Raw genomic sequence first — 57,671 nt, 5'->3', positions numbered from 1 at the left:
AAACTCTCTGACAAGGGACCAACCAAGAAGCACTTGGAAATCCTCGAAGGCTACTTCCCAGGCTATGCCAATACATGGCGTTCATCGGTTGAGCCTGCACGCAAGGGCTACGCTGGCACCCTCTTCCTTTATAAAAATCATCTAACACCAACCATTACCTTCCCGGAAATTGGTGCTCCGACCACTATGGATTCTGAGGGGCGCATCATCACGCTAGAGTTTGACGACTTCTATGTTACCCAGGTTTATACGCCAAATGCTGGCGATGGCTTGAAGAGACTTTCAGACCGCCAAATCTGGGACGTCCAGTATGCCGAATACCTATCACAGCTTGACAGCCAAAAGCCTGTCTTAGCCACAGGTGACTACAACGTTGCTCACAAAGAAATCGACCTTGCCAACCCAGCCAGCAACCGCCAGTCACCAGGGTTTACAGATGAAGAGCGTGAAGGTTTTACCAACCTGCTTGCCAAAGGCTTCACGGATACCTTCCGCCACTTGCATGGTGATGTCCTCAATGCGTATACTTGGTGGGCACAACGCAGCCGCACCAGCAAAATCAACAACACAGGTTGGAGAATCGACTACTGGTTGGTTAGCGACCGTATCGCTGACAAGGTGACCAAATCAGCTATGATTGACTCCGGTGCTCGCCAAGACCATACACCGATTGTCATGGAAATTGAATTACCATAAAAGAGGGATCTCCCTCTTTTTCTATGAGCAATATTTTTGAAATCGCTTCCAGAATATAGTATACTAAATTTAGTGAACTAGTTAAGGAGGAGATAAATGGATCCAAAGAAAATTGAAGCGCGCTCTTTAACCATCTCTGCCCTAGTCAATGGGGTCAGTGGTTTGGCAGGTCTCGCAGTCTACATTATGACCGATTTAAATGCCCTTCTATTGGATAGTGTCTTCTCCTTAATTGCTTTTGTATCATCTGTGGTTGCCTTCTATATTTCCAAAAATAGCCATCGAAGAACAGCAAGATTCCCACAAGGTCTTCACTTTCTAGAGCCACTCTATGCCATTATGAAGTCCTTGGCTACCCTACTCTTGCTTGTTTTTGCAGTTTTGGAAACTGCAGCGACAGCTTTTGCTTATTTTGTACATGGCATTGGACACCAGATGACGACTGGTCCTGTTATCCCCTACACCAGTATCATGTTAGTTGTCTGCTTCGGTCTATATGCCTACAATCGTTATATGAATCAAAAAATCGGCAATATCTCAACCATCATTGCAGCGGAGGCCAAAGGAAACTTGATCGATGGCTTGATTTCAGCCGCCATCGGTATTGCTTTTCTATTTCTAGCCTTCATCCCTCTGGATAGTCCCCTCCAATTCCTGCATTTTACAGGAGATTTCTTTGTGACGGTTGCCCTTGCAGTTATTTCCTTCAAAGAACCACTCCAACTTTTGAAATCAGCTTTTATGGAATTGGCACACGGTACCATTCAGGCACCTGATTTGAGGGACAATATCTATGATATTCTCACGCCTTATTTGGAAGAAGAGGAAGACTTGGATATTCTCATCTACAAACAAGGCATGCAGCTCAAGGTCAAAATTCACCTTCACAAGGTCAGTCCTAGTAGCTTTGCGGAACTGCGTGCCAACAAGCAAGATATGCTCTACCAGCTACGTAAAGACTATGAATATATCTCTATTGAATACGCCTTTTAAGAAAAAATCTCGGCCTTATAAGCCGAGATTTTCATATTTTGTACGATAGCCAATCTGCAATATTTTTCCATCTTGAATCAAGAGAGGACGTTTAATCAACATACCATCATTAGCTAATAAGTCTAATGCTTGATCCACCGTTAAGCTGTCAAATTTATCTTTCAGACCTAGTTCACGGTAACTATTTCCTGAAGTATTGAAATACTTTTTCAGGTCTAAACCTGTTGCTTCCATCCAGGATTTGAGCTGGTCAGCACTTGGAGGAGTTGCCTTGATATCAATAGCTTCAAATTCCAAGCCCAAACTTTTCAGCTCTGCTTTTGCTGCTCGACAGGTCGAACACTTGGGATATTCATAAAATAAAATCATCTTTCACCTCAAAGTATGGATTTTCGTGTTGCAAGAGCCAGATTTTTTTATCCAGTCCTCCCGCATAGCCTGTCAACTGCCCTTTTTGATTGAGAACACGGTGGCAGGGAACGATGACAGAATAGGGATTTCGCCCAACTGCTCCACCGACTGCCTGCCCTGAACAGACTCTCAGTTGCTGGGCAAGTTGTCCATAGCTAGTCGTCTGGCCATGAGGAATTTCTTTCAATAATGTCCAGACTTTTTCCTGAAATTCCGTTCCAATAGCTTCAAGCGGTAGGTTAGAAAAATCCGCTTCCTCACCTGAAAAATAAGCATCCAGCAAGAGACTGGTCTGATCTAAAATAGGATGTGAGCCTAGAACTGGTTCTTCAGCTAGTCCTCGTTCAAAATACTTCTGGTCCTCAAACCAGGCACCTCGCAAGCCCCTATCACTAGCAACAAGAGACATAGGTCCAAGTGGACTTTGATAGATCGTTTTTAAGTACATACTTAGTTTTTATTTTGAATGACTCGAACCTTGACAATGGCTTCCGTTGCTTCAAATTTAGTAACCAAAGCGTCAATTTTACTCTTATCTGCCTCATCCAAGTCTAGCAAGGTATAGGCATAGTCACCTTTTGACTTGTTGATGATATTGTCAATGTTAATACCTAGTTCAGAGACTGACGTAGTAATTTTTGCAACAATATTTGGAATATTTTTGTTTATCAGCGTAATACGGTATGGTGCATCCAGCACTTGCTTGACATTTGGGAAATTGACTGAATTGATGATTTCACCAGTCTCCATAAAGCGACGAATGGTCTGACCAGCCGCAATGGCACAGTTGAGCTCCGCTTCCTCCGTTGAGCCACCCACGTGCGGGAAGACGATGATTTTGTCCTTGTTGAGCACTTCTTCCGTACCAAAGTCAGTGATGTAATTCTTGATAACTCCTGCTTCAATGGCTTCAAACAAGTCGGCATTGTTGACCAGTTCACCACGAGCAAAGTTGATTAAGGTCGTTCCTTTTTTCATCAAACCAAAGGTGGCAGCATTGAAGAGTTCACGAGTCTTATCCGTCAGAGGAACATGGACTGTGATGTAATCCGCCTGCGTAAAAATTTCCTTCAAGTCATCAATCCGTTTGACATGGCTGGAAATACTCCAAGCCGTTTCAATCGATACATAAGGATCGTAGCCCAATACATTCATGCCCAGACGGCGAGCATCGTTGGCAATCCGAGCACCAATCGCACCCAGTCCGATAACACCAAGAGTCTTACCTGAAATTTCTGTCCCAGCAAACTGTTTCTTACCAGCTTCTACTTGCTTAGGCACATCATCACCTGACAAAGTATTGGTCCAAGCTTTCGCCCCGATATAGTCACGGGCTGACAAGAGGATGGAAGCAATGACCGCTTCCTTAACCGCATTGGCATTGGCTCCTGGAGTATTGAAGACCACAATTCCCTTCTCAGTCGCTTCCTCGATAGGAATATTATTGGTCCCTGCACCTGCACGAGCAATAGCCTTGAGATTTTCAGGAAAATCAAAACCATGCAAATTCTCAGAACGGATAATAAAGGCATCTGGATTGGCAGCATGGTCTCCGTCAATCTGGAAACGATTGCCCAATTCCTTGAGACCAACTTGGTTAATATTGTTAAATGTTCGTACGCTAAATACCATTATTCTTACCTAAAAAGGCGGATGAGCCTCCGCCTGACTTTCTTTCATATTTTTAATTATTTCCAAGCAACCAACGATCGTCTTCACTAATCTCCTGATAGAGACTGCGTTCGCTCTTATGCTTGATTTTTTGATAGGCTAAACGTTCACCGTCCAAGGGCACCTTGCCACAATAGACAAAGCCTAGCTTTTCCAGAATGTGCTGCATGGGCAGATTTTTCTCATGGGTGTCACAGCGGAAATCAGGTCCTTTTTGCCCTTCGATAATCCCTTGCAGGAAGGTCTGAACGACGCCTTGACCTTGATACTCCTTGGCTACTGCCACACGGTGAATGGTCGTATAAAGGGGATTGTTATGCTGCCACTTGCCGTCATAAATGGCTTCATAAGCAGCCTCTGTCCCACGAAATACAGCCGCATAAACAGCAAGCTTACCGTCCACCAGACCAACATAGCCCTTACCTGTTAAAATATCATCAAAAATCGTATCTTGATCAGGATAAGCACCTTGCCACTGGCTACTGCCAGAAGCTGCTAGGAAAGCCTTTGCCTGATCAATAATCTGACAAATTGCTCCTACTTCATTAGGATGAGCTAAGCGAATTTCCATTAGGCATTCTCCGCTGCAAATTTCTTCATAAAGTCGATCAAATCAACTACACCTTGACGTGGGAAGGCATTGTAAAGTGACGCCCGCATACCGCCAACAGAACGGTGTCCCTTGATGTTCTTGAAGCCTGCTGCTGTCGCTTCTTTGACAAACTTAGCATCCAACTCCTCGCTTGGTGACACAAAGGGAATATTGGCTACTGAACGTTCTTCTTTTTTACGGACAGGGTTGCTGTAAAAAGCTGACGCGTCAATATAGTCATAGAGCAGACCTGCTTTTTCGCGGTTGATTTTTTCCATTTCATCTACACCGCCAATTTCCTTGACCCATTCAAAGACAAGTTTGGAAATGTAGATAGAGTATGCAGGTGGCGTATTGTAAAGCGATTCATTATCTGCTTGAATGCGGTAGTCTAGCATACTAGACAAGACTGGCTCATCATTAAGGAAATCTTCTCGGATGATCACCACCGTCACACCAGCAGGCCCGATGTTCTTCTGAGCCCCTGCATAAATCATGGCAAAATCTTTTACATTGTAGCGAGCTGCCAAGATGTTTGACGACATATCGCCGATAACAGGAACACCGTTGGTATCAGGAATGTCGTAGACAGCCGTTCCTTCAATGGTATTGTTAGTTGTCAAGTGAACATAGGCTGCACTTGGGTCAATGTCATTTTTATCAAAGGTCGGTAATTCTGCATAGGTAATGTCTTCTGTTGATCCCAACAAGATTGGCTCGAAATCAAAAGACTTAGACAGTTTGACAGCCTCTGTATAGGCTTTTTTGCCCCAAGAGCCGCCAGCTAGATAGTAGGCTTTCTTGCCCTTGGCAAAATTCAAAGGAATCATGGTGAACTCCAAAGATGCTCCGCCTTGTAAAAAAAGGACCTTGTAATTGTCTGGAACGGCCATGAGTTCGCGGAGGGTAGCCTCTGCTCCCTTGATAATCGCTTCGAAATCCTTGGAGCGATGGGACATCTCCAACACACTCATACCCGATCCGTTATAGTCAAGCAATTCCGCTTGAGCACGTTCCAAAACTGGTTTTGGCAATACTGCAGGGCCTGCAGAGAAGTTGTAGATAGTCATAGTATCCCTCCAAAAAATGTAATGTGTTCATTATATCACAAGAATTCAGAAAATTCCATAAAGTTACCTTAATTCTCAGAAAAGATACGGAAATAGCAAAAGACTAGGTCTCATCCTAGTCCATGATACACATCGTATACTTCTTGTTTTTTGAGCTGATAGCGTTTGGCAACCTCTTTGATAGCCTGGTTTGGCTTGAAGCCACCAGCGATTTCCTTTTCGACCTCGGTTTTTAGATCCACACCATCTGCGGTCGGTAGTTCTTCTTCACCAGCACCTGCCACAATTATTAAACACTCTCCCTTAAGAGGATTTTCCTTCAGATAATCTAGAACTTCAGTGATACTTCCTCGCTGGTACTCTTCATAGAGCTTGGTCAATTCACGAACGATGGTCACCTGACGATCCCCATAGACAGATAGTATATTTTCCAGGGTGTCCGCCACCCGATAAGGAGATTCATAGAAAATCTGGGTTTCAGGATAGGCACGCTTTTCTTGGAAAAAATCCTTTTGCTGCCCTGCTTTTCTAGGCAAAAAACCGTAGAAAATATGCGGTTGGGGAGCCAAGCCAGAGGCAATTAAGGCTGTAATTCCTGCGGACGCCCCAGGCAATGCCACAACAGGAATATTTTCTGCAATGGCTGCCTTTACTAAGTCATGACCAGGATCCGAGATAGAAGGCAAGCCTGCATCAGACACCTGGGCAATGGACTGGCCCGACTTGAGCCAATTTATCAAGACAGGAATTTTTTCATGGGCATTGTGTTCATGAAAAGAGGCTTGCTTTGTGTCAATCTCAAAATGTTTGAGCAAAAGTCCTGTGTTTCGAGTGTCCTCCGCCGCAATATAATCAACATCCTTCAAGGTTTGAATGGCTCTGAAGGTCATATCTTGTAAGTTACCAATGGGGGTCGGCACAAGATAAAGACTCCCAATTGCCTGATTCCCTTTAAATGATTTTTGTACTTTCATGCTATTCTCGATTCAATAGTTCATCACAAAACATGCAGGGTTCGTCGTTGTCACGTCGTTTCCCATAATCATAGTTGCAGATATGAAAGCCATCTTCATAGACATGACGTAGGTTTTCCTTGCCAGAATTAGAATTTTTTGCTGAAACGGTCGAATCTTTTGCCAGACGTTCACGCAGTTTTGAGTTTTCCAAACGAAGAGCCGTATTTTCTTCAATCACTCCTCGTAAGTGGTTTTGAATGGCCTCAACCTCAGCAAGTGTCGTCAAAAGTTGTTGTGAAAAGTCTTCTAAAGCATCAAACAGTTCTCTCTTATCCATCTTCTTCCTTTCTAATTCTGAGTTTGTAAGACTAAGTATTCCAAAGTATTCTGCAAACTGACATTGGCCTGCCACATTTTTTTGGCAGAAAGGCTGGCGGTTAGCAATTGTCTTGCCTTTCTCTCTGCCATCTGGTCAGCCAACAAACAGGTTAGTAGTTCAAACAAACGAGCCTGCTCTGCTTTTTCCACCGCCAAGGCAACTAACTGGGGTACCAAAAGGAAAGCCCTATCTTGTGACTGTAATAGACTGTCTACAAATTTCCGACAAATCGCAAGTAAATCCAAATAAGACTTATTCTTAGCCAAGTCCAAGGCTTGATCGAGTTGGGAAACAAGTTGTGCGGTTAAGACCGCTTGGTTGCGCAAGAGACCCGCTTCTTCAAGTTTTCGTACAATTAGTGGTTGATTTTTGGGAAATGCAACAATCTGCGTCCGACTTTTAATAGTTGGAAGAACCGCTTCTTCCTGGTTGGTAAGCAGAAAGAGGTGAATCTTACTCTGAGGCTCTTCCATGACCTTGAGAAGCGAATTAGCAGCATTGGCATGCATCTTTTCTGCTTCGCGGATGATAAAAACCTGCTGATTGGATTCAAAACCAGAGCGTGAAAAATCCTTTACCAAGTCACGAACCGTTTCCGTTTTAATCAGATTTCCTTGGGGCGCCAATATGGTCACATCTGAAAACTGTCCCTCTTCAATCAGTCGACAAGTCCGACAGTGACCACAGGCAAGGGCACCTTCTTTTTCCTGACAAAAGAGTGACTGGCTGAGAAAGATAGCCATCTCATAGCTGGCAAAATCACCTGAAAACAAATAGGCATGGGCCAAACGACCTTGTGTCATCACAGATTGAAAATAGGAAAATACCTTGGGTTGCAATTCCCTTAATTGTTCTTGTTTCATGCTAGGCCTTGAGTTTTTCTTCAATCACAGCTAAGGCTTGCGCTGTTACAGCTGCCAAATCTTGACTCGCGTCAATTCTTACCACTCGGTCACTCTCTTTTTCCAAAATAGACAAGTAACCTTGGCGAACACGTTGATGCATATCGATTTTCTCCATGTCCAAACGGTCCACATCTCGACTAGCATTTCGAGCGATCCGAGCCAGTCCCTCTTCCACGTCAATATCAAAATAAAGCGTCAAATCAGGTTTCAACCCATCTGTCGCATAAGCGTTGAGCCAGTTGATATCATCCACATCTAAACCACGACCAAACCCTTGGTAGGCAATTGAGGAATCAATAAAACGATCAATAATTACAAGGGCTCCTCTTTTCAATGGAGGCAGAATTTTTTCCATCAAGTGCTGGCGACGCGCAGCAACAAACAAGAGCAGTTCTGTCTTATCATCCATCTCCGTGTTCTCAGGATTCAAAATAATGGATCGAATCGCTTCTGCAATGGAGACTCCGCCAGGCTCTCGTGTTGTCACAATCTCCCTTCCCAAGATTTCTAAAGCTGGAAGCAACTCTTGGAGAACGGTGGTTTTTCCAGCCCCATCTGGCCCTTCAATTGATATCAAAAATCCCTTGCTCATCTGGTTTCTTATTCCTACTTTCAAAACTATTTCCATTTATTTTACCAAAAATCCAGCAAAAAAGCACCTTGAATTTGCTTGTTAGCGCTTTAAAAATCTGATAGAATGGTCATAAGAACGCAAAAAGGATGGAAATATCTTGAAATTAGCATATCCTATTCAATTGAAAAAAATCTGTCTGATTCTTATAGGCGCAGGTCTATTTTCCTTCGGACTGAACTACCTGGTCATGCCAAATCACCTCTATGAAGGAGGGGTGACAGGGATTAACTTAATTATCTTTTACCTGTTTGGCATTCAACCCTGGGTGATGAATATTGTCATCAATATCCCTCTATTCATTCTGGGGTGGCGGATTTTAGGCCATAGAACACTTATCTATTCTCTCATCGGTACTTTTGCAGTGACCCTTTGGTTGATTCTCTTTGAAAATCTCCCACTCCAAGTCAATTTAGAAGGCGATTTGCTCATCGTCAGTATGTTGAGCGGTATCATTGTTGGTCTAGGCCTTGGCATCATCTTTAAGGCAGGCGGCACGACAGGGGGAGCAGATATACTAGCCCGCATTGGCCACCGATATAGCCAATTTTCAATTGGAAAGATTATCCTTGCCATCGACCTCTTGGTCTTAACATTGACGGTCTTGGTGTCCCAAAACCTGCGGACCGTACTTTATACTCTCCTCATGGTGACCATTGCATCGCGAGTGATTGACTTTATCAGCGATGGAGGTTACGGAAGCAAGGGTGTAATGATTATCAGCGAAAAATCAGAAGAATTAGCAACAGCTATCGATGTGGAAATTGAACGAGGAATCACCTTTATCAAGGCGCAGGGTTTCTACAGTCGACGTGATATACATATGGTCTATTCAGTCATCTATAAAAGCCAACTCCAAGAGATGAAGGACTTGATACATCGTATCGACCCCCATGCCTTTATTACCATCCTCGATGCACACGAAGTCTTAGGAGAAGGCTTCACCCTCGATAGCAATAAAAATCCTATTCCTAAAGATTAAAAGCAGTTCATATGAACTGCTCTTTTTATTCGGATTCTACTACTTGCTCTGCCTCTGTCTGCGCCTGACGTCCTTGATCCAGTAAAGCAGCAATGATTTTCTCATCCCGTAATTTCACCGAATCATTGATAGTTTCAGCAGAGCGAATAATCGCCGACTCCAATTCACGACGTTTTTGTCTGCCTTCGTCAATCGCAGCGATAATCCCGTTGTTTTGTGCTACCAAACTTTCAGCTAATTTGGTCACAGAAGTGATCGATAAGGTTGGGTTTTGTGCAGTTCTTTCCATCATTGGAATAGCTTCTTTTGAGGTGTCCGCTAACATCTGCAAGGCAGCATTGTTAGCATTGACAATAGCATCAGCTGTCTGACTAGATTTGATAGACTGCTGCAAAATCCCCAGCTGAGCGATTGACAATTTCATAGTTGGAATGGTGTTGCGACGGAGCATACCCAAGCGTTGTTTCATGTCAGAAGAAACTTTGACCAAATTGCGCATTTGTGGAGTGGTTGTCCAGGCTACATACAAGCGACTCATGTATTCTGAATGCTGTTGTTCCAAGATATTGGCAACTTCTGTCACACGCGCCAACTTCTCTGATGTAACTTGGTAGTCCACAGAAGTTGGGGCAAGACTCGCCAGACTGGTTTGAAGAACTTGTGCACGCTCTGCTGCTTCCTTACCAGTCGCCTCAACAAAGGCAATTACCCCCACCAAGTTTTCGATGGACTTGGTGTTGTTCTCGATTAGTAGCTCTGCCGACACAATATTGCGCGCCAAGACTTCTTCTTGTTTAACAACACTAGCTGCCATGCTGTCCATGCGCTTTTCAATCGATTGTGAATCAAAGTAAAACTCTTGTAAATCGTTCTTGGTCTGCTTAAACAAGCGTTGGAAGAAACCAGGTTTCTTCTCCAATTCGGCAGTCGTTGAAACATCCTTGTATTTGGCTACAAATCCATTCAACTCACGATTGGTATTGGCAAGCAACTCATCCACCTGAGGAATTTCGATTTTTTTCTGCTCAGACAGGATATGGTTTACTGTCGCATTAACCTCTTCCACGGCTTCCTTTCCGAAATCCAACAAAGCGTTTTGGTTGGCCAAGAAATTATCTACCAACTGCGGTGCCTTTGCCACGATGCCAGCCTGTTGTTCAGGTGTCAACTGTGCCAAGAAAGAAACGGATTTGGTCTCACCAACCGGCGTCGCTTGAATAATCTCAGTTGTTTTATCCCGTTGCCCCAAACTTGTTGCTGCAATCTGGTCGATATCAAAATTAAATCCTGTCATGACTTGTTTGTTCCTCCTTCTTCATCATCCGTAAACTAATTTCAAAATCCCTCAAGTCTGCTTCGTTAAACTGTCGAATGGTTTCATCCAATTCCTTGTCGAAACTTTCCATAGCCAACTTAGCCTGGCTCATACGCTCTTCCGCATTAAAGAAATCTTTCGGAGAGGACTTAATCTTCAAATAGCCGGCCAATATATCCTCAAAACGTCGCATATTGGCTTCATGGATAGCTTCTAATTCCTCTCGTTTATCCGTCGTTGCTTCCAACTTTTCACGAATAACCAGGTTGTCCTTTTGAACATTGCAATAGGTTTCCAAAATTTCTAGCGCATGTTGGGTAATCCAGTCTTTTTCCGATACAATGGGGTCCACTTTTTCTTCCACAACCACTTCTTCCGCCTCTTTCGGCGTTTGAAGTCGGTAACGCAGGCTCAGTGTAGCTTGTGCTTCCTGACTCCAATAGGCATCCAAATACTTTTTGGTTTTTTGGTAAAGCAAGTCCAACTCTAACAATCGCCCCAGTAAATCGCCCTTAAGCCGTTGGCTAGCCTGGTCTTCCCCTTTTTCAGCTAGCATCAGCTGATACTGGTCAAAATGTAGTTTTGAACTGGTTATCAATTCTTGCAGACGCTTGATATCATTGGAAAGAAAAAAACGATGGATGGCATCTCGTTTATAGAAATAGCCAATTAACAAGCCAAGTGGCAATAAAATATACCAAAAACTCATGACAAATCCAATGGCTAAAAGGATCAGCAAGCCAATGATTTCGGAATTTTTCTTGCCAGATTTATAGTATTTTTTATACTTCTTATGTCCCATACTTCCTCCTCGTGTAATCCCTTTTATTATACCATATATCTAATTTGACACAGCATTTTCTAGCTAGAAAAAGAAAAAAAGCAGTCCATTTATTCGCTTATGGACTGCCATTTCATATTTACAAATTAAATATTTTTTGCAACTGTCGGCGTCAAGCTATCCACCTGGATACCTGCCCCTTCAAATAAACTTCGGACTTCTTCCACATCCACCTTACCATCAATCTGCACTTCAATGACAACCTTGCCAGATTTTGTAGCCAATTGAACCGTTGAAACGATATTGTAGTCTTTGTCTGCCACCAAGCGAATAATCTTTTCTAACTCACCAGCTTTGTTATCAACAAGAAAGCGAGCTCGAACACCTTCTTCTCCATATCCTGAGACATGAAGAAAGGCTGCAAAAATATCACGATCTGTAATAACTCCGTAGAGCTGACCATTGTCAACTACTGGAAGAATACCGACCTTGTTTTTGTACATGAGATAGACAGCATCTTCAAGACTGGCATAGCCAGATACAGTAATGACATTTTTAATCATGACATCCTTGACTTTGGTCTTGTTCAAGAGATAATTCATCTCATAGATGGAAAGACTTGTTGCCTTCGATGGACTTGCTTCTGCTATCGTTCCCTCTGTCACCAAACCAACCAACTTATCATTTTCAATAACAGGCAGACGGTGCAAATCCTGTTCACGCATGATATCCGCCGCTTGGGCAATGGTCGTATCCGGTGAAATATAGACAACCTTGCGGGTCATAAAATCTTTAACTGACATAGGTATTCCTCCCTTGGATTTTCATGCTTTATTATACCACAAAACCGAAAACGATTTCAATGTCTTATGAAAAAATATGAAAATCAGCGATCGAAAACCGCTGATTGTTCCAAAATTCAATAATTTGTTTACCCTTTAACTGCAAAGTAATGACCACTTGGACTAGCAAAGTTAAAGTTAGGGAAAGGTTCCGCATTGACCGGACTGCAAGTATCTGTCAAGCCAGCGATGCGTTCTTGAAGACCATGAATATCATCTGTTTCAAACAAGACACTTGGCTTCATATCAATCACTTCTGGAGATACTTGTCGGATAAACTCATTTGCGTAGACAGTAATGGTCGTTGTCGCTTCTGCATGTGGCTTCATATCAAAAGTTTCATAACCCATCATCTCTGCTTCATTGAAGATTGTGAAACCAGCAGCTGTCCAAAAAGCCTTCTCAGCAGCTACATCATCTACATAAAACATCAATCCAAATTCTTTATTAAACATCTGTTCTCCTTACATTATAAGTGGATTTCTTATTAATGCCACAAATTTACTTAATCTGATTTATCTTATCAGAATTTTCTTCATTTTGCAAAACCCGAATATCTATCAATTCTTTTTTCAAACTCTTAATCTCACTCTTTAATGACAAATTCTTAGTCATTCCAAGTAAATACTGGATAAATAAGCCTACCAAGAGTGAGCCCAGTATCACCAAAATCAACGGCATTCTAAAATGTCCGAAAAGATAATTGACAACCACCACTTGACGGTTTGCTAAGGAAAGAATAACCGTCAAAATAATGATAAATATTAATCCGATAAGAGATAATTTCTGTTTCATCCTAACTCCTTTTCTACTATGACAGTCTAGCATAAGAAGAATGACATGGCAAGAGTGAAGTCTATTAAAAAGATAAACCTAAACTATTCAAACTAAAAATATATTTTAGTTTAAACCTTACCTAATGTTCATTTGACTAACAGTTCCATTTCCAACCTAAAATAACGCATCAGCCTCAGGTGACAAATCAGTATCGTACATTGCTGGTTTTCCTATCTCTCGATTAAAACTGCCCAATCTTGATATAAAGAAAAACGCCTGCCGGCGTTTCTCATCTCCAACTTAAAAAGGTCCCAAATCAGATTATAGTGAAAAGTTGCTACCGCAACTTCTCATTTCCAACCTAAAAAGGTCCGAAAAATTAATAAAAGGAAAGACCGTCTGACGACGGTCCCTATTTCCGACCTAAAACAACCCGTCAGGGTTGGGGATAAACCAGCAACCTACATTGCTGGTTTTCCTATCTCCAACCTAAAAAGGTCCCCCGGACCTTTTTAGCCACCCAGATATGCTTTTTTGACTTCTTCTGAGGCGAGGAGCTCTTTTCCAGTTCCAGAGAGGACAACTTTACCAGTTTCAAGGACGTAGCCGCGATCTGCGATTGCGAGGGCCTTGTTGGCGTTTTGTTCGATTAAGAGAACTGTTGTACCTTGTTTTTGGATATCTTGGATGATATCAAAAATTTCTTGAATGAAGATTGGAGCCAAGCCCATTGACGGCTCGTCAAGAAGCAAGAGTTTGGGTTGGCTCATCAAGGCACGACCCATCGCCAACATCTGCTGCTCACCACCTGAAAGGGTTGCAGCATCTTGGTTTTTACGCTCTTCCAAACGTGGAAAACGCGAAAAGATTTTCTTCAGGTTTGCCTGATTTTCCTCACGGTTGTTGCGAAGGAAGGCACCCATTTCCAAGTTTTCCATAACAGTCAAGCCTGCGAAAACATGGCGACCTTCTGGTACTTGTGACAAGCCGTCCGCAACGATTTTACGGGCAGGAACTTTTTGAATTTCATTTCCAAGGAAAGAAATCGTTCCAGCTGATGGACGAACAAGTCCTGAAATCGTACGCAAGATGGATGTTTTACCAGCACCGTTGGCACCGATAAGGGTAACAACTTCACCTTCATTGACTTCAAAAGATACATTTTTAACCGCCTCGATGACGCCGTAATGTACCGATAGATTTTCAACTTTTAACATTGACATTAGGCTTCACCTCCAAGGTATGCTTCAATCACTCGTTTGTTGGTCCGGATTTCTTCTGGTGTACCGTGGGCAATCAAACGGCCATATTCCAATACATAAATACGCTCAGTTACTTCCATAACCAAACTCATATCGTGTTCAATCAACATGATAGTAATGTTGAACTCTTCTTTGATTTTACGGATTAGTTGGGTCAATTCTGCCGTTTCCTGCGGGTTCATACCAGCAGCTGGCTCATCCAAGAAAAGAATTTTTGGTTCGGTCGCAAGGGCACGAACAATTTCCAAACGACGTTGTTGTCCATAAGGCAAGTTTTTAGCCAGCGTGTCCGCATCTCCATCCAAATCAAAGATTTTAAGCAATTCGATGGCTCTATCTTTCAATTCTACTTCATTTTTATAAAAAGCTGGTAGACGGAAGAAACTTGCCAACACCTCAGCTTTACCGTGGTTACCAAGTCCAATTAAAACATTTTCCAAAACCGTCATGTTTTTGAACAATCGAATATTTTGGAAAGTCCGTCCCAAGCCCAGGGAAGCTATTTTTGAAGGAGCTTTGCCATTCAAAACAGTGCCATCCAAGGTAATCGTGCCTTCACTTGGCTCATAAACACCAGTCAAGAGGTTAAACAAGGTTGTTTTTCCAGCACCGTTTGGACCAATCAAACCAACCAACTCACCTGCATTGAGTTCCATAGTCACATCACCGACGGCTGTCAAACCACCAAAGTTTTTTGTCAATTTTTCTACATCAAGAAGGGCCATTAGTTAACCTCCTTTTTCTTTTTGAGCAAGTTTGCAAAACTCAACTCTTTAGTTCCAAGCAATCCACCTGGACGGAAAATCATCAAGAGAATTAGTGCCAATGAGTAAATAATCATGGAAATATCTGCATAGCTCTTGAGGAAGACATTCAAAATTCCCAATACGATTGCAGCGACGAAAGAACCTGTAATAGAACCCAAGCCGCCCAATACGATGATGATCAAAACGTTCACAGAGTTCATGAAAGCAAAGTCTTTTGGCACAATGGTTCCAACATATCCTGCGTGTAGACCACCAGCGATTGCTGCAGTCATAGCGCCAATCACAAAAGCAGTTACTTTTACAAAGGTTGGGTTGACACCAACAGATTCTGCTGCGATCTCATCTTCACGCACCGCAATGGTAGAACGGCCCATTGGACTACGAAGGAAGTTAACAGTCAAAATCGTTGTAATCACTACAAACACATAAACCAACTGCCAGTTGGTAAACAATGGAATCGACATAATACCTGCCGCACCATTGGTCAAGCTACCACCGTTGATAATCAAGATACGGATAATCTCCGCAACACCTAGCGTTGCAATTGCTAGGTAATCTCCCTTCAAGCGCAGCGTTGGTAGACCGACCAATAGGGCAACCAAACCAGCAACAAGCATGCCAACAACAAGGGCAATCCCGAAACCAGCATAAGAAGGCATCATTTTACCGATAATACCAACCGCATAGGCACCAATGGCCATAAATCCTGCATGGCCGAGTGAGAACTGACCTGAGAAACCAACAATCAGGTTCAAGCCAACAGCCAAAATAATATTAATCCCGATTTGTTGGACGATTTGAACATAGTAAAAATTCAGTACACCCGCTGCGACAAGACCTTGAAGCAGAGCAAAACCAAGTGCCAAGAAGGCCAGCCAGATTAGATTTACTTTTACATTCTCTTTCATGCTTACACCTTCTCTTTCACGTTTTTACCAAGAATACCACTTGGTCTTACCAAAAGAATGATAATCAATACAATATATACGATGGCATCACGGAAGGTATCCAAACCAATCACATAAGTAAAGGTTTCGATAATACCGATAACAAAACCACCCAAGGCAGCGCCTGGAATGATACCAATACCACCCAAAACTGCCGCAACAAAGGCTTTCAGACCTGGTGTCATCCCCATCAAAGGCTCGATTTGGTTGTAGTAGAGACCAAGTAGAACACCAGCAGCACCAGCAAGTGCAGATCCAAGTGCGAAGGTAAAGCTGATGGTACGGTTAACATTGATCCCCATAAGCTGAGCTGCATCGCTATCCACTGAAACAGCACGCATTGCTTTCCCCATTTTGGTCTTCTTAACAATCAATTGAAGGGCAACCATCAAAGTCAAAGCAACTCCAAGGATAATCAATTGGATGTTGGTAACTGTCACTGGACCAAGGTTAAAATTCACCGCCTTAATCGCTTGTGGGAAGGCCTTTACATCTGCAGTAAAGAAATAAACCATCACATATTCAAGGAAGAAGGAAACACCAATGGCTGTAATCAAGGCTGCAATCCGAGTCGAATTTCGAAGTGGACGATAGGCCAAGAATTCAATGACAACTCCCAAAATAGCCGTTCCGACCATTGAGAGAACCAAGGCTAGGAAAAAGCGTAATCCGCCATCTTGGATAAAAGTCATCTTGTTCAAAAGATAATAGCCCATAAAGGCACCCATCATGTAGATATCCCCGTGGGCAAAGTTAATGAGTTTGATGATTCCGTACACCATGGTGTAGCCTAAGGCTAGAAGGGCATAGACAGAACCGAGAATCAAACCATTGACAAGTTGTTGAAGCATGAGTTCACCAATCTTTCTATTCAAATAGTTGCTGTTAAGCGTTCGTTCTATTGTATTAAATTTTCAGAATATTTGCAAGTTTTACTACAAAAATATTTTTCAATCAAGTCCCAAACAAGGGAAAAAGAGGGGATAGCCCTCTTTTTATTATTCAGAAACTGAAACAGTATCAACTGATGATTGCTTGCCTTCTGTCAAGCCAACAACGTAAACTGATTTCACAACGTTGTGTTCTGCGTCAATCGACATGGTACCTGTCACACCTTCGAAGTCTTTCAAAGCTGCAAGATTGTCTTTCAATTCGACCGAAGTTGTTGCGCCTTTAGCTGCTTCTGCTGCCATGTAAACAGAGTCATAAGCAAGAGCAGAGAACATAGACGGCTCTTCACCATATTCTGCTACGTATGCATCGTAGAATGCTTTTGCTTTATCACTTGCAGATGTTACAAATGCAGAGAGGTAATAAACATTTGATGCCGCAGAAGCTGTTGCCAACTCAGCAAATTGTGGTGAGTCGAAACCATCTGAACCAAGAACTGGAACATCAATACCAAGACCGCGTGCTTGTTTCACGATTGTACCTGTTTCATTGTAGTAACCTGGCATGATGATGGCATCAAATTCAAGGTTTTTCAATTTAGTAAGAGCTGCTTGGAAGTCTTTGTCACCTGAAGCAAATGTGATCTCAGAAACGATTTCACCTGAGTAAGCTTCTTTGAAGGAATCAGCAATACCTTTTCCGTAGTCTGAAGAATTGTCATAGTAAAGCACAACTTTCTTAGCGGAAAGGTTTTCTGTTGCATATTGAGCCATGATTTGACCTTGGTATCCATCAGTGAAGGTAGCACGGAAGAAGTAATCTTGTACACCGCCTTCGCTGTTAACAACCAAATCAGTTTGCGTACCAGAAGGTGAAATCATTGGCACACCTGCAGATGTTACGTTTGCGATAGAAGCTGCCGAGGCTCCAGAAGTTGCAGGCCCAATTATGACGTTTGCGCCTTCACTTACCAAACTTGTTGCAACTGTGGCTGCTTCTGCTGTTTCAGACTTATTGTCTTTTGTGATGACTTCAATTTGCTTGCCGTCAATTCCACCTGCAGCGTTGATTTCTTTTACCGCAAGGTTTGCACCTTTTTCTTCGGTTTGACCATATGAAGAAACGGAACCTGACAATTCCAAATTATAACCGATTTTGACTGTCTCACCAATTTCAGTTCCCGTTGCTGAAGAGTTTGTTGATGAAACAGTTCCACATGCTGCAAGAAGTGCAGCCGATGCAAAGCTCACAAGAGCCATAGCAAATTTTCTTTTTTTCATGAAAATCCCCTTAAATCTTTCTTAAATTTTTACGATGTATCCAATATACTGAATTATCAGAAAATTGTCAACAAAAAAAGAAAAATATTTTATAAAAGAATATTTTTCTCTCTTTCTTGCTCTAAAGTCCCTACAAAATTCTGGTCTAAGTCCTTAATGTAAGATGGAAAAACTTTTTTAACAAATCGTTCTTTTTTTAATTTTTCAAGCGTCTCATCAAAACGATCTGCCTCTAAATAGAGAACCAAGTAGCGTAATTTTTTTGAATGATAGACCACATCCCCAAAATTGTGCAACTTGCGTGCTTCACGATTGTAGTGGAGATATACAATGAGGCCTTTACGCTCTTTCTTTTCAAACATGACTGGCTCCTTCTTATACTTCTTCTCTTCATTATACCTTTTTCTCAGCAAAATGAAAAGGGCTACATCGAGCCCTTCAACTACCTTATTTTGCCATCTTATCCATGATTTGATCAATGAAGCCATAAGCTAAGGTTTCTTCTGCAGTCATCCAATAATCACGCTCTGCGTCTTTGTGGATTTGTTTGACAGATTTACCTGAATTATCAGCAAGAATTTGCTCCAACTTGTTACGAGTTTTGAGCAAGTGCTCTGCTGCAATCGCCATATCTGTCTGTTGGGTACCGCCACCTGTTCCACCCATAGGCTGGTGAATCATGTATTCTGCATTTGGCAACATGAAACGTTTGCCTTTGGCACCGCTTGATGCAATGATAGTTCCCATGCTAGCTGCAGTTCCCATCACGATGGTCTGAACATCTGCTTTAATAAAGTTCATTGTATCCACAATCGCCAGACCTGCTGATACAGAACCACCAGGAGTGTTGACATAGAGATAGATATCCTTGGTTGGGTCTTGGGCATCCAAGAAAAGCAATTGGGCAATGATGGAATTGGCCATGTTATCTTCAACTGGACCTGTCAACATGATGATGCGGTCCTTGAGCAAGCGAGAGTAAATGTCATAAGAACGTTCACCACGGCTGGTTTGTTCAATTACTACTGGAATCATAAGAATTCTCCTTGTCTTTTATTCAATTCTAACAAATCTGAGACCATTATATAGAATTAGTCAAAAATGGTCAAATAAAAAACACGATTGAGGTACAATCGATGAAAAAAGAAACCAGCAGTGCCGATTTCTTTATACTTCTATTATTTTGTACCGAACAAGCGGTCTCCTGCATCCCCCAAACCTGGAACGATGTAGCCTTTTTCATTGAGTTTCTCATCCAAAGCCGCTGTGTAGATATCTACATCTGGATGTGCCTCTTGAAGTGCTTTTACACCTTCAGGTGCAGACACAAGAGCTACAAATTTGATGTTTGAAGCACCACGCTTTTTCAAAGAATCAATAGCCAAAATAGCTGAGCCACCTGTCGCCAACATTGGATCAACAACAAAAATCTGGCGTTGGTCAATATCATCTGGTAATTTCACCAAATATTCAACTGGCTGCAAGGTCTCTTCATCACGGTACATACCAATGTGTCCAACTTTTGCAGCAGGTACGAGGCTCAATAACCCGTCAACCATTCCCACACCTGCGCGTAGAATTGGAACGATTGCCAATTTCTTTCCTGCGATTTGTTTTTGAACCGTTTTTGTAATCGGTGTTTCGATTTCAACATCTTCCAATGGTAGGTCGCGAAGTACTTCGTAACCCATTAGCATAGCAATTTCATTCACCAACTCACGGAAGTCTTTGGTCGAAGTTGTAACCCGACGCAAGATTGACAACTTATGTTGAACGAGTGGATGTGAAATAACTTGGAATTTCCCCATGGTGGTAAAACCTCTCTTTTTAGTTTTTTCTATTTTACCAAAAAATGAGAAAAATTGCTTGGAAATATAATAGGAATTTTACTTTTTATATACTAGAGCTTCAAAAGGTCGCAGTTGAGAGGTATCCTCTGATTCCGTTGAATAGTTTTGAATAAGGACAGTTCCTCCTAATTGTTCTTCAAGACGGTATTCCTGAGCTTGATTGCTAAAGTTGACCAAGACCACAAACTCATCTACATCATCAAATTTACGATAAGCTAATACCAAGGGATTACCTGTATCTAAAGTCTCATAGTTCCCTTCTGCCATGCAGGGATAGAGCTTTCTCAAGGCAATCAATCGTTGGTAGGTATAGAAGAGTGAATTTTTATTTTCCAGGGCTTCTTCCACATTGATATCTGTATAAGTTGGGCTAAAAGACAACCAGGGATCGCCCTCGGTAAAACCTGCCCCAGGTTTGCCAGACCACTGCATCGGTCTGCGGGCATTGTCCCGTCCCTTAGCATTTATGGAAGCAAATAGTTCCTCTTCCGAATAGCCCTGCTCCAAACGCTCTGTATACATGCGACGGGTTTCGATGTCATCCGCTTCTTCAATACTTGCAATCGGAGTGTTGACCATACCGATCTCTTCTCCTTGGTAAATATAAGGCGTACCCGACATGAAATGCAGATAAATAGCTAGCATTTTTCCGCTTAGTTCCCTGAATTCAGGACTGTCATCACCAAAACGGGAAATAGCTCGTGGCAAATCATGGTTGTTCCAAAAGAGCGAATTCCAACCTTTTCCTACTAATTCTGTCTGCCATTTTGACAAAACCTGGTGTAGCTTGGCAGGATCAAGCGGTGCCAAATCCCATTTTTCTTTACCTGCTAGCTGGTCCAGACAAACGTGCTCAAATTGAAAAATCATGGAAAATTCATTACGGTCTGGGTGAGAATACAGCTGAGCACTTTCAGGTGTGGCACTCCAGGTTTCTCCTACGGTTACAAGGTCATAGGTACCAAATGTTTGTTGGTTTAATTCTTGAATCAAGGGATGAAGATTTGGTCCGTCCGCTGTAATCAAGTTCTCAGGTTCTTTCCCAATCAAATCAATTACATCGAGACGGAAACCACCGACTCCCTTGTCAATCCAGAAGTTAATCATCTGCCAAATTTCTTCCTTGACAGCAGGATTCTTCCAGTTCAAGTCTGGTTGTTTGACCGAAAATTGATGTAAATAGTACTTGTCCAAATGTGGAACATATTCCCAAGCAGAGCCTGAGAAGGTAGATTTTAATTCATTGGGTTTGTCCGCCCACACATAGTAATCATAGTAGGGATTTTCTGGACCTTTCAAGGCTTCTTGAAACCAAAAATGTTCGTCAGAGGTATGGTTGAGGACCAAGTCCATCACAATCTTAATATTTCGCTTCTGCCCTTCTGCTATCAGTTCCTCCATATCTTCCATAGTCCCAAATTCCGCCGCAATGGCTTGATAATCACTGATGTCATAGCCGTTATCATCCATAGGAGACTGATAGACTGGACTGAGCCAGATAGCGTCTATCCCCAATGTTTGCAAATAATCCAAACGATTGGTAATCCCTTTAAGGTCTCCAATGCCATCTCCATTCGAATCCTGAAAACTCCTCGGATATACCTGATAAATAACCGATTTTTTCCACCAATTTGATTTTTCCATGTTTCTTCCTTTCCGAAGGAAACAAAGGCTAGGAAAGCTATCCTAACCTTTATTCCAAACTTTATAAGTTAATTTCTTGACTCTGACCATCAACCGTTTCAATAATTTCAAATATTTTATCTTTCAGATTAGCTCTTAATTCTGCCACTGTATTGGCATCGTCATTGATCCAGCTGATATGAATTGTATTGGCATCTGCCATCTCCACAGCAAACTCTCCATCGAATGCTGCACTGGTATTGCGGAACTTGAGCAAGTTGAACAGGGACTGAACAACTGGACGTTGAACTTCTCGCTCAATTTCTTCCAAATCATAATAGTGACGGTTGATGTTGCGGCCTTCTTTGGTTGATTCGAGCAATTCGATATCATTTTCTCCTGCCAACAAGCCAACGTAGTAAATCTGCGGAATACCTGGTGCAAAACATTGGAGCACACGTGCCAAGAGATAGGCTTTATCATCATTGCCTAGAGCTGAATAGTAGGTACAATTGATCTGGTAAATGTCCAGATTATTGTAAGCCTCTGTGCTATAAATCTTCTTGACATTTGCTCCTTGGGCATAGAGGGCTTCTCTTGTCGCCTCTGTTTCCTCATCTGTCAGCAAGTCCTTGACATCGACCACTCCGATACCATCGTGCGTGTCCAAGGTTGTAAATTGCTTGCGAGGGCAGATTTCCATCCAGTGAACAAGACGGTTGACATTGCCTGAATAAAGAGCATGAAGGACCAACATCGGTAGGGCAAAGTCATAGACATAGTAGTCTTGCTCGGCGATTTTTTGCTGAATAGTGTAATGCTCATGGATTTCTGGTAGAATTTCCACTCCTTTTGGTGCCAATAGCTGACGCGGAAAATGAAGCATATCCCAAATATCTGGCTCAACGAAGAAACAGTTGGTTCCAATTTTCTTATTAGCGTAGGCAAAGGCGTCCAAGCGAATAATGGAAGCTCCGTGGTCCGCCAGCTGTTCCAGATTTTCTTTGATAAAGCGACGAGTTGTTTCCGTTGTCACATCAAGGTCAATCTGTTGCTCATCAAAGGTACACCAAACTTTTTCCTCACTACCATCAGCAAACTTGGCAATGCGATAGGGAGCACGTGGCTTCCGTTTGTAAATGAGGTCTACATCTTCCTGAGTCGGCTCACCATTTGGCCAAAAGTTTTTGTAGCGGATAAACAAATCCGCATAGGCAGACTCATCTTTCTTTTCTAGGAAGTCAAGGAAATAAGGCGACTTGGCTGAAATATGGTTGATCATGAAATCAAACATGAGGTAGTAGTCTTGACTAAGTGCCTCGATATCGCTCCAATCTCCAAAAGCCTCATCAACCTTGGTATAGTCCATGGGTGCAAACCCGCGGTCCCCCGATGATGGAAAGAAGGGAAGAATGTGGACACCACCGACCACATCTTTCAAAGGACCTTCCAAGACTTGCTTCAAGTCTTTCAGATTTTTCCCAAGACTGTCTGAATAGGTGATTAACATTGCTTGATTTTTTACTTTCATTTTCTTCTCCTTTTGAAAGCCTTTTCTTATTGATTTTTGGCAAAAGGTTGAGTTGCCTCAACCTTTCGAGCTTTATTTAACAGATCCGCTTGTCATACCTGAAATGATATGCTTTTGGAAAACGAGATAAACCAGTAGGATTGGGATAATCCCAACTACATAGGACGCAAATGACGGTCCATAATCGCTGAAATACATCCCCTGGTAATTATACTGGAAGAGGGGCAAGGTCCACATTTCTTGGTCACGGTTGAGGACCAAGAGCGGCAAGAGAAAGTCATTCCAGACCCAGAGGGCATTGATGATCAAAATCGTAGCGTGCATGGGCTTCATCAGCGGAAAAATAATTCTCCAATACATTGTAAACTTATCACAGCCATCAATTGCTGCTGCCTCGTCCATCTCTTCAGGAACAATTGTCTTGATATAGCCAACATAAAGGAAGAGGGCCTGCGGCACTGCATAGGTCAGATAAAGAATAATCAACCCCAAAATATTGTTCAAACCGAGACTAGACATCAACTTGGTCATAGGAAGCATAATCACTTGGAAGGGAACAAAAATTCCGATAATCAAGAAAAAGTAGATAAAGTTGAAAGCTGTTTGCCGCTTCATTTGACGGGCTACTGCAAAGGCTGCCATTGGAATAGCCAGAATAATCAAACCTACTGCAGCAATGGTAATCAGAGCAGAATTCCCAAAATATTGAACAACTCCATCTTCAAACAAGCGACTATAGTTGTCTAGTGTGAAATTTTCAGGTAAGCCAAAGAAGTTACCTGTAATTTCTTTAGTTGGCTTGAAGGAACTAATTACCGTCACCAGTAGCGGAATAAACATAAAGAGAATGCCGCTGAATAGAACGAGATATACCCACCAATTGCTTTGTTTGGTCTTATTCATAAACATACCTCCCTATACTTCAAATTTCTTAGAAATCCGCATCTGAATCAAGGAAATCACAATGATAAAGATGAAGAGAACGACTGCCAGAGCGTTGGCATACGAGAATTTATTGTCAACAAAAGCGTAGTTATAAACTAGTAATCCCAGTGACTCTGTCTTGCCATCTGGACCACCGCTGGTGAGAGCGAAAATGAGGTCAAAGGCTGTCAAGCCAGATTTCATCGCCAGGATAAAGACCATACTGATAGACGGTAAGAGGAAAGGCAATTCAATGTTGAAGAACTGCTGGGAGCGTGTTGCCCCGTCAATAGCTGCTGCTTCCTTCACATCATCTGGAATACTTTGCAGACCAGACAGGAAAATGATAACCGGCATCGCCAGACCCTGCCACAAAGCGACAAAGAGGACGGACGGAATAACAGTATTCTCTTGTACCAATAGGTTTTCCATTAACCAGTCGATTTGGAGAATTTCGCCAATCTGTGTAAAACCGTAGTTAAACAGTTGAACAAAGATGAGACCCAAGGTTACCGTTGACAAAACTGCTGGGAAGAAATACCAGGTCCGGAAAAAGCCAACTGCTTTGATTTTCCGATTGAGCAAGGTTGCCAACCAAATACCAATGACAATTTCCCCAATCACTAGACCAATGGTAAAGACGATGGTAAAGGTAATACTGGTATAGAAGTCAGGGTCCCTCAAAATATCAATGTAGTTTTGAATCCCAATCACATCGTAACTACTGGATAATCCATTCCAGTCTGTTAAGCTGTAGAAGACTCCTGTTATCAAGGGATAGAAGAAAAAGATTAACTGAAGAGCTATTGGCAAAGCTACAAATAAATATGGCCAATATTTTGCAACAAATCCTTTTTGATTCATAAAGAACTCCTTTACTAAATTCATCAAGTATAGTTGTTTAATATCAGTTCGAAAAAAAGTTAGGGGCCTCTCTTTCAAACTGAGGTTAAACAACTATAGGGGGGACAGGTTTGAGAAACCCAAACCCTAATCCCTTAGCTGTTTGTCATGCAGATTATTTCATCGGATCAAAGAAGGCATTGAGTTTCTTAACAAGTTCTGCTGAATCTGGGTTTTTCACCATTTCAACAGTGATATTCCAAAACTCATCTTCTGAATCCCACTCACTTTGCAACCATACGACATGCTTGTCTGTAAAGGCATATTGAGTGACACCAGCTGTTTCTTCAAATTTACCTTCGGTATCCACACCTTCAACAGAAGTTGGTGATCCGTCCACGTCATAGTATTTCTGAATGACTGTTGGACGTGAGAGGTATTCTAAGAACTTCTTAGACTCTTCTGGATGCTCTGATTCAGCTGATACAGATAGGGCTAGGTCAGCTGCACCAATCGTGTAATCGCCACCTTTTTCATCTCCTGGGAAGGTAAACATGCCGTATTCAAATTCAGGCTCTTGCTGGTTGATTGCTGTAGCAGCCCAAGTTCCTTGTGGCATCATGAGAGCTTCTCCTGCTGCAAATGAAGCAACCGCGTCAGCGTAAAGTGCTCCTGTGAAACCTTTTTGGCCATTGTCAGACAAGAGTTCTAAACGCTCCAAGACTTCCTTAGTTGTTGCATCATCTTGGATAGCACCCTTGGCACTGCGAATCAAAATATCCTCTGCACCGTCAAATCCACCTGCAACTGTTACCCAAGCTAATTGGTGGTAACCATTGAGCGACCAGGCATCATTTAGAGAAAGGGCAAATGGTGCCACACTGCCATCAGCCTTAACTTTGTCTACCAAAGCAACAAATTCTGCATAGGTAGTTGGTACTTCCAAACCAAGTTCTTCGAATTTATCTTTGTTGTAGTAGATACCATAGGCATTGGCAGTCAGTGGAAGAGTGTAGTTTGTATCATTTACAAGATAAGGTGTTACTGACCCATCTTTCAAATGGCTGAGACCTGCATCATCTCCAATTTCAAGGAAACGACCGTCAGCTGCATACTCTTTGAAATCTGCATTCTGAGGATAGATATTGATAACATCTGGTGCTTCATCATTGGCCATCCGTGTTTTCAAGACAGTTCCTGCGTCAGGCACATTTGAAAACTTAACTTCAATATCTGGATTTTCTTTCTCAAAGTCATCAATAATTTCCTGCAAGGTTGCTTGCATTTCAGGCTTTTGCGAGAAAAATTCAATTTCTACCTTGTCACTGCTGCTAGAATTTCCGCAGGCTACAAGGAAGCTTGCAAAAGCACAAACCGACGCACATTTGAGAAATCTTCTCATTTTCATAATAAAATCCTCCTAGATTTTGTTAAAAATATATTGTACACTAAAATAATCTTCTTGAACATGGGGCATGGTTAAGCCGATGTTCATGAGCTCATCTCCATAGAAGCTGGTCTCCAACTGTGGACAGTAATAACAAGCTTCTGGGTCTAGCCCCTTCAATCTTACCTGCAACAGAGGAGCTTCTGGTTGAGCTAGTATTTTTACGAAGGTGAAAACAGCTTGACTCTTATCTGCATCAACATAGTTAGCTGCCCAGATATTTGCCGTTTTCTTCAAACGATAGAGGTCACCAAACTGAACCGTTGAACGAATCTGCTTAAAGGTTTCAACCTGTTCAGTAAGAGTTGCTAATTCTTCCAGTGACAGTTGGGTAACATCTAACTCGTAACCAAAGGCTCCGCCCATCATAGCCACATTTCCTCGGGTTTGCAAGGATGTAATCCGACCGACCTGATGGTTAGGAACTGCTGACACATGGGCACCCATTGAAGAGGTTGGGTAGAGCAAGGTCGTTCCTTCTTGGATAGAGAGGCGACCAATCGCATCTGTATTGTCACTCGCCCAAGCCTGTGGCATATAGTAGAGCAGACCCAAGTCATTTCGACCGCCACCTCCTGAACAGGATTCAAAGAGAATGTCTGGGAAGCGACTGGTCAGAGTTTCTAATACTCGGTAGAGCCCCAACATATAGCGATGATGGAATTCGTAAGAATCAGCATTAGCAAATTCTTGAGACATACTGGTGATGTTGCGGTTCATATCCCACTTGACATAATCGATTTTGGCAGATTGGAGTACATCGGATACAGCTTGGATAATGTAGTCACAAACTTCTGGTTTGGACAAATCCAGTACCAACTGCTCTCGACTGTAAATTGGTTCGCGTCCATCAATATGAATAGCCCAATCTGGATGTTGGCGATAGAGGTCACTATCTATGGAAATCATCTCTGGCTCAAACCAAAGACCAAATTTCATCCCTAAGGCCCGAATCGAATCTGCTAGACCTGCTAAACCATTCGGAAGCTTGTCTGTGTTGACAATCCAATCTCCCAAGGAAGACTCGTCATTGTTCCGTTTTCCAAACCAGCCGTCATCAAGCACAAATAATTCAATGCCTGCCTGACTGGCCAATCTGGCCATGGAAAGAATCTTCTCTTCTGTAAAATCAAAGTAAGTTCCTTCCCAGTTATTGATGAGAATTGGCCGTTCCTGATTGACAAATTGAGAACGAATCAAGTGTTTTTTGATGAAGTCATGACTATCTTGAGTCATACCTGTAAAACCTTTATCCGTAAAGGACAGGAGGACCTCAGGTGTTTGAAAACTTTCTCCGGAAGCCAAATTCCAGCTGAAGCTAGTATCATTGATTCCCATGCCCCAACGGACTGTCTCCAAAGCAGTTGTCTCCACAAAACCAGTAAAGTTCCCACTATAGACCAGTTGGGCGGTATAAACTTCGCCACTATCTTCTGTAGCAGTTGGGGCCGCCAAGGCTAAGAAAGGAGTCCGGGAGTGACTTGAAGCCCCTCGAATACTTCCAATAGAGTAGGTACCATTCGTAATCGGCGTTTTCGTCCACTCTTTTTCATAAGCATAGCGACCTGTCAAACTATGGATGACAAAGTCTTTATGGGGCATATCCAAGGTGAAGGACAAGGCTTTTTCCAGTTTAGAGGGATAGCGACCTGTTTGGATTCGAGCCGAGCGTGCAAGATAGTTACTTTCTTCGAAAACCGCATACTGCAAGGTCACTGTCACATCTGCTACAGCATCATAGAGGTCAATCTCCAGACTCTCTACCTCCTCTTCAGAAGCAAAGCTAGCTGGTAAACCTTCTAGCAAGGGCTTGCCTTGATAAATCCGATGTTGCTTGTACTTCAAATCCAAGGCAATGCCGATTTCATTTCGCACATCAATAGATGCTGTCCGAAAGTCTCCTAGACCATTACTGGAATATTCCAAGGACAAGGTGTCCAGTGAGTAGGTCCGATTTCCAGTAATTGGACTTGGTGAAAAGGCACGGTCCAAATATGTTATTTTGTTTCCATAACTAAAATGTTGAATTTTCTTACCAAAATATCGATGAACAAGGTCACCAGTTTCTAACACCTCTATCACATATGAAAATTCTCTTGTTTTCAAGTGAAATAGACGCCTTTCTTCTGTGTATTGAATCATACTGTTAGCTCCTATCTGTATTACATGAATCATTTTAACAAATGTAAGCGTTTTACAAAATAGGGTTTTGTTGTTAGAATATGGTATAATGTTTCCTAAGGAGAAGAGCTTATGAACATTCTAAATAGCTACAATGAACTAGACAGCCATAACTTTGACCTAAATATCGACCATTACGGTGCGGAACAATGTGATAAAAACTATTCTTTTGGGCCAACTATTCGAGATAATTATGTCCTCCATTTTATCACAGAGGGCAAGGGGAAAATTAGCATTCTCGGAGAAACGACTGAATTGGCTGCGGGCGACTTGTTTATCCTCCCTAAAAACAAGGCCATCTTCTACCAAGCAGATGGACAAGACCCTTGGACTTATATTTGGGTTGGTTTTAGCGGGTCAAAAGCTGAGTCAATTCTTGAACATAGCCGCTTATTGGAAAAATTTTATCTACATTCCAGCCTCCAGTCCCCCATTTTACAAAAAATGACGGACATTACCCAAACGGACAAACACCCCTTACCAATGGTGACAGAGCACATCCTGGTCGGCCATCTTCATCAATTACTCGCCTACCTTGTTGCAGAATTTCCCAATCAACAACTGAAAGAGGCCGGCACTCTTGCCAAAAGCTATGTTCACCATGCTATTAAACTGATTCACAGTCACTACGCTCTACCGATTAAGGTAGCAGAAATTGCAGAGCAGCTCGCTCTAAGTCGAAGTTATCTCTATAAAATCTTCAAACAGGAAACTGGCTACGCCATCAAGGACTACATTCTTCAGGTAAAAATGAATCGAAGCTGCCAACTCTTAGAAGATCCCGAACGAACCATTACGGAGATTGCCAATTCTGTCGGCTACTATGACCCCTTGACCTTCAGCACAGCCTTTAAGAATTACTTTCACATGAGTCCTACTGACTATCGAAAACAACAAAAAAAGGAATAGCCTAGCTCTTCCTTTTTCTATTTTTATTGCAATCTGGAAAATTGAGAAACAAATTTTCATTCATGGACTAAACTGGCATTCACACCAATAATAATTCTGTTATTATTGGTGTGGCCAGAAAATGCTCGGACTTCATTGAAATTTTTCAATATTTCTTAGTTATCCAAACACCTCCACCAGTCTCCGACAAGCTTCCTTGATGACAAATTGTGGTGTTGCTGCGTTCAATCGGAAATGCTTTTCCCCCTCTTTTCCAAAGGTCAATCCATCATTCAAATGCAGTTGTGCTTCTTCCAACAATTTCTCTGCTAGCTCTTGATGGCTGAGTTCATAGGATGAAAAATCCAGCCAAATCAGGTAGGTTCCTTGTGGTTTAAGCACTTTGATATTCGTCTTTTTACTCAATTCTTCTTGGACCAACAAGATATTTTCTTCCAAAACTGGTTTTAAGGCGGCCAACCAAGATTTTCCGTGTCGGTAGGCAACTTCCGTGGTAATCAAGCCTAGGCTAGGGATTTCATGTTGGTTATTGGCCAATTGTCTCTTGGTAAAAGCTTTACGCAACTGAGGATTTTCAATAATAGCAAAGCTGTTTTTTGTTCCCGCTATATTAAAAGTCTTGGTTGCAGAAGACAAAATGACCGAAAATTCCTTATGGTTAGGGGAAACCGTATTGAAGGAATGGTGCTCATGTCCAAAAAGGGTTAGGTCCTGATGGATTTCATCAGAGACTAATATGACTCCATGCTTCTGACAGATAGCACCGAGCTCTTGTAGTTCATGATGACTCCAAACTCTGCCACCTGGATTGTGGGGATTGCAAAAGATATAGAGCTTGACACCCTCTTCAACAATCTTTTGCTCCAAAGCCTGAAAATCAAGAGTAAATTGGTCATTTTCTACACGAAGAGGCTGACTAATTAACCGTCGATGATTGAGTCGAACGGTACGGGCAAAAGGGGGATATACTGGAGTATTGATCATAATTGCATCCCCCTCAGCTGTAAAAGCTTGAACTGCGATGGATAGAGCCGGAACTACACCTTCTACCAAAACAAGGGCTTGCCGGTCAAAACAATATCCATGCTGTTCTTTTTCCCAGTCCATTATGGATTCGAACAAAGGCTCACTAGCATAATTGTACCCAAAAATATGCCGTTGACCGTAGTCTACGATAGCTTGGCGCATTTCTGGAAAGGGCTGAAAATCCATATCTGCCACCCAGAGTTGCAAGAGTTCAGGATTGGTTTCAGTGAGCCGCCACTTCTCACTATGTTGGTCTAAGCGATTGGGTAGGGTAGTAAAATCATAGGTCATAACTTTTCTCCAAACTGATGCGTAAATCCTCAATCAAATCAGACACGTCTTCAATCCCGATTGACAAGCGTAAGAGATCGTCTGTCAAGCCATAGGAATGGCGAATAACTGCTGGAATATCCGCATGTGTCTGAGTTGCTGGATAGGTAATCAAGCTTTCCACACCACCTAAGCTCTCTGCAAAGGTAAAAACTCGGAGGCTATTGAGCAGGTGGGGAATCATCTCTTGCTTGGCAACTTTCATTGATACCATTCCACCCTTTCCTGTATAAAAGACTTCTTTTACCGCAGGGTGTTCCTGGAGAAATGCTACGACTGCTCGAGCGTTTTGTGTCGAACGCTCCATCCGAATAGCCAGGGTTTTGAGACCTCTCATCAAAAGAAAGGCATCAAAGGGGGACAAGGTCGGTCCTGTCGTGTTTTGGTCATAGAACAACTGTTCATAAAGTGCCTGGTCATTGGTCATCAGAGCTCCTGCCAAGACATCATTATGGCCTGAAAGATACTTGGTCGCCGAATGAAGTACCACATCTGCCCCAAGAGTAAGTGGATTTTGGTAAATTGGACTATAAAAGGTATTGTCAACAATAACTTTGGCCCCGACTTCGTGTGCCTTTTCTGATATCGCAGCAATATCAAACTCCACCATGAGAGGGTTGGTTGGAGTCTCTAGAAATACATAGTCAATGGTATTATCTAGCTGGTCAAACAGTTGGTCAGGCGTTTGAGCGTATTGGAAAACAAAACGTCCTTGTTCTTCCTGCTGATTAAACCAGCGGAAGGAACCACCGTAAAGGTCACGCACGGCTAAAATCCGACTTCCCTGGGGAAAAGTTTGAAAGAGCAAGACCAAGGCAGCCATTCCAGAGGAAGTCACTAGGGCGTGCTCTGCTCCTTCAATGGCAGCAAGGGTATCTTCTAAACTGGTGCGGGTTGGATTTTTCGTACGGGTATAGTCGAATCCTGTGGATTGCCCAAACTCAGGATGCTGGTATGTTGTCGATAGATGAATCGGTGAAATCAAGGCCCCTGTTCGTTCATCTTTTCGTATGCCTGCTTGGGCCAAAAGGGTATCGCGTTTTAATCTCGTCATGGCAACCTCCTCAAACCTTTCTTCTTCTATTCTAGCACGGACTTTCTCTCTTGGTGAAAAAATCCCTGTTTTTGCTTATAGAAAATTTCCCAGTCAAGTTATAGGTGAGCCTTATATCTAGCCTTCTTTCACTTTCATTTCTATATATTTAATGTATAATAATATGTAAAGGAGGGTCGTTATGTTTAACCATCTCAATCGTCAATTCTATCGGAATTACTTTTTTTACAATGGTATTTTCTGGACCTTGTATTTCATAAAACAAGAATTGTATCTATCCAATATTGGGATATGGTTGGGACCACTTATCCTAATTCATTTTTTCTACGCATTCTTTCGACCTCGGTACAATATTGAGGCAAGATGGAAGTTGGCCTCAATAGTAGTGTTCACATGTGCGTTCGCTCTCTTTATGATCTTTCACTAATCTTCAAAAATCTGCCAAATACTAGACATGGATTCTTTAATTGGAGGTAGGTAATGAATTCCTTTTTTAAACAATTTCGCCCCCGCTTTAATAAAGAATGGTATATGAACGAATGTGTCTATACCTCTATCCTGTATTCCATCGCAATCTTCTATCCCCAAGGCTTTTGGTCCATTTATTCTGAAACTTGGTTTCGTTGCTTATTTATTCTCTTGATAGTAATCAATGCCTATCTAGGCTGGTTTACCAAAATTGGTCAGAAAAACAGTCTGGCCTCCCTTCTTTTTTATCTGCTCTTCGATGTCCTACTACTTTTTATGCTCTTGCAGCTCTAAATTATACTGGAAAAGGAGCATACCATGTCTAAACCGTTCAACAAAGTTTTTTATCGTACCTGGGAGTTCTATTTTGCCTTACTTTGTCTAGTGAGGTTCATCCTTTCAACTGTAAATGGAAACTTGTATTTTATGGATTTCATCCAACTGGTGCTTGGTCTCTATGTCGGCTATCTAGCTTTCTTTAAACCACGCAGCTGGATAAAGAAAACATGGCAAATCTACTTGGTGACAGCTTTCATTGTCAGCTTGATCATCCTAAATCTGTTTATACTATAAGGAGTCACTATGTTCAAGGAGTTTAACAATCATTTTTACCGCAGCCTGGATTTTTACATAGCCATTTGCCTGATACTATATAGCTTGGGAGCTATTTTGGACAATGAATATAACTGGTGGTTATACTTACAACCGATTTTGATTCCTTTCACTCTCTACCAAGCCTTCTTTTCCAAGAAGGGTAATCTGAAAAAGGATTGGCTGATTTATCTTTGTGTCGGTATCGTCTTCTTGGGATTCTGGTTAGAATTCATTGCATAGTCTTCTTGCCCTCTCGTGCATTTCAGAGAGGGTTTTCTTGTCCTGACTTGTCAAATATCCTCGATAGGTTTACAATAGAAACATGATAAAAATTGAACATGTAGTAGACATCTTAAAAGCGGATAACAACTTCCGCCAGATCAAACAAAATAACCAGACTGATAGCACTTGGACGGATGTCCAGTTTGACGCTCTCAGCTATGACAGCCGAACTGTTAGCCCAACGACCCTCTTTTTTGCCAAGGGTTTGGCCTTTAAGAAGGAATTTCTGGAAAAGGCTATCGAGGCTGGACTTGCTTTTTACGTGTCTGAAATCGACTACGAAGTCGACATTCCTGCCATCATCGTCCATGACATCAAGCAGGCTATGAGCCTGATTGCTATGGATTTTCATGGTCATCCCCAGAAACAGCTCAAACTCCTGGCTTTCACCGGCACCAAGGGTAAGACAACGGCGGCTTATTTTGCTTTTAACATTCTCAAAATCAACCACAAGCCTGCCATGCTTTCGACCATGAACACCACGCTGGACGGAAAAACCTTCTTCAAGTCCACCCTGACCACGCCTGAAAGCCTGGACCTCTTTGCCATGATGGCGGAGGCGGTCCAAAACGGCATGAGCCACTTGATTATGGAGGTGTCCAGCCAAGCATATCTGGTCAAGCGGGTTTACGGGCTGACCTTTGATGTCGGCGTTTTTCTCAATATCAGCCCCGACCACATCGGCCCAATTGAACATCCGACTTTTGAGGACTATTTCTATCACAAGCGTCTTTTGATGGACAATAGCAGAGCAGTAATTGTCAATGCTGGAATGGACCATTTTGAAGTCGTGAAAGAGCAAGTCAGCTCCAAAGACCATGACTTTTATGGACCGAGCTCTGAAAATGAAATCACTCAGTCAGCAGGTTTTGACTTCACAGCGACTGGAAAATTAGCCGGTCATTACGACATCCAGCTGATCGGTGGCTTCAACCAAGAAAATGCCATCGCAGCTGGACTGGCCTGTCTCCGCTTGGGTGCAAGTCTGGAAGATATTCACACAGGGATTGCCCAAACCAATGTCCCTGGCCGCATGGAAGTCCTGACCCAGCAGAACGGGGCCAAGGTATTCGTGGACTACGCCCACAACGGCGATAGTGTCAAGAAGCTGATTGATGTCGTCTTAGAACACCAGACAGGCAAGGTGATTTTGATTCTGGGAGCTCCTGGCAACAAGGGAGAAAGTCGCCGCAAAGACTTCGGTCTTCTGCTCAATGACTATCCGCAGGTTGAGGTGATTCTGACCGCTGATGATCCCAACCGTGAAGATCCCGCCGCTATTGCTGAACAAATCCGTGACCACATGACCCGACCAAGCAACTTTATCTTGGACCGGGAAGAAGCCATTCGCACAGCCATGAACCAAACAAACTCTCCAAAAGATGCGGTCATCATCGCAGGCAAGGGGGCTGACGCCTACCAGATTGTCAATGGTGAAAAGGCCGCTTATGACGGTGATTTGGAAGTAGCTAAACGTTATTTATAATGAGAATCCTTGTCCTTATGACAGGGATTTTTTATAACCATTCTTATTAAATTAAAATTTTCAGAAAACTCTTTTTTGATTGAAAAACCATGCTATAATAGAGACTCAGTGAAAGGAGATGGTATGCCCCAGATTGAAGCAAAGAAGGCGAAACTTGTTTATGACAAGAATCCAGTATTTTCTGACCTGTCCTTGAAGATTCCCGAAGGAAACATCACGACCATCATAGGACCAAATGGTTGCGGTAAATCCAGTCTTTTAAAAGCCCTCAGCCGTATCCACCCCTTGCAAGCTGGCCAGATTCTGCTGGATGACAAGGACCTTTCAAAGCAAGCCAGTAAAGAAGTGGCTCAAAAATTAGCCCTACTACCCCAGTTTCACCAGAGTTTGGAGGGAATAAAGGTTTTTGACCTGGTCTCTTATGGTCGCTTCCCCTATCAAATAGGATTAGGACGATTGAGTGAGCAGGACAGGGAAAAGATTAACTGGGCGTTAGAAAAGACCCAAACTAAGCATTTGCAAGGTGCAATGGTCCATCACCTGTCTGGAGGTCAAAGTCAACGTGTCTGGATTGCCATGGCCTTAGCTCAGGATACTCCGATTATCTTTTTGGATGAACCGACTACCTATTTGGATATCAATCATCAACTAGAGATTTTGGAACTGCTCAAAGATCTCAATCATTCGGAAGGTAAGACTATCGTTATGGTTTTACACGATATCAATCTCGTTGCCCGCTACTCTGACCACATCATCGCTATGAAGGATGGACAGATTGTAGAACAAGGACCTGTAGATAAATTGATCCGACCAGATATTTTAGAGACCGTCTTTGGCATTACAGCGACCATCCTACCTGCCAGCCACTACGGCTACCCCCTTCTCCTTGACTACAAACTTGTACCATCTGAAAGGAAGTAATATGAAAAAGTTTCTATCATTTATCGTTTTATGTTTTGTTAGCATTTTGCTTATCGCTTGTTCAGGAACCAAGCAAGAAACGACCCAAACTAGCCTCTCTTCAATGCCCAGTATTGAAGGTGTGGCCTACTATGGGAATATTCCTCAGGCGCCAAAACGGGTTGTCAGCCTCAACTTTGCCAATACAGGCTACCTCTTAAAACTTGGTTTCTCAATAGTTGGAGCAACTTCTTATGACCTAGCCAATCCTGCCTTTTCAAGTTACTTGGAAGAAACACAAGCCGTAACTAGTGAAGATTTGGAAGCCATTGCAGCTTTGGAACCTGATTTGATTGTGACAGGTTCAACAGATACCAATATCGAACAGTTGTCTGAGATTGCACCTACAATCTCTATTGAATATGGCAAACATTCTTATAAGGATACTTTGGCAGTCTTCGGGCAAATCTTTCATCAAGAAAACCTTGCTACGGAGTGGACCAGTCAATGGGACCAGGCTATTGAAACTGCTGGTAAGGATATGAAGTCCCTTACTGGTGATGCAGCAAGCTTTACCATCATGGGCTATCTCGGTGCAGACCTCTATGTCTTTGGTCAAAACTGGGGACGTGGTGGGGAAATTATCTACCAAGAATTGGGATATGCCGCTCCTCAAAGTGTCCAAGATGATGTCTTTGAAGCTGGATATTTAGCTGTTTCAACTGAAGTACTTAGCCAATATGCAGGAGACTACATCATCATGGCAAATGAAAACAGCAGCGCTGCAAGTAGCTTGTACGAAACGGATGTATGGCAAAATCTACCAGCGGTTCAGGACGGCCACCTCATTCAACTCGATGCCAAAAGCTTTATTTTCAACGACCCTATCTCTTTAGACTACCAGTTGGGTATCCTACATGATGCTATCCTAGCCCTTCAATAATATGACACAGTACTTTCGATTTCCTAAGCCAAATTTATTTTGGCTTGTTTTTTTAACAGTGGGGCTCTTTCTCATATTCGGAGCCTACCTTTCCCTTCGCTTCGGAGCAATTTCTTTTAGCCATGACCAGCTTCTTGCAACCCTTAAAGAGTTTGGTAAAAACTCAGCTCAACAGGACATTATCGTGGATTTACGGATTCCTCGACTCTTGACAGCCTGTCTGGTCGGAGCTAGCTTGGCAGTTGCAGGCTTGATGATGCAAGCTGTGACCTACAACCGGCTAGCAGATTCTGGGCTCTTGGGCATTCAAGCAGGGGCGGGACTGTCAGTCTTACTGCTCTTGATCCTTAATCCCAACTCCCACTACCTCCTGCGATTGATGGTGGGGTTTATGGGAGCGGGATTGGTTGCAGGATTGGTGATTTTTAGCAGCCAACAAAAAGGACACAGTAACCACCCCTTGCGCATCCTTCTAATCGGCAGCATGACTACTGCTTTTCTATCCGCAGTTGGCCAAGGAATGAGCATTTATCTGAATCAAGCCACTCACTATCTCGGACTACTATCTGGTAGTTTGACTCAGGCAAATTGGTCCAGTCTAGCCTGGTTGGCTGGTCCTATCTTCCTTGCCTTGCTATTTGCCATGTTCTTTGCAAAACAGCTGACTATCTTAAGTTTGCAGGAAAGTCTGGCTCAGGGCTTGGGATTACAGACAAGGCTCTTCCTCGTCCTCTTCTTGCTACTGGTCACTGTCCTGTCCGCAGCTGCCGTCAGCTTGGCTGGTAGTTTGACATTTATCGGTCTGATCATTCCAAACCTGATTCGGCCATTCTTTAAACGTGATTTTCGTTACCTCTTGCCATTGTCTGCTCTTTGTGGGGCTTGTCTGCTAGTTTGGATGGATGTCTTAGCCCGTATCCTACATCCTCCATATGAACTCCCCTTAAATAGTCTCACGAGCTTGATTGGCTTTCCTATCTTACTCTTCTTGATTCGAAAGGGGGACTGGTCATGATCCGATTTTCTGTTCGGAAAAGCCTTCTAGGAGCCCTTCTTCTACTACTTGTCCTGGCTTTCCTCTCACTTTTTTTAGGTTATAGTCATTTAGGAGTAGAACAAGTCTTAGAAGCACTGCTTGGTCAGGCGAAACCTTCTATTTCTCTGATTGTGTGGAATCTTCGGCTCCCACGCCTACTGGTGTCCTGTCTGGCTGGTGCGGCACTTGCAACAAGCGCTAGTCTTCTTCAAACCCTTACACATAACCCTATGGCAGACCCTGGTATTTTGGGGATCAATGCCGGAGCTAGCTTAGCGGCACTTGCCAGTCTTTTCCTTCCATTTTCAGGTCTAGGACTCCAATCCTTGTTTGCCTGGTTAGGAGGAAGCCTGGCTGCCTTAACTGTCTATCTGCTCAGTCAGACTAGAAAAGGTAGTTTTCAATCCAATCAACTCCTACTGGTCGGCATGGGGCTGGCTGGGCTCTTGACAAGTCTGACCCTCAGCTTAACCCAAGTCATCAGTCCCTACCAAATGGAAAATACCCAGGCATGGTTGTCAGGTGCCTATCTTGGCGACAAATGGTCTAGGTTGATGATCCTGGCTCCCTTGATTCTCATCAGCCTACTAGTAGTCTTTCTTCGGATTCCCAGACTCAATGTCTTGCAGTTAGGTCCAGAAACTGCCACAGGATTGGGGATAAATGTCCAAAGGGAAAGTCGCATTATCCTTTTATTAGCAGCTGGTTTGGCAAGTTTTTCCACCTTATTGGTCGGCAATACAGCCTTTGTCGGTTTTCTAGCCAGTCATTTGGCTAAAAGATTGATTGGAAGAAACCACAGCTACTCATTACCACTTGCCATTTGCTTAGCAGCTAGTCTCATGCTTCTTGCAGATATAATTGGCAGACTGCTGTTGGTAGGAACAGGGATTCCAACAGGTATCGTTTTAGCCATCATTGGCGCACCTTATTGTTTTGTTCTTATGCAAAAAGAAACCAGCTAGAATTTAGCTGGTTTTTAGTAACGCTTCAATCCTCTCGGATAATTTATCTGGGCTGCTAGTGGCAGCTAGGCGTTTGACAACCTTGCCTTGTCGGTCCACTAAAAATTTCACAAAATTCCATTCAATGGCCCTACCAACTGGTCCTCGCGCCTTTTCTTTCAACCATTTGTAGAGGGGATGGGCATCTGCTCCATTGACCTTGGTCTTAGCAAAGCGGGGAAAGCTGGTTCCGTAATGAAGCTGGCAAAATTTATTGATTTCCTGGGCTGTTCCTGGAGCTTGATTCATAAATTGATTGCATGGAATATCTAAGATTTCAAAGCCCAGTGAACGATAACGGTTGTAGAGCGCCTGCAAGGCCTCATATTGCGGAGTCAGTCCACATCCTGTCGCAGTATTGACAATCAGCAAGACCTTGCCTCTATACCTTTCAAGAGATACCTGCTGACCGTCTTGGTTTTCGAGTGTAAAATCATAAATAGCTGTCATCTTTCTTACTCCCTAAAATAGTTTTTTAAATCCTGCAGTTCTGCTTCAGTCAAGTTGCGGTATGTCCCTACTTGCAAATCTCCCAGTTGAAATGGGCCAAAGCTGGTCCGTTTGAGGTAGGTAACCTTGACACCATAGGCTAAAAACATCTTCTTGACCTGATGAAACTTACCTTCACCAATCCGAATGACTGCTCTGCTCTGTTCCATAGAAGTCTCTAAAATGGTCAAGTCTGCAGGCTGGCAGCGAGTGCCGTCCAAAAAGCGAATACCTTGGGCAAAAAAGTCTGGGGCATCTGGTCCCAAGGGACCGTTGACCTCCACGTAATAGACCTTATCCACATGGTGCTTGGGATGAAGCATGCGAAAGCCAAGTGGGCCGTTGTTAGTGATGAGAAGCAGACCTTCGGTATCCCTATCCAAGCGACCGACGGGATAGAGCCCGTCTGCCCTATGCTCTGGCTCAAACAGGTCAATAACGGTCTGGTGCTCCTTGTCGGACACGGCAGAAACCACACCCGCAGGCTTATGAAGCAGATAATAACGACTGCCTTCCAGTTCAACCCTCTGGCCTACAACTTCAATGTTCTGTAGACCTGGGTCCACAATTTGGCTTAGGCTGGTTGCGACCTGTCCGTCAATGCAAATCCGCTGGGCTTTGAAAAGTTTTTTTACCTGCTTACGGGAGCCAATCCTTGCCTGTTCTAAACACTTGTCCAATCTCATGAGACTATTCTACCATAAATCGTTTGACTTGACCTTTGAAATAGAAGGGTTATAATACTAGTTAGTGACAAACGTTTTAGAAATACCTATTCTATGAGTCTCTGGGTGATTTCTAAATTTTCAAAAAGGAGAATAGTATGGGACTTTTACAAGATGGAAAATGGGTGGACAAGTGGTATGATACCAAGTCTACAGGTGGTAAGTTTATTCGTACAGTCACACAATTTCGCAACTGGATTACGCCAGACGGACAGGCAGGCCCAACAGGAAAAGCTGGTTTCAAGGCTGAGTCTGGTCGCTACCACCTCTATATTTCTCTGGCTTGTCCTTGGGCTAGTCGGACCTTGATTATGAGAAAATTGAAGGGCTTGGAAGACCATATTTCCCTGTCTGTCGTTCATCCACTCATGTTAGAAAATGGCTGGACCTTTGAAGATGGACCTGGTGTTATCAAGGATCCCCTCTTTAACAGCGACTATCTCTATCAGGTCTATTTGAAGGCTGACCCAACTTACTCTGGTCGGGTGACCGTCCCTGTCCTGTGGGATAAGAAAACTAATACCATTGTCAGCAACGAGTCTGCTGAAATCATGCGCATGTTCAATACTGCCTTCAATGACATTACAGGTAACTATGATGACTACTATCCAGAACATCTACAAGCCGAGATTGATGCCATGAATGATTTTGTCTATCCAAACATCAACAATGGTGTTTACAAGGCTGGATTTTCAACCAATCAGAAAGTCTATGAAAAAGAAGTCAACAATCTCTTTGCTGCCTTGGACAAACTAGAAGAGCATTTGGCAGAGAAGGACTATCTAGTTGGCAATCAATTAACCGTGGCTGACCTTCGTCTCTTTACCACCTTGGTGCGTTTTGACCCTGTTTACTTTGGGCATTTCAAATGCAATATCAAGGCCTTGGTTGACTATCCAAACTTGTGGGATTATACCAAGCGGATTTACAACCATGCTGGTATTTCAGAAACGGTTGACTTTGACCATATCAAACAGCACTACTACGGTAGCCACAAGACCATTAACCCAACAGGCATTGTTCCTGTCGGACCTGACTTGGACTGGAAACTATAATAAATAGGGATGGGGACAAAAATCGGTAACCCGTAGGGTTCGATGAGTCGTTAGCCCACCCCCGCACAGTTGAGTAGGGCTGTAAAAGCTGATAAAATCAGCTAATTAGAGCCCACTCAACCACTGTGTCAGGTTTAATTATCGAAAAAAAAACTAAGGAGGCCAGGACTTTTGTCCCAGCCTTTTCGTATGGTATAATAGTTCAGATTTTTTGAAAAGGAGATTGACATGTCTGAGATTATCGCAAAACGCGTATCCAACTATGAATTATTTTATGATTTGGTCTTTGTTCTGGCCACTTCTTCACTGACTGGCCTCTTACACGGGGACCATATCGGACTCAGAGAAATTCTAACTTTTATCACCGCAAACCTGATTGTTATGACCCTGTGAATCAACGAAACCATCTATCTCAACAAATATGGTGAACGGGATTTGTTGGATATTAACACGATTATTGCGTCCATGTTTGTGGTGGGACAATTATCCCTGAACTTTAGCCATGATTTTGAAGCGACTGCCCTACCATTTACCATCTTTTTGACCCTGTCTTATCTGCTGATTTGCTTGCAGTACTACCTTCGGGGTCGGAAAATCGGTTTTACGGCAGATATAAAAAATAGTCTCTATATATTTGGGATTTATGTGCTGGTATTTTTCTTGGCTTCGGTAGCTATTTACTTTAATTTCTGGACCTATGATGAAAAGAGCCTCTTGCTTTTATATCTCCCGTATATTATTTCCTATTTCTTCAAGGACAAATTCAGTCACGATGCTATGAACTTTCCTCACATCGTTGAACGGTGTCAGTTGATTACCATTATTACCTTTGGTGAAACGGTCATTGCGATTTTGAAGAATTATCCGAGTCAGACGCATCTGCTCACTAGTGTTCTCTTCTTCTTGGCAATGGCGTTCTCCTTTATGTTTTACATTTCGCAAACCTATCTCAATATCAATCACCATCAAAAGACAAATGTAGCCACCTTACTCTATGCCCATATGGCACTGGTTTTAGGCCTCAACTTCTTTACAGTTGCTGTGGAGGTTTTACCGGGTGAGCACGCTAGTTTGGGTTTGCCTTTCCTACTCATTGGTTACTTCCTCTACTATCTAGGAATCCTAATGACCAGTCGCTACAACCAAGACCTCTATCGACTGGGTAAAATGGTGTGGCTTCAATATGCCATTCTGGTATTCAGCACCATCATTCTTCTGATAGCCTTCCACCACCATCTATCCCTGATCGCTGCTATTCTCGTTGCTAGTTCATTTATGATGCTCGTCATCTCTTTCCGCCACCGCAATCGTGTATAAGCTGACCTTGAATCCTAAAAAAAACCGACTGCCAAAAATGGTAGTCGGTTTTGTCTGTTATGCTAATTTACTGGCTGCTGCTTCATCGATGATGAGGACGACATCATCATGGTTTTGGAGGACGCTAGCTGGAACTTGCTCCGTCACTGGTCCTTCCACTGTCGCCTTAATGGCGTCAGCTTTTTCCTGACCATAGGCCATGAGAACAATGGTCTTGGCAGATAGGATGTTGGCAATGCCCATCGAAATGGCTTGTCTTGGAACATCTTCTGGATTGTCAAAGAAGCGGGCATTGGCTTCGATGGTTGATGGCGCCAAGTCCACAACGCGGGCAATTCCGTCAAAAGAAGCACCTGGTTCGTTAAAACCAATATGCCCATTGCGACCGATACCTAGAATTTGGAAATCTACTGGATGTTCTTCCAGAATGGCATTGTAGCGCACCAACTCTGCATCAAGATCTGCTGCCAAACCGTTTGGTAAATGGTTTTCCTTGAATGGTTTGGCATTAAAAAGATGCTCTTTCATGAAATAGACATAGGATTGGTCACTATCTTCGCCCAAACCAACATACTCATCCAAGTTAACAGATGTCACCTCAGAAAAATCCAAGTCGCTTTCACGAACCTGCTTGTAAAATTCGATTGGACTAGAACCTGTTGCCAAACCCAGAACTTGCGCACCATCCGCCATTTTCTGTTTGAGAATATCCAAGGCAATGCCTGCACCTTCAACTTGATCTTTTACGACAAAAACTTTCATATTTTCCTCCATTTGGTATAGACCTATTTTTAAAACCTATTATATGGTATAGACCAATTTTTGTCAAGAGAATCTTTTCTAAACTATGGTATAATATTTTTATGACTGAACAACTATTTATTTTATTCTTTTTCGGGATCCTACTGCTTGTCGGTGGCTACTTTGTTCCAAAACCAATCTGGTTACGCCGACTGATGATGGCTCTGGGAGGATTGATGGCCGCCCTACCATTTCTGATTTTTCTTTATTTTATGATCCTATTTCTCAGCATGTAAGGAGTTCCGATGAATACAGCAGATTTTGATTTTTACCTGCCAGAAGAACTGATTGCGCAAGTCCCTTTGGAAAAACGCGACAGTTCCCGCCTCTTGATTGTGGACAAAACCACAGGTGACATGACGGATAGCCACTTCGACCACATCATCGATGAGTTGGAGCCAGGCGATGCCCTGGTCATGAACAACACCCGCGTCCTACCAGCTAGACTCTACGGTCACAAGCCCGATACTCAGGGACACGTCGAATTGCTCCTTTTGAAAAATACCCAAGGTGACCAGTGGGAAGTCCTTGCTAAACCAGCCAAGCGTTTGAAAGTCGGCACCAAAGTTGCCTTCGGTGACGGAAGACTCACCGCCACTATCGTGGAAGAACTGGAACACGGCGGAAGGATTGTTGAGTTTGCCTATGAAGGTATCTTCTTGGAAGTCCTTGAAAGTTTGGGAGAAATGCCTCTACCGCCTTATATCCATGAAAAACTGGAAGACCGTGAACGCTACCAGACTGTCTATGCCAAAGAAAACGGCTCTGCTGCCGCACCGACTGCAGGCCTGCATTTCACCCAAGAATTGCTGGAGAGAATCGAAGCCAAGGGTGTCAAGCTTGTCTATCTAACCCTCCACGTCGGACTGGGCACCTTCCGTCCTGTATCCGTAGACAATGTTGAAGAGCACGAAATGCACTCAGAGTTCTATAACCTATCGGCTGAAGCTGCCCAGACCTTAAATGAAGTCAAGGCAAACGGCGGTCGCATCGTTGCAGTTGGAACAACCTCCATTCGCACTCTTGAAACTATTGGAAACAAGTTTGATGGCCATTTGGAAGCTGACTCAGGCTGGACCAATATCTTTATCAAACCAGGATACACCTTCCGCATTGTCGATGCCTTTTCGACCAACTTCCATCTTCCAAAGTCAACCTTGGTCATGCTGGTTTCTGCCTTTGCTGGTCGTGAATTGACCCTAACCGCCTACCAGCACGCCGTTGAAGAGCGGTATCGCTTCTTCAGCTTTGGCGATGCCATGTTTATCAAATAATCCCACTATATAATACAAAAGTCCCCTGCTGACCAGTCCATCCAGGACCCAGCAAGGGACTTTTTTAGTCATTTGAGTTAACCTTGATACATGGTCACTTTCAGCTTTCTGCACCTTACGGAAGTGGCTTGCTTCGCATGACTTATGTCCAACCAAGAACAGCTAGAGGCTGTTCTTGCAATCTGCTCCTCAGTTCCTTATCTGAAAGCTCTTCATTCGACTTGTTAGAACCCAAAAATCGAGCCAAGCGCTCCAGTCCTTCCACCAGTACCTCTGTTTGACAGCAATAACCCAGACGGGCATATCCAGGCATATCAAATCGTTCACCTGGCACCAAGAGGACTCCTTCTTCTTCCAACAAGGCTAGGCAAAATTCCTCAGTCGGTCGGTCAATCCTTAGACGAATAAAGGAGGTTGATACCTGCCGCGGCAAGACCAAGTCTACCTGATCCTGCTCTGCAACCCATTTTTCTAAAATAGCCAAATTTCTACGAACCAATTGACGATTTCGCTCCAAAATATGCTCTCTCTGCTGAAGGGCATAAGTCGCCAAAGCATCATCGATCACACCTGCTGAAATCATAGTGTAGTCACGGTATTTTCTAAAATAATCCGACAATTCATGATTGGCTGCAATCCAACCAACCCGAATACCAGGAAGGGAATAGGTTTTGGAGAGACTATTGGTCGAAATCCCTTTTTCATAAAGGTCAACAATGGCCGGAAAAGCTTGGTCTTCAAAGGTTTGGTACACCTCGTCTGCCAAAATATAGGCACCTACCTCCTCTGCAATGGAAACCAGTTCTTCAAGATAGGCACGGTCCATAAAGGCCCCTGTTGGGTTATTGGCATTATTGATACAAATCATCTTGGTCTTCTCGGTTACCATCTGGCGTAGATCTGCTAAATCGGGCAACCAGCCCTTTTCCTCACGAATAGGCCACAATTGAACATGTGCACCTAGTGATTGTGGAATATCGACCAGTTGCTGGTAGGTTGGATACATGGAAATCACATGATCTCCAGGTTCCAAGAGACTATACAGCACTAAGAAATTGGCTCCAGTGGCACCGTTGGTTTGCAAGATTTGCTCAGGACAAACCGTCTCATACAATTGACTGACAGCCTCTTTAAAATCAGGAGAACCTTCTATCCAGCCGTAGTTGAGCAAGGAGCGGCATAGGTCCTGACTGATTTGCTCATAGGAATCGCCAGCCAACGTTGCCAATTCTTCTAAGGAAAGAGAGGCAACAGAACTTCCAGCGATATCCCATTTTGCTTGTTTTTCCCATTGATTGAGCCAATCCTCAACACCAAATTCTTTTATCTGCATGTCATACTTCCTTCATATCATTGAAGAACTATTATACCATTTAATGAATAATTTTTCATCAACCTTTCTACTGGGACAAAACCTCTTGTTATCATTGTGAAATTGCTTGATATTTACCTATTTTTTGGTATATTAATATTATAAGAAAAACATAAAATATAATAGAAAGGATTTCGTATGAAACGAAGACGCACTGAGCTATTCGACCGTCACTTTCGCTTCTCCATCCGTAAGTTGACAGTTGGTACAGCTTCTATTCTTGTCGGTTCGGTTCTATTCGGCCAACAACCAGTCCTGGCAAATGAACTAGATAACCAACCTCAGACCAGTGACCTTCTTGCCGAGCCTGTCTCAGAAGAGGAGCTACACCGGGAGGAGGAAGCTACTGATCGGTCCGTAGGGGAAACGCTTCCTGTCCTTCAAGCTGAGCCTACAAGCCCTGAAAGCCCTGACTTGACACCTGCCACTCCATCTGAAGAGCCCCCTAGGGAAGAGGCTGTGGAGTCCGTCATAGAAGAGATCAGCCCTGTTGATAATCCAGACGCAGCCTTTAACAAGTTTGTCTTTACAGGCTCCTGGGTAAAAAATGCCAATGAAGCCTACATCAACATTCAAAAGACAGACGATCAAAGCCAACACTATTACACCATACCTTTCAAGGGAAATGGCATTACCCTCTATGCCCACAAATCGCCTAACCACGGTATTATCAAGGTGCAGTTAGATGATGGTCAAGAGACTGAAGTGGATCTCTATAATAGCACGCGCCAGCTGGTCAAGATCATTGAGTTCAATGAGTTGCAAGAAGGGGACCACTTTTTAAAAGTCAGCTCAACAGGGCGCAACAACCCAGCCAATACCAGATCCAACTACGTCAATCAGGTTCATAAGGCAACCATTAGCCACCAGCCCTACCAACCCGAGCAGCTAGCCTTTTCATCCCAAAGTCTCAATCTCAAAGTTGGACAATCACTTGCTAGCCAACTACAGATTGCTCCTGCCTATGCAGACCCTAGTTTGGTAAGTTACAGCATTGCCAACCCTGAGATTGCTCGAGTGGATGAAACCGGTCGTGTGGAAGGTCTGAAAGAAGGTCGAACGCAACTCATCGCCCACTACAAGCAACTAACCGCCCGCCTAGATATTGAGGTTCAAGCAACCATTGCTCAGTTTACAGGCAGTTTTGTAGATAACAATCTCCATCATTACGGAGATGCGTATAGCCGACTTTTAAACAACCAAGAAACCAGTCGACAATTGGTTGCCTGGAAAAATGACACGGTGACCAGTCAGCTGGCTATTCTACCCCAGGATTCTGGCCTAAAAAATCTGCGCTTCCGCACTCATGATTTGGTGAGTGCAACAGGTCAGACCATTTCAAAAGATCATATCACTGGGAACTTTATCAAAGAAATCACTGGCTATCAAGGAAATGCTGGCTACCACAATGCTAACAAACTCAACATCCCAACCACACCAAGTATCTCACGACCAGACCTCTTACTACATGACCAAACAGTTGATGTCGCCTATAATACCTTACAAAATCTCTGGCTGAGTATTGCCATACCAAAAACAGCTCAAGCTGGTACCTACCAGACACACATTGAGGTAATGGCTGATGGAATCGAAAATCCGCTCACGTTTAACCTTGAGCTGGAAGTTCAAGATGCCCAACTTGACCACCTAAACGACTTTAGCATTGAACTCTGGCAGTATCCGTACCGTTCAGCAGAATATTACAATGTCACACCGTTTTCACCAGAGCATCTGGCCATTCTACGACCAAGCCTTGAAATCTATAAGAAAATGGGGGGACGTGGTATCACCGCATCCATCGTGGAAGAAGCTTGGGGCGGCCAAACCTATGCCCAAGGTCAGACACGGGTTCCATCCATGATCAAATGGTTTAAGGAAGCTGATGGTCAATTTAGTTTTGATTTTAGTCATTTTGACAAATGGGTAGAATTAGCTGAAGAATATGGTCTAGCAGACAAGATTGTCGGCTACTCGATGATTCCTTGGGGCAACAAGGTAACTTACACCAACAAGGCTACTCAAGCTATCGAAGAAATAACAGTAGAGGTTACAGATCCCCGTTACGCAACTGTCTGGCGCCCCTTCTTAGAAGCCCTAATCACCCATCTGGATGAAAAAGGTTGGTTTGACCGCTTCTACGTCGGAATCGATGAGCGACGCAATATGGAACAGGCTTTTCGACTGATCGATTCTGTCCCAAACAAGGATGGAAAATATCTCAAAATCGCCGCAGCAGCCAACCACTTCTCTGGCTCCTTTGCTAGTACTGCAGCACGCATTGATGACCTCAGTATCGGAACACCTCATATGAAGTCTGAAATGGCTGCCTTTGAACGCTTAGTCGCAGAACGAGATGCACAAGGGAAAAAGACCACCCTCTATACTGCTACCGAAGAATACCCCAACTCTCTCCTCTTCAACCTACCAGGTGAAAGTTACTTCTCCGTTCTCTATGGCGCAAAATTTAATACCAATGGCTTCCTCCGTTGGGCCTTGGATGCTTGGGTTCGCGACCCTTTGACCGACCTCTCTCACTGGGCCTTCGAAGCAGGGGACACTCAGCTTCTCTATCCAGATAAGGCGGATGCTAGACAACCAAAACCACAGTCTAGTGTGCGACTAGAAAAAATGGCAGAAGCTGTTCGTGATGTCAATAAACTCTATCAGATGAAACGAGAATTTCCAGTCTTAGAGATGGAAATCGAGGGTCTCTTGGATAGCCTGGAAGACCGCTACGACCGTACAACTCGCCACAATGGACTAGGAACACAAATAGCTCGCGAGCCAAATGAAACTACCAAAGCACAAATCCCAGCAGATTTAGCAAAATTCAAACAGGCCTTGAAATCCATTACCGAGCGCTACATTCGCTTAAAAAATGGTGAACAAGTTGGTTTGCCAGAAGTGGATCAGGCGGCCCGATTTAGCTATTATCATTTTGACCAAAATACAGATGACCAATGGGGCCAACGCACACCAACTGGTACAAGCCCAACCTATGTCCCAGGAAAAAGCGGTCAAGCATTGGCCGTGACTGCAGATACCCAACTAAACTTTGATGCCAACCATCAACTTGGCAAGGAATGGACTGTCGGTTACTGGCTCTTGGATCAATCCTCCACAAGTGGCAACCGCGAAGTCCTCCGCAGCCAGGAAGGCGGACGTGCCCTCACCTCTCAATTAGACGGAACAGGCGGCAAGGTTGGTGTTCGTGTCGGAAATAATCCAGGTGACCGCCTAACCATGCGTTCTGTGAGCAGCCTGACCAACCAATGGCGGCACTATACCTGGACCAACAGCCAAACAGGGGGACTCAAACTCTATGTGGACGGTCGTCTGGTCGAAACCAACCCTTGGACCGCAACAAATGACTTCAAGCTCCCAATCGATCGAATTGGAGGTGGAGGCTTTGTCGGAGCCATTGATGAGTTGAAAATTTACAATCGACCACTTGATGCGACCGAAGTCCTTCACTCCATGCGCGTAAATGGAATCTATGCAAAAGATAACTCAATTGCTCTCTTTACCGACCAGCAGCATACCATCAAAGCCTACTTGGTGACAGACAAAGCCAACGCTCAACTATCCTTTGAGGTCCTTGATCCAACTATTGCAAGTATTGATGCAACTGGTACTATCAAGCCGCTAGCCAAGGGGCAAACTAGCGTACGCATTACTGCGAGTGGTACTGACTTTGTGACGGACATTCCGCTCAGCATCAGCAAGCGAATTCTGCACCAACCAAGCATTCCTCAATACGACTTGCCAACGGACTACATCAAGGATTTAGAGAAAAAACCTGGAACAAATCGCCAATACCTAGGACAGCCAGACATGGTCCTACTCAATGACAACCAAACGCTGATTGCTGCCTATCCAGTTGGTCACGGCCATGGCCCAATCGTGATGCAGATTTCAAAAGACAATGGCCTAACCTGGACTGAAAAAACCGACATCCCTGAATCTTGGGCAAGTTCCTTGGAAACACCTACTCTCTACAAACTCAATTTTGCTGATGGTAGTGAGAAAGTCATTCTTATTACTGCCATGCCAAGTTGGCAAAACAACCCTACGGGTGGCTTCCGCACCTCCATTTCTGAGGATGGTGGCCGAACCTGGTCTGAATATCAACTCTTCCACCCGACTAGAAACGGACGACAGCACTATACTATTGTTGCCATGTCCAGTCTGATCCAACTGCGTGATGAACAAGGGAACTACAAGGATGAATGGATGGGTATTTTCCATGACTACCAATTCGTTAACTACAAGTCCATCTTGAGTTTTGATGAAGATGGAAACCAAGTTTGGTCCCTTCCGGAACCGATTTTGGCAACCCACCGTGATATTGAACAAGCTGCCCAGATGTGTGAAATCGGTATGTTTCGTGTGCCCAATAGCCAACGGATTATCGGGCTGGTTCGTGCCCAATCCCACCACCATTCTAGCTTGTTGATTTATTCTGATGATGAAGGCAAAACCTGGTCTCGCCCAATGGAATTGCAAGGTGCCCTCCAAGGGGAACGCCATAAAATTCTGGTTGACCCAATTTCTGGTAAGTTAGTGGTAACTTTCCGTGAAATCATTCTTGATTACAACCGTAATGGTCAGATTGAAAACAATGACTGGATGGCGGGTGATTGGATTGCCTGGATTGGTAGTGTTGATGATCTCTTGCAACAAAATGAAGGCCAATACCGAATTCGTCTGGCTGAAGATTTCACGACCAACGCCAAGTCAGGCGATACGGGCTATACTGGGGCTACTGTTTCGCCAGATGGGACCTTTAACCTGATTTCTTACGGGCATTTTGACAAGGAATTTTCAGAAAACTGGCGCCAGCAAGGTGGCAGCGTCACAACGGACCTTGCTTATATCAAGCATGCCCGCTTTAGCCTGGCTCAACTGGAAGCTACCTTGGGGATTGCGCAAGCAGAAACTGAAAATCCTAATCCAGTAGAAACGGAACTGCCAGCTGAACCTGTCCTACAAACTGAGAAAGGGGAGGCACTACTCAATCCGGCACCTGAGGCCTTGGACCCTGCTAGCGTACTGATCAGTCGTAAAGGGGAAAGTCTGCTCAATCCTGCACCCGAAACTCTGGACCCTGCTAGTGTGCTAATCAGTCAGAAAGGAGAAAGCCTGCTTCAGGCTGCTCCAGAGGCCTTTGATTTAGCTGGATTGCTTTTGACTCACAGAGAGCAAGCACCTCTTCCTCCTGCTCGAACAAAAGAGGCAACTGCAACTACACATCAAGAAAGACTTCCTCAGACCGCCAGCTCTTCTGATACGACCCTTCTGGTCATGGGAACAAGCAGTCTCTTAGCTGGTCTTAGACTGGCCAGTCGAAAGCGTCGTAAAGGACAGTAAAAAAGGAAAATTAGATCAACATTACTCTCTTTTGACGAAACTTGTTCACAAACAAAAAAAGCTTAGAACAACCGCTATTGAAGATGTTCTAAGCTTTTTCAATTCTGAAAATGTGAGACTAAGCTCTATTATTTTGCCGCCTTGTAAAGTTCATCAACTTTTGTCCAGTTAATCACTTCAAAGAAGGCTTTGATGTAGTTTGGACGGACGTTACGGTAGTTGAGGTAATAAGCATGCTCCCAAACATCAAGTGCCAAGATTGGTTTCAAACCTTGCATGATTGGTGTGTCTTGGTTAGCAGTTGAGATAACTTCCAACTTGCCTTCTTTGTTAACAACCAAGAAAGCCCAGCCTGAACCGAAGCGAGTTGTTGCTGCAGTTGTAAAGGCTTCTTTGAAGGCATCAAATGAACCGAAGGTCGCATCAATATCAGCTGCCAATTCTGCTGAAATCTCTGTTTTTTCTGGTGAAAGCAACTCCCAGAAAAGAGCGTGGTTGAGGTGACCACCACCATTGTTGATGAGGGCTTGGCGGATGTCAGCTGGAATGCTCTCTACATCTGACAAAAGTGCTACCAAATCTTCACCGATTTCTGGGTGTTTTTCAAGGGCTGCATTAGCATTTGCAACATAAGTTGCATGATGCTTGTCGTGGTGAAGGGTCATTGTTTCTGCATCAATATGTGGTTCCAAGGCATCGTATGCGTATGGAAGGTCTGGTAAAATAATTGCCATATTCTTGTTCTCCTATACTAATTGATATACCTATTTTACTCCAATGTGAGAGCCTTTTCAATTTATTTGTCCGAATTCTAACTGCTCATACTAGCTAATTTTAAGAGGGCGATATCAAAAAGATAATCCTTGTCGTTCTGTCCCGTTTTGATGCGAAAATCCGTTTCAATCAACAAGGTCACCGCTTTTTTCAAAAATCCTATGGACAAGTTTCGCGAATCTCTGAGAGCAAACTTGACTTGGTATGGATTGACCTTACGACCAAGTATATCTGATAAATCCGCTACAATCTGTTGTTCGCTCCGCCATTGCGCCTGTAATAAACGCACTTGAAGAAACATGCGAAATTGGGTCAGAAGAATAGCAATTAGCTTGATTTCATCCTCTCCCTGCAAACGCAAATCCTTAACCAAACTAGCAGCCTGATCCATCTCGCCTCGCAGAACTAGCTGACTCAGATCAAAGACATTGTCCTGAAGGGTCTTGGGGATGGCCAAGTCCACATCTTCTTGCCGGATAACTTCCTGTCCCTTATAGGACAGCAAGAAAGCTAAGTTTTTGGTCAATTCTGCAAAGTCAAAATTGGATTTTAGCAAGAGGTGGTCAAATGCCCTCGGCTCCATTTGTAAACCCAAATGTCCCACCTCTTGTTGGAAATGTTGCCGAATAGCTGCTTCCTTGAGGGGCTGTGCTTCCAAAATAAGACCATCTCGCTTGAGAAGTTTGACCAATCGGCGCTTACTGTCCAACTTTCCTCCTGCTAGAATGACCAAGCGGGTTGTCTCTACCGGATTTTCCAAATACTGCTCGAACCGTTTTAACTCTTCGTCAGTTAAGTAGCGCTTCTTATCGGTAGTCAAGTCTGAAAAGTAATCTAAAATCACAACCTTTTCATCTGCAAAAAAGGGCAGGGAAACCAAGTCCATATCAACCTGACCATAGTCTGCCTCTGACATATCAAAATATGCATAAGTCAAATCCGCCGCGTCAAAACCAATCTGGGTCAAGAGTTTGTCCTTGGCAATCTGATACTGGCCTGTGTCTTCTCCAGCTAAGACGGTGATGGGGCCTAAATTCTCCTTGGTAAGTTTTTCAATTTCTGTCAGTACTGTCATAATTTCCTCATTTTCTGGCTCTATTATACCATGAAAAATCACCTAGTAGACATACTAGGTGATTGTCGGTAAGTAGGCCTACTTCTTCGAGCTCCGTTTTCCCTTGTGTAAGATGAACAGGCTAGCGAGAGCACCTAACCCTAAACTAAATAAGTAAAGAGATACCTTTTGTCCTGTCGCAGGAAGTTTAGCCTGAACAGATGATTGGCTGATTCTTGCTCTAGCTTCCTTCCTTTTCGCAAGAGGTTGAGCTGTTGAGACACTATCCAATGGTGAAAGAACACCCTCTGACAATTCATGTGTAAGACCAGTACCTTTGGCGGTTTCTAATGGCGGAAGTACAGCCTCTAACAATTCATGCGTAAGTCCTGTACCTTTGGCGGTTTCCAATGGTGGAAGAACACCCTCTGGCAATTCATGTGTCAGACCAGTACCTTTGGCGGTTTCCAATGGCGGAAGAACGCTCGCTGGCAACTCATGCGTTACACCAGTACCTTTGGCGGTTTCTAGTGGCGGAAGAATGCCCGCTGGCAATTCATGCGTAAGTCCTGAACCTTTGTCGGTTTCTAGTGGCGGTAGGACGCCCGATGGCAATTCATGTGTCAGACCAGTACCTTTGGCGGTTTCCAATGGTGGCAGGACGCCCTCTGACAATTCATGCGTAACACCTGTACCTTTGGCGGTTTCCAATGGTGGCAGGACACCCTCTGGCAATTCATGCGTAAGTCCTGAACCCTTGACGGTTTCCAATGGCGGTAGAATACCCTCTGGCAATTCATGCGTAAGTCCTGTACCTTTGGCGGTTTCTAGTGGCGGAAGAATGCCCTCTGGCAATTCATGCGTAAGTCCTGAACCTTTGTCGGTTTCTAGTGGCGGTAGGACGCCCTCTGGCAATTCATGTGTAAGACCTGAACCCTTGGCGGTTTCCAATGGCGGTAGAATACCCTCTGGCAATTCATGCGTAAGTCCTGTACCTTTGGCGGTTTCCAATGGTGAAAGAATACCCTCTGGCAATTCATGTGTCAGACCAGTACCTTTGGCGGTTTCCAATGGCGGAAGAACGCTCGCTGGCAACTCATGCGTTACACCAGTACCTTTGGCGGTTTCCAATGGTGGCAGTACGCCCTCTAGCAATTCATGCGTAACGCCCGATCCCATGTTAATGGAGAGAATATGCAGTGGGACATGAACTTCTTCATGACTCTGGTCATCATAGGTCACTCGCACGATAACTCTATAATCTCCACTAGCACTTGGAAGAGTTCCCACGACCTCCAGTTCAACGCTTCCAGCCTCATTTGGCAGACTAATCAGCTGCAAGACCTGCTCCTCTTTTACCTGCTCACTATCGCTTGGCCAAGACTGGGCTTCTCCCAAAGTAAGCGGTTGAAAACGACTGGCCTTAGAAGGCAGTTGTGCCTGCACCTGAATCGGCAGTGAGAGAATATGATTCCCCAAGGTCAAAGTCAACTCCTGCTGACTGCTCAAAAGCGGAGTTCCAACAGGATTGGCACTAACACCATACTCAGTAAAACGTGTCGCATCAATCACCAAAGCAATTCCCTGCTGATCTACCAACCGCACACGCACCCCTGTCAAGTCTAGGATTTCCCCTTCCTGATACCTACTCTTATCCAAGCCCTGAACCAAGGTCATTTCCTGGATAGAAGTTTTATCGAACGACAAAATTGGAGTGGTTGGAATCACCAGTACCACAGGAATATCAATGGTCTGACTAGCAGAAATCCCCGTCAAAACAGACGGATCAAAGCCAGGAGCCAACTGGTAGGTCCCCTTGACTGCCTGGGGCAGATAAGCCTTCACATTGGCCAGCGACTGACCGTCCACAACCTGCACCTGCTCGGACTTCAGCACCTGCCCGGCCTGGATAAATCGCAAGGTAAGAGTATGAGTCTGAGGCTGCTGGTCACGACTAACAAGACGATAGTGACCATTTTCTTGGACAATAGCAAAGCGATTAAAATGATTAGCCAAGCTAACCGAGCTAGTCGGATCAAGCAGGCCTTCAACTGTCAAAAAGACCTGATCCACTACAGGTGCCAGCTGGGACTCAAAACCTGTCAGTTCTATTTGAAGAGGACCTGTTACATCCGCAAGTACCTCCAAACGAGAACCAGCTGGAATCACCAATTTACCTTGACCAGCTAGGTCGCCAATTTGAAGAGCTGTCCCATTGTCCAATTGCAACTGACTGCCAGCCCCAATCGTCACCAATCCACTAATCCGTTCAACCTGCCTGTCCAAAGTAACAGCAGCATTTTCAGCCAAGGTCAATTCCTGCATATCAAGGAAGTTGGCACCGTAGATACGAGCGGCATTGATGGTCACCTGATTGTCCATACTATTGGACGCCACGACCTCTTTGACCTTGGTTGAACGAGAAATCAATTCCACTCGACCGTAGGTCACCTGGTCATTTTGCCCACCAAGATCGATTCCCTCATCTACTCCCGCAAACTCGGAATCAATGGTGATGGTCACAGGGATGGAACTTGAACTATCTGCATTACCTGCAAAAATCTGACGGAAACGGGTATTGGAATCACCATTTACAACCAGTAAGCGAGCATGGTCCCCCGTCGCTTGCCCAGTACGAGCCCCTGCAACGATGGTCGGACGCAGTTTGTCCTGCAACTGATTGACCGTTGTGGACACCGCATCAAAGGTTGCCTGATAGCCATTCAAATAGATGGTTGGCTGGTGACTACCACTCGGAATCATGTTGAGAGTCATATTGGTAAAGGTAACCGCCGCTCCCAATTCCAGATCTGGTCCGCGGAAGGTCAAGGTGTGGCCCTGACCGTCAATGGTCACAGCCTTACTGATGATAAACGGAGCATCTTGACGGTGGGTCACATTTCGCACCAGCTTAATGACATCACCATCGCTGGCCTGTTGCAAGGCATAGGACAGGCTGTGGTAAGGGTTGGCCTCTGTCCCTGCCCCTTCTGTCGAACTTTCCAGACCGTTGGTCACATAGAAGGTACGGCTGGCATCTTTTTCCTTATAGATACTGCTTTGGAAATCATTGGTCATAGCCAGGTATTCTTGGAAAATCTGCGTTTTGAGTGAACGAACAGCTGTTACACCCGTTGTCAGATAGGTGTTGTTGGCTTGATTTGTCTTCATCTTAGCCAGATCTTGCTCCACTGCCTGTCGCATCTTGGTTTCCAAATCAGCCAGATCTGTAAACTGACTCGTTGTCTTCAAATCTGCTAATCGTTCCGCCCGTCTTGCATACATCGCCTTCTTAAAGGTTGCTAAATCACCATTGTGTTCTGGCATAATGGCCGCCAGAGCAGCTTGGTCATTAACATATTGATTGGACAGATAGGCTACCATACCGTCCTTGTAGCCATATTCTCCAAGGAGTTCATAGGCATAGCGACGCATGGTAAAATCACCTACAAAACTGCTATTATTTTGGAGACCAGCATAGACTGGTTCGAACAAAGGCACGACAAAGTAATCATTATGATTGGCAACCCCTCGCGTCTCAAAGCCCTTGAAGGCCAAGCGACCAGAAACCATCGCATTGTCTACCAAGTCATCTACACTTGTCAGACTTGCAGCAACCTCTTCACTAATCGCTCGAAATTCATCTTGGATTTTTAGTGGATTGGTCGGCGAAGGTGAATAGGACAGTTGATTAAAGAGGACAGCCTTATCTGCGGCAGATTTTTCCAGACTGACCTTGGCTTCCAGATAGTCTAAACTGTAAACAACATCCAGCAAGCCCTGCATATATTCTTTCAGGTCAGCCTCCGTTTGGAAACGGCGAGGTGACTGGTTCTGAGTCCGATTTGCTCCCAATTCATAGGCGGTATTGAGGTTAAAAATCGGAGCATAAGAAGATTGACCTTGGGTATTATTATGGGAATCAAACAATCCCGTTGCGTATAACTCCGCATCCTTGTTGGTCCGTCGACCGTAGCCATTAAACCAGACCTTGTTGTCAAAAATGTGAGTCATCTCATGGGTGTAGACTGACAAACCATTGTCTGTCAAGGCTTTTCCTAAAAAGAAGGTGATACGGGTATCGCTATCTTTCTGTCCACCGGCCTGCAAGAAATTAGAATACAGGCCCATAGGGGTAATAAATTGTCGAACGCCTGGAAGAGCCTTATTGCCTGTTTTGGCCGACCATAGACTACGAGCCGATTCATTGGCCTGACCCAAAGCCTGCAAACTATCCACTACGACAACCGTTGGATGAGTCCGCAAGGTATCGCTCTTTTCACTAATCCGATACCATACATCGATAAATTCCTGTTGAGACTGGACCGTCTTGTCCAAGCTAGCCTGCAAGGTATCGGTAGCAGTCCCAGCTGGCAGATAGGTATCTCTCAGGCCATAGGTAATAGTGTCAGTGGTTGCCAATGCCAGCACCGAATCTGAACTCAGGGTCAGGAGTGGCAGGATATGACTAACCAAGCGAGGAGAATCCGCCTTCAACTGCTGATAGAGAGAGGAATTGCCATTTGGACTGGTTGACTCGACAATGTGGGCCTTGGATGTTTCCTTAAACCAAGTCTCTACATCCTGTCCTGAAACCCAACGCGGAACTTGACTTTCGATGAACTGGACAAGATCCGCCTGCTTGGTAATCGGTGCTATCTTTTTCTGGTAGGTTGTCAGATTATTTTTCAGCTCCAAGTCAGCATAGGTCTGCGTTCCGATGGAAATCAAGTTGTTCAGGACATCTGTCTGGCTACCAAACACCTCTGGATAATAGAGAATCAGGTCTTTGGCAGCTAGATTCCCGAACTGGAAACCGTACTGGCGGTCAAGATAGGTCAAGCCCAGCAGGATTTTTTCC

55 protein-coding genes (2 of these 55 cut by a window edge) are annotated in these 57,671 nt (G+C 43.8%); 18 read left to right on the top strand and 37 right to left on the bottom strand.

What is annotated here, in order from left to right; translation table 11 throughout:
* On the top strand, window positions 1-696 hold the 3' portion of the coding sequence (locus J5566_RS04720) for an exodeoxyribonuclease III (protein ID WP_208562312.1). 135 nt of this gene lie to the left of the window's left edge; 696 of the gene's 831 nt are visible here — the last part of the coding sequence; the start codon falls outside the window, past its left edge; its stop codon occupies window positions 694-696.
* Window positions 697-792: 96 nt separating this feature from the next.
* Window positions 793-1,689 (top strand): cation transporter, encoded by an 897-nt coding sequence (locus J5566_RS04715; protein WP_208562311.1) that lies wholly within the window; start codon window positions 793-795, stop codon window positions 1,687-1,689.
* 15 nt (window positions 1,690-1,704) lie between these two features.
* Here the strand turns inward: J5566_RS04715 and J5566_RS04710 are convergent, their stop codons facing one another.
* The 9 genes from J5566_RS04710 to tmk all read right to left on the bottom strand — a co-directional run bounded on the left by J5566_RS04710 (window position 1,705) and on the right by tmk (window position 8,265).
* On the bottom strand, window positions 1,705-2,058 hold the full coding sequence (locus J5566_RS04710) for an arsenate reductase family protein (protein ID WP_208562310.1): 354 nt from the start codon (window positions 2,056-2,058) through the stop codon (window positions 1,705-1,707).
* Entirely contained in the window at window positions 2,042-2,548 is a 507-nt protein-coding gene (locus J5566_RS04705) for a methylated-DNA--[protein]-cysteine S-methyltransferase (protein WP_208562309.1), read from the bottom strand. Before J5566_RS04705 ends, J5566_RS04710 begins: the two co-directional genes overlap by 17 nt.
* A 2-nt stretch (window positions 2,549-2,550) precedes the next feature.
* On the bottom strand, window positions 2,551-3,732 hold the full coding sequence (locus tag J5566_RS04700) for a 3-phosphoglycerate dehydrogenase family protein (RefSeq protein WP_208562308.1): 1,182 nt from the start codon (window positions 3,730-3,732) through the stop codon (window positions 2,551-2,553).
* A 52-nt stretch (window positions 3,733-3,784) separates the two neighbouring features.
* Entirely contained in the window at window positions 3,785-4,342 is a 558-nt protein-coding gene (locus tag J5566_RS04695) for a GNAT family N-acetyltransferase (protein WP_208562307.1), read from the bottom strand.
* Window positions 4,342-5,433, bottom strand: a complete 1,092-nt coding sequence (gene serC / locus J5566_RS04690; RefSeq protein ID WP_208562306.1) for a 3-phosphoserine/phosphohydroxythreonine transaminase — start codon at window positions 5,431-5,433, stop codon at window positions 4,342-4,344. The genes J5566_RS04695 and serC overlap by 1 nt, the downstream gene beginning before the upstream one ends.
* 110 nt (window positions 5,434-5,543) lie before the next feature.
* Window positions 5,544-6,407, bottom strand: a complete 864-nt coding sequence (gene rsmI / locus J5566_RS04685; RefSeq protein WP_208562305.1) for a 16S rRNA (cytidine(1402)-2'-O)-methyltransferase — start codon at window positions 6,405-6,407, stop codon at window positions 5,544-5,546.
* 1 nt (window position 6,408) lies between these two features.
* A complete protein-coding gene (gene yabA, locus J5566_RS04680) occupies window positions 6,409-6,726 on the bottom strand; it encodes a DNA replication initiation control protein YabA (RefSeq protein ID WP_208562304.1) in 318 nt (105 codons plus the stop codon).
* Between the two features lie 11 nt (window positions 6,727-6,737).
* Window positions 6,738-7,631: a DNA polymerase III subunit delta' gene (locus J5566_RS04675; protein ID WP_208562303.1), complete on the bottom strand. Its 894-nt coding sequence runs from the start codon at window positions 7,629-7,631 to the stop codon at window positions 6,738-6,740.
* A 1-nt stretch (window position 7,632) separates the two neighbouring features.
* Complete coding sequence (gene tmk / locus J5566_RS04670) at window positions 7,633-8,265, bottom strand: dTMP kinase (RefSeq protein WP_208562302.1); 633 nt, start codon at window positions 8,263-8,265, stop codon at window positions 7,633-7,635.
* A gap of 139 nt (window positions 8,266-8,404) precedes the next feature.
* On the opposite strand from tmk, the gene J5566_RS04665 reads away from it, so the two are divergent.
* Complete coding sequence (locus J5566_RS04665; protein WP_244228951.1) at window positions 8,405-9,286, top strand: YitT family protein; 882 nt, start codon at window positions 8,405-8,407, stop codon at window positions 9,284-9,286.
* A 25-nt stretch (window positions 9,287-9,311) separates the two neighbouring features.
* Here J5566_RS04665 and J5566_RS04660 read toward each other — a convergent pair whose 3' ends face one another.
* The 19 genes from J5566_RS04660 to J5566_RS04570 all read right to left on the bottom strand — a co-directional run bounded on the left by J5566_RS04660 (window position 9,312) and on the right by J5566_RS04570 (window position 28,508).
* On the bottom strand, window positions 9,312-10,580 hold the full coding sequence (locus J5566_RS04660; protein ID WP_208562301.1) for a toxic anion resistance protein: 1,269 nt from the start codon (window positions 10,578-10,580) through the stop codon (window positions 9,312-9,314).
* Window positions 10,567-11,403: a hypothetical protein gene (locus J5566_RS04655; RefSeq protein WP_208562300.1), complete on the bottom strand. Its 837-nt coding sequence runs from the start codon at window positions 11,401-11,403 to the stop codon at window positions 10,567-10,569. Before J5566_RS04655 ends, J5566_RS04660 begins: the two co-directional genes overlap by 14 nt.
* 125 nt (window positions 11,404-11,528) lie before the next feature.
* The gene (locus tag J5566_RS04650) at window positions 11,529-12,185 is read right to left on the bottom strand and encodes a CBS domain-containing protein (protein WP_208562299.1); all 657 of its coding nucleotides are present in this window, start codon (window positions 12,183-12,185) and stop codon (window positions 11,529-11,531) included.
* Window positions 12,186-12,313: 128 nt separating this feature from the next.
* Entirely contained in the window at window positions 12,314-12,679 is a 366-nt protein-coding gene (locus tag J5566_RS04645; protein ID WP_208562298.1) for a glyoxalase, read from the bottom strand.
* Window positions 12,680-12,725: 46 nt separating this feature from the next.
* On the bottom strand, window positions 12,726-13,019 hold the full coding sequence (locus J5566_RS04640; RefSeq protein WP_208562297.1) for a LapA family protein: 294 nt from the start codon (window positions 13,017-13,019) through the stop codon (window positions 12,726-12,728).
* A gap of 494 nt (window positions 13,020-13,513) precedes the next feature.
* Entirely contained in the window at window positions 13,514-14,224 is a 711-nt protein-coding gene (locus J5566_RS04635) for an ABC transporter ATP-binding protein (protein ID WP_208562296.1), read from the bottom strand.
* On the bottom strand, window positions 14,224-14,988 hold the full coding sequence (locus J5566_RS04630) for an ABC transporter ATP-binding protein (RefSeq protein WP_208562295.1): 765 nt from the start codon (window positions 14,986-14,988) through the stop codon (window positions 14,224-14,226). The genes J5566_RS04635 and J5566_RS04630 overlap by 1 nt, the downstream gene beginning before the upstream one ends.
* The gene (locus J5566_RS04625) at window positions 14,988-15,938 is read right to left on the bottom strand and encodes a branched-chain amino acid ABC transporter permease (RefSeq protein WP_158457096.1); all 951 of its coding nucleotides are present in this window, start codon (window positions 15,936-15,938) and stop codon (window positions 14,988-14,990) included. Before J5566_RS04625 ends, J5566_RS04630 begins: the two co-directional genes overlap by 1 nt.
* A gap of 2 nt (window positions 15,939-15,940) precedes the next feature.
* Entirely contained in the window at window positions 15,941-16,828 is an 888-nt protein-coding gene (locus J5566_RS04620) for a branched-chain amino acid ABC transporter permease (protein ID WP_208562294.1), read from the bottom strand.
* Window positions 16,829-16,975: 147 nt separating this feature from the next.
* Window positions 16,976-18,148 (bottom strand): ABC transporter substrate-binding protein, encoded by a 1,173-nt coding sequence (locus J5566_RS04615; protein WP_208562293.1) that lies wholly within the window; start codon window positions 18,146-18,148, stop codon window positions 16,976-16,978.
* An 89-nt stretch (window positions 18,149-18,237) separates the two neighbouring features.
* Window positions 18,238-18,510: a DUF2129 domain-containing protein gene (locus tag J5566_RS04610; RefSeq protein WP_208562292.1), complete on the bottom strand. Its 273-nt coding sequence runs from the start codon at window positions 18,508-18,510 to the stop codon at window positions 18,238-18,240.
* A gap of 85 nt (window positions 18,511-18,595) precedes the next feature.
* Window positions 18,596-19,183: an ATP-dependent Clp protease proteolytic subunit gene (locus tag J5566_RS04605; RefSeq protein WP_158457104.1), complete on the bottom strand. Its 588-nt coding sequence runs from the start codon at window positions 19,181-19,183 to the stop codon at window positions 18,596-18,598.
* 143 nt (window positions 19,184-19,326) lie between these two features.
* Window positions 19,327-19,956: a uracil phosphoribosyltransferase gene (gene upp / locus J5566_RS04600; RefSeq protein WP_208562291.1), complete on the bottom strand. Its 630-nt coding sequence runs from the start codon at window positions 19,954-19,956 to the stop codon at window positions 19,327-19,329.
* 78 nt (window positions 19,957-20,034) lie between these two features.
* On the bottom strand, window positions 20,035-21,642 hold the full coding sequence (locus J5566_RS04595) for a glycoside hydrolase family 13 protein (RefSeq protein WP_208562290.1): 1,608 nt from the start codon (window positions 21,640-21,642) through the stop codon (window positions 20,035-20,037).
* A 61-nt stretch (window positions 21,643-21,703) separates the two neighbouring features.
* Entirely contained in the window at window positions 21,704-23,152 is a 1,449-nt protein-coding gene (gene gtfA / locus J5566_RS04590; protein WP_208562289.1) for a sucrose phosphorylase, read from the bottom strand.
* Between the two features lie 72 nt (window positions 23,153-23,224).
* Window positions 23,225-24,055, bottom strand: a complete 831-nt coding sequence (locus tag J5566_RS04585; protein ID WP_208562288.1) for a carbohydrate ABC transporter permease — start codon at window positions 24,053-24,055, stop codon at window positions 23,225-23,227.
* A gap of 12 nt (window positions 24,056-24,067) precedes the next feature.
* Window positions 24,068-24,940, bottom strand: a complete 873-nt coding sequence (locus tag J5566_RS04580; protein ID WP_208562287.1) for a carbohydrate ABC transporter permease — start codon at window positions 24,938-24,940, stop codon at window positions 24,068-24,070.
* Window positions 24,941-25,094: 154 nt separating this feature from the next.
* The gene (locus tag J5566_RS04575) at window positions 25,095-26,327 is read right to left on the bottom strand and encodes an extracellular solute-binding protein (RefSeq protein ID WP_208562286.1); all 1,233 of its coding nucleotides are present in this window, start codon (window positions 26,325-26,327) and stop codon (window positions 25,095-25,097) included.
* Window positions 26,328-26,339: 12 nt separating this feature from the next.
* Window positions 26,340-28,508, bottom strand: a complete 2,169-nt coding sequence (locus J5566_RS04570; RefSeq protein WP_208562285.1) for an alpha-galactosidase — start codon at window positions 28,506-28,508, stop codon at window positions 26,340-26,342.
* A gap of 111 nt (window positions 28,509-28,619) precedes the next feature.
* Between J5566_RS04570 and J5566_RS04565 the strand changes: the two genes are divergently transcribed.
* On the top strand, window positions 28,620-29,456 hold the full coding sequence (locus J5566_RS04565) for an AraC family transcriptional regulator (protein WP_208562284.1): 837 nt from the start codon (window positions 28,620-28,622) through the stop codon (window positions 29,454-29,456).
* Between the two features lie 159 nt (window positions 29,457-29,615).
* Here the strand turns inward: J5566_RS04565 and J5566_RS04560 are convergent, their stop codons facing one another.
* Both J5566_RS04560 and J5566_RS04555 read right to left on the bottom strand, forming a co-directional pair.
* Window positions 29,616-30,773 (bottom strand): MalY/PatB family protein, encoded by a 1,158-nt coding sequence (locus tag J5566_RS04560; protein ID WP_208562283.1) that lies wholly within the window; start codon window positions 30,771-30,773, stop codon window positions 29,616-29,618.
* Window positions 30,763-31,866, bottom strand: a complete 1,104-nt coding sequence (locus J5566_RS04555; RefSeq protein ID WP_208562282.1) for a cystathionine gamma-synthase — start codon at window positions 31,864-31,866, stop codon at window positions 30,763-30,765. Before J5566_RS04555 ends, J5566_RS04560 begins: the two co-directional genes overlap by 11 nt.
* 480 nt (window positions 31,867-32,346) lie before the next feature.
* On the opposite strand from J5566_RS04555, the gene J5566_RS04550 reads away from it, so the two are divergent.
* From J5566_RS04550 to J5566_RS04515, 8 genes are all read left to right on the top strand, one after another.
* Window positions 32,347-32,628, top strand: coding sequence for a hypothetical protein (locus J5566_RS04550; protein WP_208562281.1), 282 nt, complete (start codon window positions 32,347-32,349; stop codon window positions 32,626-32,628).
* 24 nt (window positions 32,629-32,652) lie between these two features.
* Window positions 32,653-32,907 (top strand): hypothetical protein, encoded by a 255-nt coding sequence (locus tag J5566_RS04545; protein ID WP_208562280.1) that lies wholly within the window; start codon window positions 32,653-32,655, stop codon window positions 32,905-32,907.
* A 9-nt stretch (window positions 32,908-32,916) separates the two neighbouring features.
* Window positions 32,917-33,168 carry a hypothetical protein gene (locus J5566_RS04540; protein ID WP_208562279.1) on the top strand — a complete coding sequence of 84 codons (252 nt, stop codon included), beginning with the start codon at window positions 32,917-32,919 and terminating at the stop codon, window positions 33,166-33,168.
* Between the two features lie 82 nt (window positions 33,169-33,250).
* The gene (locus tag J5566_RS04535) at window positions 33,251-34,696 is read left to right on the top strand and encodes a UDP-N-acetylmuramoyl-L-alanyl-D-glutamate--L-lysine ligase (protein WP_208562278.1); all 1,446 of its coding nucleotides are present in this window, start codon (window positions 33,251-33,253) and stop codon (window positions 34,694-34,696) included.
* A 123-nt stretch (window positions 34,697-34,819) separates the two neighbouring features.
* A complete protein-coding gene (locus J5566_RS04530; RefSeq protein ID WP_208562277.1) occupies window positions 34,820-35,617 on the top strand; it encodes an ABC transporter ATP-binding protein in 798 nt (265 codons plus the stop codon).
* Between the two features lies 1 nt (window position 35,618).
* Window positions 35,619-36,539 (top strand): ABC transporter substrate-binding protein, encoded by a 921-nt coding sequence (locus J5566_RS04525; protein ID WP_208562276.1) that lies wholly within the window; start codon window positions 35,619-35,621, stop codon window positions 36,537-36,539.
* A gap of 1 nt (window position 36,540) precedes the next feature.
* Window positions 36,541-37,554 (top strand): FecCD family ABC transporter permease, encoded by a 1,014-nt coding sequence (locus tag J5566_RS04520; protein ID WP_208562275.1) that lies wholly within the window; start codon window positions 36,541-36,543, stop codon window positions 37,552-37,554.
* Window positions 37,551-38,540, top strand: coding sequence for a FecCD family ABC transporter permease (locus J5566_RS04515; RefSeq protein ID WP_208562274.1), 990 nt, complete (start codon window positions 37,551-37,553; stop codon window positions 38,538-38,540). The genes J5566_RS04520 and J5566_RS04515 overlap by 4 nt, the downstream gene beginning before the upstream one ends.
* Window positions 38,541-38,543: 3 nt before the next feature.
* On the opposite strand, the gene J5566_RS04510 is transcribed toward J5566_RS04515, so the two are convergent.
* Together J5566_RS04510 and J5566_RS04505 are read right to left on the bottom strand one after the other, a co-directional pair.
* On the bottom strand, window positions 38,544-39,029 hold the full coding sequence (locus tag J5566_RS04510) for a glutathione peroxidase (RefSeq protein ID WP_208562273.1): 486 nt from the start codon (window positions 39,027-39,029) through the stop codon (window positions 38,544-38,546).
* Window positions 39,030-39,034: 5 nt separating this feature from the next.
* Entirely contained in the window at window positions 39,035-39,754 is a 720-nt protein-coding gene (locus tag J5566_RS04505; RefSeq protein WP_208562272.1) for a pseudouridine synthase, read from the bottom strand.
* 137 nt (window positions 39,755-39,891) lie between these two features.
* On the opposite strand from J5566_RS04505, the gene J5566_RS04500 reads away from it, so the two are divergent.
* The 3 genes from J5566_RS04500 to J5566_RS04495 all read left to right on the top strand — a co-directional run bounded on the left by J5566_RS04500 (window position 39,892) and on the right by J5566_RS04495 (window position 42,165).
* A complete protein-coding gene (locus J5566_RS04500; RefSeq protein ID WP_208562271.1) occupies window positions 39,892-40,848 on the top strand; it encodes a glutathione S-transferase family protein in 957 nt (318 codons plus the stop codon).
* Window positions 40,849-41,076: 228 nt separating this feature from the next.
* The gene (locus J5566_RS10755; protein WP_348002276.1) at window positions 41,077-41,241 is read left to right on the top strand and encodes a low temperature requirement protein A; all 165 of its coding nucleotides are present in this window, start codon (window positions 41,077-41,079) and stop codon (window positions 41,239-41,241) included.
* 42 nt (window positions 41,242-41,283) lie between these two features.
* Window positions 41,284-42,165, top strand: coding sequence for a low temperature requirement protein A (locus J5566_RS04495; RefSeq protein WP_432215585.1), 882 nt, complete (start codon window positions 41,284-41,286; stop codon window positions 42,163-42,165).
* 57 nt (window positions 42,166-42,222) lie between these two features.
* On the opposite strand, the gene J5566_RS04490 is transcribed toward J5566_RS04495, so the two are convergent.
* Complete coding sequence (locus J5566_RS04490; protein WP_208562270.1) at window positions 42,223-42,927, bottom strand: glucosamine-6-phosphate deaminase; 705 nt, start codon at window positions 42,925-42,927, stop codon at window positions 42,223-42,225.
* 101 nt (window positions 42,928-43,028) lie between these two features.
* On the opposite strand from J5566_RS04490, the gene J5566_RS04485 reads away from it, so the two are divergent.
* Together J5566_RS04485 and queA are read left to right on the top strand one after the other, a co-directional pair.
* The gene (locus J5566_RS04485; protein ID WP_187321634.1) at window positions 43,029-43,202 is read left to right on the top strand and encodes a hypothetical protein; all 174 of its coding nucleotides are present in this window, start codon (window positions 43,029-43,031) and stop codon (window positions 43,200-43,202) included.
* Window positions 43,203-43,211: 9 nt separating this feature from the next.
* Entirely contained in the window at window positions 43,212-44,240 is a 1,029-nt protein-coding gene (gene queA / locus J5566_RS04480) for a tRNA preQ1(34) S-adenosylmethionine ribosyltransferase-isomerase QueA (protein WP_208562269.1), read from the top strand.
* Between the two features lie 142 nt (window positions 44,241-44,382).
* Here queA and J5566_RS04475 read toward each other — a convergent pair whose 3' ends face one another.
* A complete protein-coding gene (locus J5566_RS04475; protein WP_208562268.1) occupies window positions 44,383-45,573 on the bottom strand; it encodes an aminotransferase in 1,191 nt (396 codons plus the stop codon).
* 177 nt (window positions 45,574-45,750) lie between these two features.
* Between J5566_RS04475 and J5566_RS04470 the strand changes: the two genes are divergently transcribed.
* Window positions 45,751-50,982 carry a glycoside hydrolase domain-containing protein gene (locus J5566_RS04470; protein ID WP_208562267.1) on the top strand — a complete coding sequence of 1,744 codons (5,232 nt, stop codon included), beginning with the start codon at window positions 45,751-45,753 and terminating at the stop codon, window positions 50,980-50,982.
* Between the two features lie 128 nt (window positions 50,983-51,110).
* On the opposite strand, the gene sodA is transcribed toward J5566_RS04470, so the two are convergent.
* The 3 genes from sodA to J5566_RS04455 all read right to left on the bottom strand — a co-directional run.
* On the bottom strand, window positions 51,111-51,716 hold the full coding sequence (gene sodA / locus J5566_RS04465) for a superoxide dismutase (RefSeq protein ID WP_208562266.1): 606 nt from the start codon (window positions 51,714-51,716) through the stop codon (window positions 51,111-51,113).
* A gap of 77 nt (window positions 51,717-51,793) precedes the next feature.
* Entirely contained in the window at window positions 51,794-52,831 is a 1,038-nt protein-coding gene (gene holA, locus J5566_RS04460) for a DNA polymerase III subunit delta (protein ID WP_208562265.1), read from the bottom strand.
* 78 nt (window positions 52,832-52,909) lie between these two features.
* Window positions 52,910-57,671, bottom strand: the 3' portion of a protein-coding gene (locus J5566_RS04455; protein ID WP_208562264.1) for a ZmpA/ZmpB/ZmpC family metallo-endopeptidase. 965 nt of this gene lie beyond the right edge of the window; only the last 4,762 of its 5,727 coding nucleotides appear in the window; the start codon falls outside the window, past its right edge; its stop codon occupies window positions 52,910-52,912.

The organism is Streptococcus suis, from assembly GCF_017601095.1.
Classification (GTDB): Bacteria; Bacillota; Bacilli; order Lactobacillales; family Streptococcaceae; genus Streptococcus; species Streptococcus suis_Z.
Note: the sequence above shows the minus strand (reverse complement) of the source record. Positions and strands in the feature narration are given on the sequence as shown.

Excerpts from the sequence above, each read along its gene's own strand:
- J5566_RS04695 (WP_208562307.1), bottom strand. The coding sequence starts at position 4,342 with ATGGAAATTCGCTTAGCTCATCCTAATGAAGTAGGAGCAATTTGTCAG.
- J5566_RS04550 (WP_208562281.1), top strand. The coding sequence starts at position 32,347 with ATGAATTCCTTTTTTAAACAATTTCGCCCCCGCTTTAATAAAGAATGG.
- J5566_RS04580 (WP_208562287.1), bottom strand. The coding sequence starts at position 24,940 with ATGAATCAAAAAGGATTTGTTGCAAAATATTGGCCATATTTATTTGTA.
- J5566_RS04560 (WP_208562283.1), bottom strand. The coding sequence starts at position 30,773 with ATGACCTATGATTTTACTACCCTACCCAATCGCTTAGACCAACATAGT.
- gtfA (WP_208562289.1), bottom strand. The coding sequence starts at position 23,152 with ATGAAAGTAAAAAATCAAGCAATGTTAATCACCTATTCAGACAGTCTT.
- J5566_RS04645 (WP_208562298.1), bottom strand. The coding sequence starts at position 12,679 with ATGTTTAATAAAGAATTTGGATTGATGTTTTATGTAGATGATGTAGCT.
- J5566_RS04505 (WP_208562272.1), bottom strand. The coding sequence starts at position 39,754 with ATGAGATTGGACAAGTGTTTAGAACAGGCAAGGATTGGCTCCCGTAAG.
- J5566_RS04650 (WP_208562299.1), bottom strand. The coding sequence starts at position 12,185 with ATGTCAGTTAAAGATTTTATGACCCGCAAGGTTGTCTATATTTCACCG.
- J5566_RS04490 (WP_208562270.1), bottom strand. The coding sequence starts at position 42,927 with ATGAAAGTTTTTGTCGTAAAAGATCAAGTTGAAGGTGCAGGCATTGCC.
- J5566_RS10755 (WP_348002276.1), top strand. The coding sequence starts at position 41,077 with ATGTCTGAGATTATCGCAAAACGCGTATCCAACTATGAATTATTTTAT.
- J5566_RS04715 (WP_208562311.1), top strand. The coding sequence starts at position 793 with ATGGATCCAAAGAAAATTGAAGCGCGCTCTTTAACCATCTCTGCCCTA.
- J5566_RS04705 (WP_208562309.1), bottom strand. The coding sequence starts at position 2,548 with ATGTACTTAAAAACGATCTATCAAAGTCCACTTGGACCTATGTCTCTT.
- J5566_RS04595 (WP_208562290.1), bottom strand. The coding sequence starts at position 21,642 with ATGGAAAAATCAAATTGGTGGAAAAAATCGGTTATTTATCAGGTATAT.
- J5566_RS04640 (WP_208562297.1), bottom strand. The coding sequence starts at position 13,019 with ATGAAACAGAAATTATCTCTTATCGGATTAATATTTATCATTATTTTG.
- upp (WP_208562291.1), bottom strand. The coding sequence starts at position 19,956 with ATGGGGAAATTCCAAGTTATTTCACATCCACTCGTTCAACATAAGTTG.
- J5566_RS04615 (WP_208562293.1), bottom strand. The coding sequence starts at position 18,148 with ATGAAAAAAAGAAAATTTGCTATGGCTCTTGTGAGCTTTGCATCGGCT.
- J5566_RS04625 (WP_158457096.1), bottom strand. The coding sequence starts at position 15,938 with ATGAAAGAGAATGTAAAAGTAAATCTAATCTGGCTGGCCTTCTTGGCA.
- J5566_RS04555 (WP_208562282.1), bottom strand. The coding sequence starts at position 31,866 with ATGACGAGATTAAAACGCGATACCCTTTTGGCCCAAGCAGGCATACGA.
- sodA (WP_208562266.1), bottom strand. The coding sequence starts at position 51,716 with ATGGCAATTATTTTACCAGACCTTCCATACGCATACGATGCCTTGGAA.
- J5566_RS04585 (WP_208562288.1), bottom strand. The coding sequence starts at position 24,055 with ATGAATAAGACCAAACAAAGCAATTGGTGGGTATATCTCGTTCTATTC.
- yabA (WP_208562304.1), bottom strand. The coding sequence starts at position 6,726 with ATGGATAAGAGAGAACTGTTTGATGCTTTAGAAGACTTTTCACAACAA.
- J5566_RS04655 (WP_208562300.1), bottom strand. The coding sequence starts at position 11,403 with ATGGGACATAAGAAGTATAAAAAATACTATAAATCTGGCAAGAAAAAT.
- J5566_RS04710 (WP_208562310.1), bottom strand. The coding sequence starts at position 2,058 with ATGATTTTATTTTATGAATATCCCAAGTGTTCGACCTGTCGAGCAGCA.
- J5566_RS04485 (WP_187321634.1), top strand. The coding sequence starts at position 43,029 with ATGACTGAACAACTATTTATTTTATTCTTTTTCGGGATCCTACTGCTT.
- J5566_RS04500 (WP_208562271.1), top strand. The coding sequence starts at position 39,892 with ATGGGACTTTTACAAGATGGAAAATGGGTGGACAAGTGGTATGATACC.
- holA (WP_208562265.1), bottom strand. The coding sequence starts at position 52,831 with ATGACAGTACTGACAGAAATTGAAAAACTTACCAAGGAGAATTTAGGC.
- J5566_RS04675 (WP_208562303.1), bottom strand. The coding sequence starts at position 7,631 with ATGAAACAAGAACAATTAAGGGAATTGCAACCCAAGGTATTTTCCTAT.
- J5566_RS04525 (WP_208562276.1), top strand. The coding sequence starts at position 35,619 with ATGAAAAAGTTTCTATCATTTATCGTTTTATGTTTTGTTAGCATTTTG.
- J5566_RS04570 (WP_208562285.1), bottom strand. The coding sequence starts at position 28,508 with ATGATTCAATACACAGAAGAAAGGCGTCTATTTCACTTGAAAACAAGA.
- tmk (WP_208562302.1), bottom strand. The coding sequence starts at position 8,265 with ATGAGCAAGGGATTTTTGATATCAATTGAAGGGCCAGATGGGGCTGGA.
- J5566_RS04530 (WP_208562277.1), top strand. The coding sequence starts at position 34,820 with ATGCCCCAGATTGAAGCAAAGAAGGCGAAACTTGTTTATGACAAGAAT.
- J5566_RS04520 (WP_208562275.1), top strand. The coding sequence starts at position 36,541 with ATGACACAGTACTTTCGATTTCCTAAGCCAAATTTATTTTGGCTTGTT.
- J5566_RS04575 (WP_208562286.1), bottom strand. The coding sequence starts at position 26,327 with ATGAAAATGAGAAGATTTCTCAAATGTGCGTCGGTTTGTGCTTTTGCA.
- J5566_RS04510 (WP_208562273.1), bottom strand. The coding sequence starts at position 39,029 with ATGACAGCTATTTATGATTTTACACTCGAAAACCAAGACGGTCAGCAG.
- J5566_RS04630 (WP_208562295.1), bottom strand. The coding sequence starts at position 14,988 with ATGGCCCTTCTTGATGTAGAAAAATTGACAAAAAACTTTGGTGGTTTG.
- J5566_RS04470 (WP_208562267.1), top strand. The coding sequence starts at position 45,751 with ATGAAACGAAGACGCACTGAGCTATTCGACCGTCACTTTCGCTTCTCC.
- J5566_RS04610 (WP_208562292.1), bottom strand. The coding sequence starts at position 18,510 with ATGTTTGAAAAGAAAGAGCGTAAAGGCCTCATTGTATATCTCCACTAC.
- J5566_RS04515 (WP_208562274.1), top strand. The coding sequence starts at position 37,551 with ATGATCCGATTTTCTGTTCGGAAAAGCCTTCTAGGAGCCCTTCTTCTA.
- J5566_RS04700 (WP_208562308.1), bottom strand. The coding sequence starts at position 3,732 with ATGGTATTTAGCGTACGAACATTTAACAATATTAACCAAGTTGGTCTC.
- J5566_RS04475 (WP_208562268.1), bottom strand. The coding sequence starts at position 45,573 with ATGCAGATAAAAGAATTTGGTGTTGAGGATTGGCTCAATCAATGGGAA.
- J5566_RS04605 (WP_158457104.1), bottom strand. The coding sequence starts at position 19,183 with ATGATTCCAGTAGTAATTGAACAAACCAGCCGTGGTGAACGTTCTTAT.
- J5566_RS04535 (WP_208562278.1), top strand. The coding sequence starts at position 33,251 with ATGATAAAAATTGAACATGTAGTAGACATCTTAAAAGCGGATAACAAC.
- rsmI (WP_208562305.1), bottom strand. The coding sequence starts at position 6,407 with ATGAAAGTACAAAAATCATTTAAAGGGAATCAGGCAATTGGGAGTCTT.
- J5566_RS04565 (WP_208562284.1), top strand. The coding sequence starts at position 28,620 with ATGAACATTCTAAATAGCTACAATGAACTAGACAGCCATAACTTTGAC.
- queA (WP_208562269.1), top strand. The coding sequence starts at position 43,212 with ATGAATACAGCAGATTTTGATTTTTACCTGCCAGAAGAACTGATTGCG.
- J5566_RS04545 (WP_208562280.1), top strand. The coding sequence starts at position 32,653 with ATGTCTAAACCGTTCAACAAAGTTTTTTATCGTACCTGGGAGTTCTAT.
- J5566_RS04635 (WP_208562296.1), bottom strand. The coding sequence starts at position 14,224 with ATGTCAATGTTAAAAGTTGAAAATCTATCGGTACATTACGGCGTCATC.
- J5566_RS04660 (WP_208562301.1), bottom strand. The coding sequence starts at position 10,580 with ATGACAGGATTTAATTTTGATATCGACCAGATTGCAGCAACAAGTTTG.
- serC (WP_208562306.1), bottom strand. The coding sequence starts at position 5,433 with ATGACTATCTACAACTTCTCTGCAGGCCCTGCAGTATTGCCAAAACCA.
- J5566_RS04620 (WP_208562294.1), bottom strand. The coding sequence starts at position 16,828 with ATGCTTCAACAACTTGTCAATGGTTTGATTCTCGGTTCTGTCTATGCC.
- J5566_RS04540 (WP_208562279.1), top strand. The coding sequence starts at position 32,917 with ATGTTCAAGGAGTTTAACAATCATTTTTACCGCAGCCTGGATTTTTAC.